The organism is Butyrivibrio fibrisolvens (assembly GCF_037113525.1).
Taxonomy (GTDB): domain Bacteria; phylum Bacillota; class Clostridia; order Lachnospirales; family Lachnospiraceae; genus Butyrivibrio; species Butyrivibrio fibrisolvens.
Map to the genome: position 1 here is coordinate 1 of NZ_CP146964.1, position 57,671 is coordinate 57,671.

Here is a 57,671-nt window from a genome sequence, read left to right on the forward strand (position 1 = left end):
ATGCCAAACAATATTGTTAAAAAAGGTGATAATTATAAGAAAAGTAATTTCCTTATAACTTCAAAATACAAATCTTCTATTCTTGAAAACAAAATCTTATCTATCGCTCTTGCTAATGCAGATGATATTCATGAAGAAAGTGAAGGACTGGTTTATGAAATCGCAGTTTCAGATCTTAAACGTAAGATGAATATCAGTAAGAGCTATGGTAGTTTCTACGATAAGCTTGATGATGCTGCCAAGTCTATGACAGGTCGTACGATTGGTACAAGTAATAAAAAGAATCGTACATTCGATTACATATCCGTTGTTACAAGAGCTACAAGTAAAGATGGAATATTCAGGATCATTTTTAATCCTGCTTTAAAAGAGAATATTATAGATATTAAAGACAAATTTACCGTACTTAAGCTTTCTACAATGTTATCTTTTAAGTCTTCCTACTCTCTCCGTTTATATGAACTTTTGAAAGACGAATTACAGGAGATAAAGTGGCAACAGGATCGTGAAGCCATTGCCGCTGGAAAAAAGAATACATACAGGCAGGAAAATCTTTTTAAGTATGAGACATCAATAGGTCTTGCTGAGTTAAAACTTGAAATGGGCGTTGTTAATGCAGAGCTTGATAAAGTTAAAAGAGTACTTCAGGGCAAGAATCCTGATTACGAGAAAGCTGTAGCAAGCTCCCCGGAACAGATTTTCAAATCCTGGAGCGATTTTAGAAGGCGTGTTTTAGAGAAGGCTACTGAAGAAATAAATGAAAAGACAGATCTTCATGTTGAATTTGAAGCTGATAAAGCTGGACGAGGTGGTAAAGTCGTAGGAGTTACTTTTATTATCACTGATTCTAAAAGTAACAAAAATTCACCTAAAGCTTCTACAGAAGTTTTAATGGACGATTTGGGTGATCTTGATATTGTAGAAATCGAAGATTTCGATATAGATGATCTTATCGATAAAGTTAGACTAATCATATCTGAAAATCTAAAAACAAAAGAGATTAAGTCTATTCTTCAGGCTGCTGATAATGATATATCAAAGATAAAAGACGCATATGAGCTTGCATGTAAACAATCCGAGATAGATAATCTTGTTGGCTGGATGATCGCCGCTATTAAAAACGGATATACTGCTACTAAGAAAAAGAAAGATTATTCGTATAGTGACTTTGATCAGAATACATATGACTATGAACTATTAGAAAATGAATTACGTGCGAATTAACGATAATATTAGTACATCAGAGCGCAGAATAACACCCCTTCTATTTTCACCACAGAGGCACGTTTCTTGTTATTTTGGATAAAAGTATCGAAAGAATACTAAAACGGATCCTGGAGGCATATAGAGTGGATATACAATATTAGCAATCCAAATGCTGAAAATAGCAAAACAACCTCATATACTAAAAATAAAAAAAGATCACTGAAAGTATTTTTCAGTGATCTTTTTCATAGCGTTCATAATAAAAGTGCATTACATTTTATTAAAAGAATATGTTTTCGCAACTTTGAATCAGAAATCCGCATTTACTGCGGATTTCGTAAGAAAGTGAATCGGTAGGTAAATAGGCTAGGCACCGAAGGTGTTCTCAATTGGCCTATTTAAATGACTTTTGGAACGAAGTGACAAAAAGTCATAATTTGCTAAAATAATCATTTTAATAATTTTAGTATTCTTGTTAGATGTTCTTTTAATGCAAGTCTTTCATTTTCATCTGTTATTTTAGAAATGTTTTTCTCAAATCTTGTAAATGAAGCTTCATACTTGTCGTAGTAAGATTTAACAATCTTATTCTTGGCTGGTCGAGAAGCTTTTGGCTCTTCGCTCTTGATCTCCTCTTCTACTATCTCGGGTTCAGATTCCTGATCTCCGAATAGATTTACGAATGCAATTTCTCCCAGAAGTTCATTACGCATAGCTTCAAGATTTTCATCTGTACTATCATTTTTGATATTCTTTATAAAATCAGTAAGCTCATTTCTTGAAAATTCTCTTCCGCTGTCAACAGCTTCTTTGATCATTGCTATTGTCTTATCCTGAATAGGAGCGGATAAAGTACTCATAGTAGAAGCAATTGAAAGAGGGATAATGCCTTCTGATTCTGCTTCAATAACTGCTCCGGTACAATCGTTTAATCTCATATATCGCTTAACAGTAGTAACAGATGTTCCAAATTCATTTGCGATTTCATTTAGAACATTACCTGTAAAACCTTCTTTTTTGAGTATACTTTTTAAAAGATTTATCTGTCTTGTGATATATATACTTTTTCCACTTGCAGCAGCATAGATACTTCCACGGGAATGAATATTAAAGGCAAGTAGAAGGCGTTGTCTGTCTGTTTCTTTTTCAGGATATGGACTTACTACACATGGAATGAGCTTATCATATCCGATCATTTTAAGAGCACGTACTCTTCTATGTCCGGAATAGATTTCATAAGTTCCGTCGCGCTTGTCCCATACATTTATTACACCACGGAATCCATCTTTTTTAATTCCACCTGCAAGGTTCTGGATTGATTCTTCATCTACACCACCGAACAGCTCTTCATTTTCTTTATTTTCAACCAGATTTTCAAGTGCAATATTCAGATTAGTGGTATCCATCTGTTGATACTTGGCTGCTATTACGTTGCTGTTAACATGCATTGATTGTCTTGGCATTAGTTCTCCTCTTTCTGTTCAATTCTGTATAAGATTTCTTTAGTTAACGCTACATAATTTTTTGCAATCTGACATCCTGGCTCATACCAGCAAAGTGGTATTCCATTATCGAGTGACCAGTTAGCCTGTGAAGCTTCTTTGGTATATGTATCGAAAAGATTACTTCCAAGAAGTCCTTCCAATTCAGCGGTGAGCTCTTTTGCATATGAATCATTACCATTAACTCTTACGCTGTAAAAACCAAGATGCTCCAGATGATTGTTAATACTCTTTCTTTCAGAGAAAAAAGTACTGAAAGAAGGTATTCCATCTTTACTGTTTGGATCTACATGAACAGGAGTAACAACATAGTCGCTTGATTCGAGTGACATCTGATTTAAAGGCCCTATAGATGAATCCATATCTATAAGAACGTAATCATAATCACCGACTTCTTCAAGAACTTTATTAAGAACTTCTTTACTGATAGATCCTGTACTGATTGTCTGCTCAACATTAGATAAAGTTGTTTCTGACATATCTTTATTTCTTGTACAGATGATATCTATATTGTGATATGAAGGCTCTTCGCCATATTTGGTTGGGAACATACATTGTTGAATGGCATCTTTAACTACAGCTTTTCTCATTCTTTGTGGTGCCAAGAAGCAGTCTTCTATAGTACTGATTCCATCTATCCAGGCATAACTGCCACCATTTTCGAGAGTTTTGTATGACATATATCTCATTGTGAGGTTAGCCTGTGGGTCAGTATCAATTACAAGTACTTTTGCGCCATAATTTTTAGCGAGAACCGCTGAAATATTGAACACGCTGGTAGTTCTGGTCGCCCCACCCTTGTTAGAATAAAAAGATATTGTTCTCATTTTCTTCTCCCATATTTTAGATTTGTACTTTCAAATTATAACATATAAAAAATAAGATGAAACAAAAATGTTTCAAAAACATGCATGATTTTTTAAAATGAAGGGCCACCGTGGCCCTTCATTTTAAAAAATCACTTTAATTCAAAAGAATAGTACCTATAAATAATATATTGGTGAAAAGAATGAAGCGATCAAATCCGTTTTTTAGGAATAAGGAGGGGCCACGGTGGACTATATTGTTAAAATAATAACAGGAAGGTTCACCGTGGCCCTTCACCCAAAAAATGATGAAAGGCAAAGCTAAGTGTGGTATCATGTTAACAAGTTCTATTTATTCCCAATCAGCAGAAAATCATATTTGTTTAGAGAGCAAGGTTACATAGAAATTATCTCATGAAACAAATGCACAAGGAGGGTGCTTTATGGCTTCATACACAGATAAGAGATATGGTCTTTTTGAAGATACTTCTTTTGACAATAATAAGAAAAGAAGAGAAAATCTTGTGACTAATAATTCAAAAAACGGAGAGTATGATAATAGTAATACTGCATTAAATGAAGGAAGTAATTCTGGCTTTAACGAGCCAGCAGCTGTCTATGAAGGCTCAATATATATTCCAACAAAAGTCACATATTCATTACCCAAAAAGAAGAGCGTAGATGTTATTAAAGATGAAGAAAAAGAACTGTATCTGAAAAGCGAAGAACAATTCGAACAGATATCAGAGAAATCATTCAAAGGACAGCTTGAAGCATATAGAAGAAACAATGCAGCAAGCGTATGGAAACTTCTATCAAGCGGAGAACTGGCGCCTTCAATGCAATCAAAAACAAAAGCCAAAGCTGACGTATCTGAAGAAGGATATTGGGGAGCAAAAAGCACTTCTGAAAGAATCTTTGACTTTGCCAAGACGATGTCAGAAGGCTCTGCAGACAGAATGAAAAAAATGAGAATCAGGATGGAACAGGCAGTTGACTCTGTAACAAGAGAATGGGGAAGCGAACTCCCAGGTCTGTGCCAGGAAACCATTCAAAATACAAGAAGACTATTTGCTGATTACCTGGCAAAAGAAGGAGAAATAATCAATTAGCTTTTATAGTCATAGTAAGTAAGAAGTAGATCAACTACATGATTGTAGCTAAGCTTTCCTTCTTTTACACCATTAACTTTAAGAGTGGTATCAACAAATGTATCTGCGGCTTTTTTGACTTTTTCAGTAGAAAAAAGTGCATGGGAGTTAACATATTCCCATGCTTCCTCGGTGAGAAACTCGTCATCATGCCATACCAGATCACTAACAGCCACGTGGGATTTATAGGTTTCTATATCGACAGATCTGTAAAAGGTGTTATTAACATAGTTAAGAACGCTAAGATATCCACTATACTGAAAAAATACATCATCTGACTTGATACAGGCAAAAAAGCCTATAAGATTTGCTTCGTCTTCATAAATATATCCACGCGTATGAGCAAGCTCATGACACATAGTAAATGGTTTACTTCCTATAGACATTAAACCATTGATGTTTGCTTCCATTGAAAAAGGAAAATAGTATCCCTGCATATATTGCTGACTCATAAGTACTGAACTGTCCAGAGTTTTAGGTATAACCTGGAATCCATTCATTCGGGAGAATGTGCCATCAAGATTTTGCATGGAGATTCTGGCCTGAGCTCCAATATCTTCGGTATATATAATATTTCCAAGTTCATCTCTCTCGAAGATCAGAGCATATTCATTAAGTTTATTGACAATATGGTCTCGAAGCAAAGTGAGTTCTTCAAGCGTGTAAGTATAATTGCATTCGAACTGTGTACAGTGATATAAAGAAAAACAGTTAAGATTCATTATCAGATAAATAAAAGAAAGTATCCATGTGAAAACATCAAAGTATCTTTTGATAAAGCCAGGTATAGTATACTTTTTTGATTTTTTCTTTTGAAATATAAAGATAATAAACGAAATCAGTAAATAAAACAAAGCTGCTATGAATAATGCAAGAAGAATAAGGCCTATAAATATCAGCTTTTCTCCAAAGGAAAAAGAGAAAAGGCTTGTGAAACGACCATAGGTGTTTATCCAAATAGGGAATATATTATTTGTATACCAATCTGAAAATGCAGTTGATAAAAGGCAGACAATTAAAAATAGTGTTGAAAAAGTAACGATGCCCAGCTTGATTTTTGTCGAAAGACATATTTTCTTTTTACCCACGATCATAACCTCCATTAACGAAAAAAGACTCTTGTGATCCGGCTCCGGAAAATTTTTTTGAAGCGGATACATATAACAAGAAACTATACATTTTTGAATCATAGATTCAAAAATGCAGCAATAGAGCCAAGTGAGTTCGACTTCGTCGAAGGCTCTATTGCCAACCGATTCATCGAATCACGAAACACGCAGTAAATGCGCGTTTCTGTAATTTACATTCAAGAAGTCATACTAATTATAGGCTTATATAGATTATTGTGGCAATATTTCTATTTTGCCGAAACGAGGGATATGTGCGATAATAATAACGTTGAATGTCATTTGAAAGGAGATTAAGACATGAATTACAAAGAAAAAAGCGCTGAATGGTTAGCGAAACTCCCCAAGGATGATCCTCTTTACATAGAACTTGATGAGATTGTTAAAAAGAGCGAGACGGATCCTAATGCTGAGGCAGATATAGAGGATCGCTTTTATAAAGAATTGTCATTTGGAACTGCAGGACTTCGTGGAAAAATTGGTGTAGGAACAAATAGAATGAATTTCTATACTGTTGGAAGAGCTACACAGGGTATTGCAGATTATATTAAGGGATTTGGACAGGATGCAATGGATAAGGGCGTTGTTATTGCACATGACCCTCGCCATTTTTCCAAGGAATTTTCAAAATATACAGCTTCAATACTTGCGGCCAATGGAATTAAGACATATGTATTTCCTGATCTTCGCCCAACTCCTGAGCTTGCATTTCTTGTAAGAAGACTTGGAACAATATCGGGAATCAATATCACTGCATCTCATAATCCAAGAGAATACAACGGATACAAAGCTTACTGGGATGATGGATGCCAGGTTGGTCAGGAAATTGCTGATGGAATGACTGAGTGCATTCTCAAGGTTGATTATTTTAATGGTGTAAAGAAAACAGATTTTGATGAGGCTGTAAAGAGTGGCCTTATCACTGTACTTGGACCTGAATATGACAGAGAATATCTGGACAAGATCGAGTCACTGTCAATACATGGCGGAGATGAGATAGATCTTTCTATACCACTTGTATATACTCCTCTTAACGGCGCTGGAAGCATTCCGTTTACCCAGATGCTTAAGGATAGAGGATTTACAAATTGGCATATTGTTGAAGAACAGAAAGATCCGGATCCTGATTTTACAACAGTTGGATATCCTAATCCAGAAGCACCGGCAGCATTTAAAATGTCTGAAGAGCTTGGTAAAAAAGTCGGAGCTGAGCTTCTTATGGCTACAGACCCTGATTCAGACAGATTTGCAATAGAAATACTCACAGATAGTGGCGAGTATGTTCCGCTTAACGGTAACCAGACAGGATATCTTCTTGTTAACTATATCCTTGAAGGACATAAGAGTGCTGGAACTCTTCCTGATAATGGCGCGATGGTTAAGTCAATCGTTACATCTACAATGACAACCAAAATGGCTGAATCTTATGGCGTAGAGATGTTTGAATCTCTTACAGGATTTAAGAATATATGCGGAAGAATTCCTTTCCTTGAAGAAAATAAGTTCCAGTATCTTTTTGGATATGAAGAATCTGTTGGTTATGCAGCTTGCATTGACATCAGAGATAAGGATGGAATTAGCGCAGGTATGCTTGTTGCTGAAGCTGCAGCATATTATAGAAAACAGGGCAAAACATTATGGCAGGTTCTTACACAGTTATACGAAAAGTATGGTTTCTATGATGAATATGAGCCTAACATGGTGCTTGAAGGAATTGAAGGTGCAGAGAGAATCGGACGCATGATGGATTACATCCGCAGCAATCCTCCAAAGGAAATAGCCGGAAGAGAAGTAGTTAATATCATAGATTACTTAAATGGATCCGAGGATATTGAACATCCTGAAAACAAGATTCCGGGAACAAATGCTTTAAGATACTTCCTTAAAGAAAATGATGAGAATCTCAAAGAATCAGATACCTGGTTTTCTATAAGACCGTCAGGAACAGAGCCTAAGATCAAGTTCTATTTCTACACTAAGCAGACAAGCAGAGAGAAAGCGCTTGAAGCTAATAAAGAGATAAGTAAAGCTGTAATGGATATTATCAATGCAGTTGAGTAAATGATTTTTTACAACTAAATAAAGATATTAGCAAATGTTATATGCTAACAGCTTAAAGCTCTTTGTGACTAAAAGTTGCAAAGAGCTTTTTTTCAATAGAAAATTCCTATTAGTACGAAACTCCTCTCCTTTTTGGTCTATAGGATCACAAGGAATATCCCCCGTGAAACATCACGCATCAGCATGCGATATGAAAAATAATTTACAATCCTGAATGAGTGCTATAATAATAGCATAGTACAAATGTAATGCCCTGTGTGATAGGGAATAAATTGATCAACATGTTCGAGGTGGGATTCCGTGAAACATAGAAAAAAGATCATTTCAAATAAATCCTTTGCCGCAATCTGGGATGCTGCGTCGAAAGCTGCATCTTACAGAGAATTATGTAATATGGCCTATGAAAGCAAGCATTTTAGCCCTGCATATATGGAAAAGAATAGCGATATTGGTTTGGAAGAATTATATATAGTTCTAGAAAACATTTATAAGGCTTACAATATGACCTTCGAAGAGATAATTACTAAAGCCGGTACAACCAATAGTAAACTCAGAGATTGTTTTTGTATTCCCGAGAAGTCTATAGAGGCATGGAAGAGCGGCAGAAATAAATGCCCTGATTATATAAGGCTTATGATTCTACGATACTATCACCTTATAAATCCTGGTAAATATATATACACAGAAGAGTATGATAACTTTTTAAATACTATTCCAAAAGTATATGAGGAATCAAACAAGAACAAGACAGACAATAAGGTAGCTAACAAGAAAACCGACAGAACAAATAAAAAAGCTAAAGACGAAGCAGATCAATATAATAGCGAAGATGATGATTTTAATGATCTTATAAATAGTCTCCCTTCATTAAGTCAGGGATTCGACACATATTATGAAAACGTGATTAAAAATAAAAAAAGCAGTATCGTAAACAAAACAGATTACTTAGATGATATTTTAAAGAATAGAAAAAAATAAAAAAGGAATAATAAAGCTCCATAAAGACATTAATGATAAATACCAAACGATATGACCTGAATTAAGCTGACACAACCCGCTCCAAGGCTTGCTTGGAGCCTGTTATCAGTTGAATGTGTTATTAAAAACGAGACTAAAATAGTCAATTTTAGCATCAAAAAACCGATTTAATACCGTATGGAATGAAAAAAAGCTTCAAAGCAAGTATATACGCCTGCTTCAATAATTTAGAAACAAAAGAATCATAATCTATTAAACATAAAAACTATTTTTACATATATATCTGAATTTTCAAAAGGTATATGCCGATATACAAAATGCACGTTGATTTATATTGTTTTATCGAACTGCGTTGAAAAACGGAGGTAGCAATGAACAAAGAATTATATGATGCGGTTTTTGGGTACGGCGATTCTAAGATTGATCCATTTGCAACTACAGAGGCTGACTTTGATGCTATAGTTAAGGATATGAGACTTGGCGGATATGAGATCACAGCATTAAATGTTGTTGAATTCATATTGCTGACTGAATGTGACGAGCTTAGCAATATAAAAGCTGCTATTATTGATGAAGCTAAGGATCTTCCAAACAGGGAAGATTATTGCAAGGAGAACTATGGGATTTCATTTAAGGAACTCTTTGCACTTGAGCCCAAGACGGATATTGAATGGGATATCAAGAGCGGCAGCGTGATCATATTCCTGTCAGGAGAAGCACAATTTAAAGAAGATGCATATATGAAGGTGTTCGGAAATGCATTGCAGGAGTTCTGCAAGAAAACCGGCTTTACTTATGTAAAACTGGGTGAGACAATGTAAAAGGAGCATAGAAATACATCCATGTATTTCTAAACATGCTCTTATTACATCCTGTAAAAGGAGCATAGAAATACATCTGAATATTTGGAGGGAAAAGGGTTATGGAGAATAATGCTGAGAGTACTTTGTCTGAAAAGGAATTGTTGTCTCAGATTCGTGATCTTCAGGAAAAAAAGCTAAAAGTTGAAAAACGCACATCAAAACTATTATTTGCACTTACACTTGTCATTCTTATTGCTGTAATTGTTATGGTGCCGGCAACGTTAATGCTTTTCAACAAAGTAACACAGACTGTCGATAAGGCAAATGGCGCAATCGATGATATTACAGCAACAGTTCAAAGAGCTGAGACTACGCTTGATGGAATTGACGAAATGACAGAAAGTGCAAGTCAGGCGGCCAGCAATATGAACCAGCTTGTTGAGGATAATTCAAAAACATTAAATGAATCAATCAAAGCTTTATCAGAAGTTGATTATGAAGGACTCAATGAAGCAATAAATGATCTTAAATCCACAGCCAGCTCTATGGCTGAAGTGATGAGTGTATTTGGCCACTGATCTTTTTGGGTATCATTACAATATAATAAAGACGTAGCTACAACCTGTCAGATTAACAGAATCTGGCAGGTTTTTCATTTATACAAAAGATAAACCTGCCCATTTTACAAAGCTTCACAAAGAAACACACGATATTTTGTAGAATCTGCAAGGAATTTTAGGTTTCATAATTATCGATTTATAGTATAATATTCTTATACTAAAAAAAGGGTGCTGGTGCAGTTTCAGTTTTGGGAGGTATACATTCTTGAACTATATTCTCACTAAGACCGCTTCTATTCTGGCTTTTTGAGCTTAGCAGTTCAGGAAATCTTACTTTTTTCGGGGATCTATTGTATTTTTTCCCAAGTCCAATCAGGATATTTGACAGCTGCAGCCAGGCAGGATGGAGGAAGAAATGGCAAACAGCAAAAAACGTAATGTTATTGTTGGTCAGTCAGGAGGACCTACCGCTGCAATAAATTCATCTCTTGCGGGTGTCTACAGGACGGCCAAAGACAGGGGCTACAACAAAGTCTATGGTATGCTTCATGGTGTACAGGGACTTCTTGAAGGCAGATACGTTGATCTGTCTGAGCACATTCAGTCAGGACTTGATGCGGAACTCTTAAAGAGAACACCTTCTGCATACCTCGGTTCCTGCAGATACAAACTCCCCGGAATTAATGAAAACAAAGAAGTATATGAAAAGATTTTTGATATCCTTGAAAAACTTGAGATCGACTGCTTCATATATATAGGCGGTAACGATTCAATGGATACTATCAAAAAGCTTTCTGACTATGCAATTGTATTTGGTTCTGACATTCGCTTCGTAGGATGTCCCAAGACAATTGATAACGATCTTGCTCTTACAGATCACACACCAGGATATGGTTCAGCTGCAAAGTATATCGGAACATCCGTTAAGGAGATCATCCGTGATGGATGGAGTCTTGAGACTGCACATGGTCAGGTTATGGTCGTAGAGATCATGGGCCGTAATGCGGGCTGGCTTACTGGTGCTGCTGCACTTTCTAAGAGTGAAGACTGCGATGGACCTGATGCTATCTATCTTCCTGAACTTCCATTTGATATTCAGGCATTTATTGATAAGTGTAAAGAGCTTCTTAAGAAAAAAGCTTCTGTTGTAGTTGCTGTTTCTGAAGGTATACATACTGCTGATGGCAAGTACATCTGTGAGATGGACAATGATCCGGATTATGTAGATGCATTTGGTCATAAGCAGCTTACAGGTACTGCAAGATATCTGTGCAGCGTTCTTGCAGCAGAGATTGGATGTAAGACACGTGCTATCGAACTTTCAACTCTTCAGCGTGCTGCAAGCCACTGTGCATCCAGAGTTGATATTCTAGAAGCATACGAAGTTGGCGGTGCTGCTATGAAAGCTGCTGACGAAGGCGATACCGGCAAGATGGTTGTCATCAAGAGACTTTCAGATGATCCTTATCAGGCTGGTACTGAAGTTAAGGATGTTCATAAGATCGCTAATGACGAAAGACTTGTACCACGTAACTGGATCACGAAGGACGGAACATATGTAACTAACGAGTTTATTACATATGTAAGACCTCTTATCCAGGGTGATGTTTCTCCTATCATGGTTGATGGTATTCCTCGTCATCTTTATAGAAAGGGATTCCAGGATCTGCTCTGATTTTCTCCAAGTATAGAACAATTCCGGTTAGCCCTGCAATTATTGCAGGGCTTTGAACCGGTTAATAAAGAGGGGGCTGCTTTTCAGGTTTTGCAAAATAGTCCTAGGAGTAAATTAGAAAATAATAATCCGCGGGGAGGTGAGGAGAAAAAAGGATATTCTGTTTTTGCCTGATCAACAGCAGAAATGGAGGAAACATGATAAGCTTTTTGCTATGTCTGGTTATTATGATCGCAGGATATTTTACTTACGGTAAGTTTGTTGATAATATCTTTGGCCCGGATGATCGTGAGACACCGGCGGTTGCGATCAACGACGGTGTTGACTACGTTGTAATGCCGCAGTGGAAGCTTTTCCTTGTTCAGCTTCTTAATATTGCCGGACTGGGACCTATCTTTGGCGCGTTACAGGGCGCATTGTGGGGACCGATTGTTTTTCTGTGGATAACCTTTGGTACAATCTTTGCCGGAGCAGTTCATGATTATTTCTCAGGAATGCTCTCAGAACGTAACAATGGTGATTCTATTGCCGAAGTAACCGGAACATATCTTGGACCGACAATGAAGACAATCTTGAGAGTATTCTCAGTAGTTCTTCTCGTAATGGTAGGAACAGTTTTTGCTGTTGGCCCTGCCGGACTGCTTGTAAAACTCCTTACAGAAAAAGGCGTAACAGGAGTATTTGCGCAGACAACAGTTTGGCTTGGAATAATTCTTGCATATTACTTTATCGCAACTTTTATTTCAATTGATAAAATCATAGGACGAATCTATCCTATATTCGGAATATGCCTTATCGCAATGGCGGTGGGTGTTATAGTTGGTATCCCTGTTCATGGATATCATATTCCGGAGATTTTCAGTAACTTCTCTAACATGCATCCATCAGCAACACCAGTATGGAGCTTTATGTTCATAACCGTTGCTTGCGGAGCTATTTCAGGCTTCCATTCAACACAGTCACCTCTTATGGCAAGATGTCTTAAGAGCGAGAGACAGGGACATTTCGTATTCTACGGTGCGATGGTTGCAGAAGGTTGTATCGCTTTAGTATGGGCAGCTGCAGGTTGTGCTGTTTATGAAGCAACAGGCGGTCTTTCAACAGGACTTGCAGAAATCCTTCAGGGCGGACAGTCAGTAGCTATCTATGATGTAAGTGTTAAGACAATGGGAAGCGTAGGTGTTATCCTTGCCATGATCGGCGTTGTTATCTGCCCTATCACATCAGGTGATACAGCATTCCGTTCAGCAAGATATGCACTTGCAGACTGGATGAACTTTGACCAGGGTTCTTTCAAGAACAGACTGGCACTTACAGTTCCTGTACTTGGCGTTGGAGCATTCCTTGGATTTGGTAATACACTCGGATTCCTTAGCTATCAGGTTATCTGGAGATATTTTAGCTGGACCAACCAGACTCTCGCTATGATAGTTCTTTGGTCAGCAGCTATGTATCTTGCTAAGGAGCACAAGAATTACTGGATCGCAGTAGCTCCTGCAACATTTATGAGCGCAGTATCAGCAACATATTTTGTAATGGCACCGGAGTGTCTTGGACTTATTCCGGCTCTAAAGAACAATACTTTAGTAGCTTATCCGGCAGGCATAATCATCGCTGTATTATTCCTTGGATTATTCCTTAATTCAGCGAAAAAAGTAACCGGAAACGGAAAAGGTCAGGGCCGTAAAACAGCTTAAATAAGCAAAAAAACATGAAGAATATTGGGCCGGTCTATAATAGGCCGGCCCAAACTTAAATGTGGGAGGGGCTAAAAGAGTATGGTGATATCATTTGCGTTAGAAAATAAATTTTCTATGGAAAAAGAGGTGCTTAGGGAGGATAAAAAAAACTGTAAGAAAATAGGTCCAGTAGGCCTGGGGAGTAAAGCTATTTATCTGAATAGCTTTTATATAGACAGAATGTGGTATCTGCCCTGGGAAGAGGTAGACAGGGTATATAAAAGAATCGCAATGAGTGCCGGAGGCTTCACGGGTAAAGGAGTATTTGGCGCAATGTCATACCTTGTGGTTCTGATGAAGAATGGAAAAGAAAAGCAGTGCCTTTTTAAACATGAGGAAGATGTTGATAAGGTTCTGGCTTATATCAAACAGGAGCATCCGCAGATTCCTGTATATAGCAAAAATGCAGAGAAGAAGCTTGAGGAAGCAAGAGCTTCTTTTGAAAAAAAATATGTCAAAAATCTTTCAGATGAAAGTAAAAGATCGATTAAAAAGCTTGAAAATGCAAAGCAGTATCTGGAAAAAAAGCCTGTGCTGACTCAGCACTTATCAAAAGCAGCCGGCAAGATGAGAGTCCAGCAGATGGTTCCGGAGTCTTCAAGAAGACTTGGAATAGGTATATTTATATTATCAGTATGTACAGTATTATCAGGAATACCATGTGTTATTAAAGGGACTCCTTACGGAATGTATATGCTATTGTTTGGATTTGCATTTTTCATATTTTCACTTACCGGTAATCTCGTACCAATAGGATCAAATGCTAAGAAAAAAATTGAAGAAGACTGGGAAGATTCAGTAATAGAAATTAGGGACTATATAGCTAAAAGTCCTGATTTTCCGCTTCCTGCCCGTTATGCTCATCCTGTAGTAATAGACAGAATGATAAGGATCATAAAAGAAGGCAAGGCAACTACTATCAATGAAGCATTAGAAGTTGAAAAGAAAGAACTTAAAGCGCTGAATTCAGATGTTAAGGTATCACAAGAGGAATATGATGAGGTTGTAGCAGTTAAACCTATGTTCCTTGTAAGTGAATATAAATAACTAGAGTTATAGTATAACCGTAGTAAAATTCTAATGTTATGGAGCTATAGGACATAATTTTGCTTTGTGTTAACTTGCGATATGGGGGATAAACGTGAATAACTGGCTTGTATTTTTGAAAGAAGAGGGGATTTCTTCTGACATAATAAAAGACGTTGAAGATTTTAATAAAGAACATGAAACACCACAAATATATACTTCCAGAATACCTGATCCAAAGTATTTATACTATGGAAAAGATATATGGGAAAAAGCTCTTTGCAGCATTCTTGCAGGTGAGAATATACTTCTTTCAGGTCCTAAAGCAACTGGAAAGAATGTACTTGCCCAAAATCTTGCAGCAGTGTTTGAAAGACCCGTGTGGGATGTCTCTTTTCATATAAATGTTGATGCATCCTGGCTTGTTGGAACAGATACATTTGATGGAGAGAAGGTTGTATTCAGACAGGGGCCTGTTCTTGAATGTGCTATAAATGGAGGATTTGGAGTACTTGATGAGATCAACATGGCAAGGAACGAAGCACTTGCAGTTCTTCATTCTGTTCTGGATTTCAGGCGTGTACTTGATGTGCCTGGATACGAGCGAACAAGCCTTAATGATGCTACTAGATTTATAGCAACAATGAACTATGGCTATGCAGGAACCAGAGACTTAAATGAAGCACTATGCTCGAGATTTGCAGTAATAGATATGCCGGTCATAAATGAGGAAGACTTAAAGCGTCTGATCATAAGAGAATATCCTGATATTAAAACAGATATCTGCGATCAATTTGTACGTCTTTATAAGGAGATTGAAAAGAAGGCAGAAAGTGCAGAAATAACAGAAAGAGCACTAGATATCAGAGGCCTTTTAGGTGCCATAGGACTTATGAAAAAAGGCATTAAGTCAGGGCCTGCCATAAGTATGTGTATCGTCAACAAGACCTTTGATTCATATGAAAGAAAGCTCGTTTCAGATGTTGTTGACGCCAGAATACCAGCAGATCTTGACAGAGAGGTTATTTTTGCATGATCAAAAAACAATACGAGGGCAATTCTAAAAGAGCTTTGAATATAGTATGGAATGCAGCTGGGCGGTACGATTTCGAACCGCCTTTTTTAGCCTTTTATTCAAATGGTAAACCTGATCATTATTTCAATATGATAATAGGTCTTACTATTAAGTGGTTTGAAAGTAGTAAAATAGAGGCTTTTTTTAATAACTACAGTTTTTTAAAAAGGGCGCCGGAACTTGATTCTTATATGTGGCTTGCAATTGAAAACTGCATATATGAAAAAGAAAAGAATGAAAGGCTAATACTTCCACGCCTGCGTCAGGACAGAGCAGAAGAGTTTTTTGAGACAGTTAGAAACTATTCCCGTCAGCAGATGGAAATGCAGAGTATTCCTGTCCTTAATCAGGAGGAAGCCAGATGGGCACATGTACTTGGAAAAAAGCCCACCCTTCTGACAGAAAAAGAAAAGAGGATTGCTAAAGCTTTATTGGTTTCAGGAGACCTTGATACTGACGGACTTATAAAAGAACTATCACATATACTAAAAGAATATTTTAATCTTGATATAGAAAAGCTACCAAAAGACAGAAGCAGAAATAAGAAATCATCATTTTATACTCTTTTATCTAAAGCATTGCAAAAAAAGAATAAGGAAACAGAAACCCTGTTTGTCAGAAATGGAACAGGAATCGGTAATAGAGAAGGTTCTGTTACGCTTGTTCATGAAGATCTTTTTATTAACAATACGGAATATACTAAAAATAGAAAATATATAGAAGACTCATTTGGAAAATGCATCTATTCAGATGAAGAAATGAAGGTTCTTGAAAAAGATGTATGTAATGAAAATGATGAAGGGTGCCATCTATGGATAACAGATGGTATGTCTGAAACTCTTGCAGATAAAGAAAAAACACTTATCACACAGTCAAGAAATTTCCAGGATCAGATCAGAAAAAACAGAGTTTATTATGAACAAAGAAGCATGCAGATAAGAGAAAGTATAAAAAATCTTTCTGCAGAGATCAGTACGATCGTCGAAACATACTCAAGAAGTCTTCCTCAGGAATGCAAAAGAGGAAAACTTGAAAGTAATAAAGCGTACAGGCTTCCTCTTTTAGGAGACACAAGAGTATTTCTAAATGAAGGAGATGAGAAGGATTATAAGATAACAGTAGATATATTATTGGACGCGTCCCAGTCGAGAATGAATTATCAGGAAAGCTTAGCTACTGAAGCTTATATTATTGCTGAGAGTTTTGAGAAGGCTCACATTCCTGTAAGTATCAGAGCCTTTAGATCGATATGCGGATACACAGTGATCGAAAATCTCAAACAAAGCAGTGATAGAAGATGTGACGGTGCGTTTAACTATGTTGCAGCAGGATGGAACAGAGACGGACTTTGCCTTAAAACGATAGACCATTTGTATCTGGATGAGAAGGATGATAGTGTTTTGAGATTCCTTTATGTATTAACAGATGCAAGTCCTAATGATTCTATGCCTTTAAAAAGCAGGAAGAATGGCCTCTTTGCAAAAGAGTATGAAGGAATAGCAGCTGTAGAAGATGCGAGAGAGGCTGTAAAAAAGTTAAGAAATCATGGAATAAGTATAGGCGCCGTATTCTTTGGAGCTTCTATGCATCTTGATAACGTCAGTGTCATTTATGGCGACGACTATGTAAGGATCCTTAAGATGAGGCAGCTTCCTGAAGCAGTGAGCAGCCTTTTTAGAAGAACGATACAGAAGAAATGTATCTGATAATTGAAATCCTCGTCGTATCGTTCTTTTTTATATGTATAAATCAGATAGACTGATAATAAAGTAAGTATTAAAACTGCTGATTGATTTCAGAGATCTTTGCACGGGCTTTGGTAGCGGCAGATTGCATGAGATCTTCATTAGACAAGACTTCAGCTTTGATTCCGTGCTGGCGGATAATATTGCAGGCAGTATCATAATAAGAAACAGGGACTTTAATGTAATAGATATCCCTGTCTATTCTTCCGTTAGGCCCCATATTACGAGGATCCAGATGCGAAGCGCCGACACCGGGGATGACTTCTTCCTGCTGGTAATGACCGGATGAGATTCCCTTAATGCCGCTTTCTTTAAGAAGGGATTTGATAGCTTTAAAGGTGTGTTTATCTTTTTTTCTATAGATTAGCTTCTTGTGTTCGAATAGTGTTTGAAATATGCCCATATAAGAATCCCCCTTTATTGTATATATTAATTATATGATCTGTATTTAAAGATTCAAGGAAATAGTGCTACGCTTTAACAATGTGATGCGATGAAAAAAATATGGACATGCATAGATAATGATGCTATATATATGTAAGGGTCATTGCTATAGATTCAGGCTATAGCGTGTTGAGATTTGGGGAACATATTTCATAAAAATGTTTGAGTAAACAATAAAAAATCAGAAAAGAGGATAGTGCAGTGAGAGCAGAAACTAAATGCATTCAGGCAGGTTATGAACCAAAGAATGGCGAATCTCGTCTGATGCCTATTGTACAGTCAACAACATTCAAATATGACACTAGTGAGGATATGGGTAAGCTTTTTGACCTTGAGGCAAGCGGATATTTCTATACAAGGCTTCAGAATCCCACTAATGATTACGTTGCAGCCAAGATCGCAGCATTAGAAGGCGGAACAGCAGCAATGCTTACATCATCAGGTCAGGCAGCAACATTTTTTGCAGTATTTAACCTTGCAGGACAGGGAGATCATGTAATAGCTTCTTCAACTATCTATGGCGGAAGCTTTAACCTGTTTAATGTTACAATGCGTAGAATGGGAATCGATTTTACTTTTGTTGATCCTGACTGCTCAGATGAAGAGCTTGAAAATGCATTTAAGCCTAATACAAAGGCAGTATTTGGTGAGACAATTGCCAACCCTGCCCTTAATGTGTTCGATATCGAGCGTTTTGCTAAAACAGCGCATGCACACGGCGTTCCGCTTATCATCGACAACACTTTTGCAACACCTATTAACTGTCGTCCTATCGAATGGGGAGCTGATATCGTAACTCATTCTACTACTAAATATATGGATGGTCATGATGCAACAGTAGGTGGCGCGATCGTAGATTCAGGTAAATTCGACTGGATGGCTCACGCAGATAAGTTCCCAGGTCTTTGCACTCCTGATGATTCTTATCACGGAATCACATATGCAGATAAGTTTGGAAAAGAAGGTGCATTCATAACAAAGTGTACAGCTCAGCTTATGAGAGACCTTGGATCCATCCCTTCTCCTATGAACTGCTATATGCTTAATCTTGGACTTGAATCTCTTGCAGTGCGTATGGAAAGACACGTAGCCAACGCTCAAAAGGTTGCAGAATTCCTTCAGGAAAGCGATAAGGTTGAATGGGTTAATTATCCGGGCCTTCCAGGCAATAAGTACTATGAAAGAGCTAAAAAATATATGCCAAACGGAACCTGCGGCGTAATATCCTTTGGGGTTAAGGGCGGCAGAAAATCAGCCGAAGAATTTATGAAGCATCTTAAAGTTGCAATGATCGCAACTCATGTTGCTGATGCTCATACATGTGTGCTTCATCCTGCATCATCAACACATCGTCAGATGACTGATGAAGAACTTCTTGCAGGCGGCGTAGCACCGGATCTTGTAAGACTTTCAGTTGGAATTGAAAACGTAAATGATATTATAGAGGATTTGGAACAGGCACTCGGAGCTATCTAAGCTCAAAGGAGGTTGCTGTGCAAATAATACCTAATATCAAGGAAAGCGATAATAGTTTTAAGAAGACAGCAATCTCTTTTGCACTTCTTGTTAAATGGATTATCCTTGGACTGGTCATAGGTATTATCGTCGGCATGATCGGAACCATGTTTTTCCACATGCTGGCATTTGCAAACTATTTTCGAAGTTCAAATTCATATGTGCTGCTATTTTTACCAATAGCAGGCGTTATTATTGTGTACCTGTATCATTCCTCTAAGGATTATCATGATACAGGTACTAATCTTATAATCAAAGCGATCACAGAAAACGAAAACATCCCCCTATTTAAAGCACCGCTGATAATAATATCTACTTTTCTTACGCATCTGTGCGGCGGATCTGCAGGAAGAGAAGGTGCAGCTCTGCAATTCGGCGGAAGCATTGGCTATAACATCGGGAAACTATTTAAGCTTGACGAAGACGACAGGAAGATCATGACCATGTCAGGCATGGCTGCAGCTTTCTCGTCTTTATTTGGAACGCCAATAGCTGCGGCTTTTTTCTCAATAGAATTGTCGAGTGTTGGAGCTATGCATTATGCAGCACTGGTGCCAGCCGTAACAGCAGCCCTTGTAGCAGAGTTCATAGCAAGGCACTTTGGAGTTAACTGGAAAGTATTTTTTGTAAAGATTGTTCCCAAAATGACTGCAGAACTTGCCCTAAAGAGCGTTGTTATTGCAATATTTGGGGCTTTCATTGGCATAATGTTCTGCCTGACGATAAGATATACCAGAAAAATACTTGATAAGATCTTTAAAAATCCATACATCAAGGTTGTGGGAGGCGGTCTGATAATCGTAGGATTATCATATGTATTTCGAAGTGGCTATTATAACGGAGTTGGAACAGAAGTAATAGAAATGGCCTTTAATGGTGAATCACCATATTGGGCCTTTATTATAAAGATGATATTTACGTCCATAACCCTGGGAGCCGGCTTTAAGGGAGGAGAAATAGTTCCAACCTTATACATAGGAGCAACTTTTGGAAGACTATGCGCTGTAATATTAGGATTTCCTGATCAGCTTGCGGCATCCCTGGGTATGATCGCAGTATTTTGTAGTGTAACTAACTGTCCGGTGACTTCTCTTTTTATAGCTATTAAACTCTTTGGATATGATGGAGCTTTTTATTACATACTGGTAGTTGCAATAAGTTATGCAATATCCGGTTATGACAGCCTATACGGAAGTCAGAGGATCAAATATTCTAAATTCAGATATAAATGACATCAAAGCATCTTTACGTATTTGTTGCCTTCAGCATAGAAGCCAACTTTGTTAAGGTATGCAAGGTGGTCTTTGGAAGGATCGATCATCTGGGCTTTATTTAATCCAAACTTTCTAAGGTGAGTAAAAACATATTTACCAACTGAACAATCTCTATATGCAGGAGTGGTATAGTCAAAATACAGATCAAAACAACTGTTATTTATTCTGCCTGCAGTGATTCCAACAGGAACGTCAGCATTGAATACTATAAAAGCAGTATCTTCGTCTGTAAGATCCTTATATCCAGGGAAGAAATGTTTGATATCATCAAGATACTTTGAAATCAGGTCGCCAAGGACAGCATCTGTTCCCGGAGCCTTAACAAGTCTGAACTCTACGCTGTTATTGCTAAGCTTACGCATATTGATCAGGTTTATGATGATAAGAGCAACATTCATGACAAGAGTAGGGTATGCTCCGATAGCAATAGAATAGATTACTGCAAGTACGCTACCTGCTGTATTGATGATCCTCAGCTTCATAACAGAAGTCATAAGCATTGAAATGACAACAAGTAAAGATCCTGCATAACCAATAATATCAAAGATAGTGATATTAAATTCCATTTGACACCTCCAGAGGCTTCTGGCATGATGGTGGGTAATATACCAGTCCTCTAATGTACTTTTACAATTGAAAAACCACCTGTGTTCCTGTAGAGTATTAGCGACCAAACCAAAACTCAAAGGAGTACCCACAGATGGTTTCTGCTAATACACTATGCAAAAAATTACTCAATGTCAAGCATGCTGTTGTAGAAGATGCATACTTTTATGATGACAATTATGGTGTAAACCACATACGCATACAGGTTCGTACTGATAAGTGGCATGAAGATTATTGTCCCTATTGCCATAAGAAATGTTCCCGTTATGATCAACATTCAAGTCAGCCCAGGACATGGCGTGGACTGGATTGGGGTGCCGTTCTTGTTGAAATTGAAGCAAGGACTCATCGTGTTGCCTGTCCTATACATGGGGTAGTAACAGCTTATACTCCATGGGCATATCCTGGTAGCGGTTTTACTCGTGACTTTGATTTAACAGTTGGCTGGCTAGCTGTTTACCTGCCACGAAGTGTTGTGTCTGAATATATGCGCGTCGACTGGGAAACTGTAGGCCGCTGTATAAACAGGACACTTAATGATATAGAGCCAGAGCGTTCAAAAAGGCTAAACAACCTTGTAAATATAGGTATTGATGAAACAAGTTATAAGAAAGGACACAAGTATATAACAGTCATCGTCAACCATGATACAAACACCGTAGTCTGGGCTGCTCAGGGGCACGGAAAGGGCGTGTTAACGCAGTTCTATAAACAGCTCACGCCAGAACAGCTCTCTTCTATAAAAATCGTAACCGGTGATGGTGCTAAATGGATCACCGAGTGTGTTAATGAGTTCACTCCCGACTGTGAGCGCTGCGTAGATCCATTCCATGTAGTCCAGTGGGCAATGGAGGCGCTCGATGAAGTAAGGCGTGATGTATGGCGTGAAGCATATGCTGAGTTCACGCAACTATCCAAGGAACATCCCAGAAAGAAAGGACGTCCGAAGGAAGATGATCCAACGTCTGCTATGCTAAATGCAGCCAGGGCCAAAGCAGATGCAATAAAGAATTCTACATATGCACTTGGCAAAGCTCCTGAACACCTTACCGAAAACCAACAGACAAGAATAACTATGATTGCAGAAAACAACAATCGTCTTTACAGAGCATATCGAATGAAGGAAATGCTTCGTCTCATCTTAAAATTAAAGGATGTCGATGAAGCAGATAAAGCATTAAATCGATGGCTCTGGTGGGCAAGCCATAGCAGGATTAAGGCTTTCAAGGAACTGTATCTTAAAATCAAGCGTCATCGTGAACACATTTTAAATGCAATTCGCTTCGGTATGAGCAATGCAAGAATCGAAGCAACAAACAATAAAATAAAACTGATTATTCGCAAGGCATATGGCTTCCGTAATATCCAAAATATGCTGGATATGGTTTATCTGGTATGCTCGGATTTGAGGATTCCACTTCCCAACCGAAAAGCGCGAAGTGCATAATCAGTATATTTACTGGGGTTATGTGGAGTTTTACCCACCATCACCCCTAAAGAGCCTAAAAAATACACTATTTCACCATTAAAAGACAGCCCATGTGCGATATTGTTCGCCTGGGCTGTCTTGCTATGTTATGAGCTGCATAAAGTGATTGACATACACTTTGTGCGAGCGCTCTTTCTCTTGTAAAAAAGACCAACAAGAGAAAATAACATTCATATTAAATTGTTGTATCCAGATTAGTTCCGGTAGATTCTTTTTCAGCAGAGCCATCTGGCTTATAAGTAGAAAGAACTGACTCTAAAACATTGGAAGAGCTCTTTTCATAAGAAGTCTTTGTGGATTCAGCATCCTTTTCAGTCTTATCAGTTTTGGAAGATGAAGAATCAGACTCAGTTTTCATCTTATTATAGTAAGCAGAAACGAGTTTGCCATAACTGCCGTTCTTTATCTGGCCATAATCAGACAAAGAGATGCTTGCAGCGATATTTTTATCATCTATATTGAGGGAGCCAAAAAGCGCATTAGCTGTAGCTGATTTTGAACTAAGTGCGGATTGCTGACGGTAATTCAGCATACTTGAATTTGCGATACTGCCGATATTTATATTACTCATAATGTGCCCTCCTTTGCAGGAAAAACTAAAGCAATCCTTGCTTTTTCCATATTTTCAATCATTTCATATGAGCTATTTATAAAGAGCTATACTTATCTTACTTATCTATCGGCCGATTATTATAATAACTTAACCCTTTTTTATAAAAAATATTATTTCTTATAATTATGTGATAGAATGTATGCGATTGGTTAAGGTACAATTGCAAATCAGAATTCATCTGTTTCAGAACACAACCACCATTAAATGCAAATATAGTATTGGAGAATAATATGAAGTCAGTATTAAGATATCTCAAGGATTACAAGAAAGAATCGATTCTTGCTCCTTTATTTAAGATGCTTGAAGCATCCTTTGAGCTTATAGTGCCTCTTGTTATGGCATCTATAATAGATGTTGGTATAAAAAATTCAGACCGTGTGCATATCGTGAAAATGAGTGCAGTGCTAGTGCTTCTTGGCGCGGTAGGATTATGTGCTGCCATAACTGCTCAGTATTTTGCAGCTAAAGCGGCAACTGGATTTTCTGCAAAGTTAAGACATGCATTGTTTGAGCACATACAGGATTTTTCTTTTTCCCAAATAGATCTGTTTGGGACAGATACTCTTATTAATAGAATGACAAGTGATATCAATGACGTGCAGGGCGGAGTTAATATGTTCCTGCGTCTTTTCATGAGATCACCCTTTGTTGTATTTGGCGCAATGATCATGGCTTTTACAGTTGATGTCAAGGCTGCTTTTATTTTCGTGGTTACGATCCCGCTTCTTTCCATCGTAGTTTTTTTCATATTATTATGGACAATTCCTCTATACAAAGATGTTCAGAACAAGCTCGACAAAGTCATGACAAGTACTAGAGAGAATCTTACAGGTGTACGTGTCATAAGAGCGTTTAACAGAGAGGAAAGTGAAAAGAACTTATTTAAAGATAGAAATCAGACTCTTGATCGTGCTCAGCAGTACGTTGGAGCTATTTCTGGTGTGATGAATCCTTTGACATATCTGATGATTAACGTAGCAACTGTTATCCTTATATACACAGGCGCTGTCCGCATTGATATTGGAATTCTTACACAGGGTCAGGTGATCGCACTTCTTAATTACATGTCACAGATCCTTATTGAACTTATAAAACTTGCAAATCTTATAATTCAGATTACTAAGGCCATAGCTTGTGGTAATCGTATAGCGACTGTATTAGAGACTAGAACTGATATGGTAGATGGAACACAAAAGATTAATGTAGAAAATTCAGAACTGGCCGTTGAATTCGATAATGTCTCACTATTATATGAAAAAGATGGTGAAGCAGTCCTTGAAAACATGAGCTTTTCTGTAAAGAAAGGCCAGACTGTCGGAATAATCGGTGGTACAGGTAGTGGTAAGACATCTCTTATAAGCCTGATACCCAGATTTTATGATGCTACTTCCGGACAGGTCAGACTGTTTGGACAAGATGTTAAGCAGTACAGTATCGAGGACCTGAGATCCCATATAGGTATAGTTCTTCAAAAAGCAGAACTTTTCAAGGGAACGATCGCAGATAACCTTAAGTGGGGCGATGAGAATGCCAGTATAGATGAAATAAATAAAGCCCTTGATATCTCACAGGCCAGAGAATTTGTTGAACAAAAAAATGGAAAAACAGATTTTATGATAGAGCAGAATGGACGAAACCTTTCCGGTGGTCAGAAACAAAGGCTTACTATTGCCAGAGCTCTTATGAAAAAACCAGATATCCTGATCCTTGATGATAGTGCTTCAGCTCTTGACTTTGCAACAGATGCAAAGCTTCGCATGGCGATAGCAGAAAATGCAGGAAATATGACAACCTTTATAGTATCTCAAAGGGCAGCTTCAGTTCAGAATGCGGATCTTATACTTGTTTTGGATGAAGGAAAGATTGCCGGAATGGGAACACACGATAAGCTCCTTGAAGATAATGAAGTATATCAGGAAATATACTATTCACAGTTCCCTAAAGAAGATGTTATGTGAAAATGTCGTACTGTATACCGATCAGACAGATAGCTTAGGTGAATGCGATAACAGTAACTATTTAAAAGAAGTGACAAAAAGTCATGAGGTTTAACATGAATAAAAGAAAAGAAAAAGCTAATCAGAAAGAGATTATAAAAAAGGTCTTTAAATATATTAAAAGATATAGGATATACTTGTATATTTCTTTGATACTTTCATTTGTAACAGTATTGCTAACTTTATATATTCCAAAGCTTACCGGACAGGCTGTGGATTACATGTTTGGCCCCTCCCAGGTTGATTTCAAGGGAGTGTTCAAAATAATAACAATCATTATTGTATCCACTGTGATCATCAGTATTGGTCAGTGGCTTATCAATCTTTGCAATAACAAGATGACCTATCACGTTGTTAGAGATATAAGAAATGATGCATTTACCAAGATACAGGAAATGCCACTTTCATATATAGATTCACATCCATATGGAGAAATTGAAAGTAAGATTATTAATGATGCAGCCCAGTTCGCTGACGGACTTCTTATGGGATTCACACAGTTTTTCTCAGGAATAGTTACTATTATCGGAACCCTTGTGTTCATGCTTACAGTTAATATAGGAATTACGGTTGTTGTAGTTGCTATAACACCTCTGTCATTCCTGGTTGCAGGTTTTATTTCAAAAAGAACCTTTCAGATGTTCAAAGAACAGTCTCAGATCCGTGGACAGCAGACCGGACTTATCAATGAGATGATCGAAGGACAGCGAGTTGTAAAAGCCTTCAACCAAAAAGACAATGTAATGGCCAGATTCGATGTTATAAATGATAAACTGAGGGATAAGTCTTTAAGAGCAACCTTCTTTTCATCTATAACAAATCCATCTACCAGGTTCATCAACAGCCTTGTATATACAGGTGTAGGAATATTTGGAGCATTATCAGTTGTATCAGGCAGAATGAGCGTAGGACAACTTACTGCTTTCCTGTCCTATTCAAATCAGTATACAAAACCCTTTAATGAAATATCAGGCGTTATCACTGAACTTCAGAATGCTATTGCATGTGCAGCCAGTATCTTTGCATTTATAGAAGAAAAGAGCGAGATTCCGGACAAGGAAGATGCTATTTCACCTGATCACTTTGAAGGAAATATCAAGATCGATAATATAAGCTTTTCGTATGTCGAAGGACAGAAGCTTATCGAGAATTTTGATCTTGATGTAGCTCCGGGACAAAACGTTGCTATCGTTGGTCCTACAGGATGTGGCAAGACCACTCTTATAAACCTTCTTATGAGATTTTATGATGTCAACAAAGGAGCAATACTTGTTGACGGAACAGATATAAAAGATATAACAAGAGGGTCACTTCGAAATGGCTATGGTATGGTCCTTCAGGAGACATGGCTTAAATCCGGGACAATAAGAGAAAATATCACCATGGGTAATCCTGATATATCAGAAGAGGATATGATAAAGATTGCCAAGATCTGCCATATAAACTCTTTTATTCAAAGGCTTCCTAAGAAGTACGATACAGTGATAACAGAAAACGGTGAAGAGTTCTCCCAGGGCCAGAGGCAGCTTATGTGTATTGCCAGAGTAATGATGAGTAAGCCTTCCATGATGATCCTTGATGAAGCAACTTCTTCCATCGATACCAGAACAGAAATGAAGATCCAGGATGCATTCAACGCAATGATGGAAGGAAGGACAAGCTTTGTAGTAGCCCACAGACTCAGTACTATCAGAAATGCTGACATAATCCTTGTTATGAACAGTGGAAATATTGTAGAAATGGGAAATCACAATGAACTTATGAAAAAGAAAGGCTTCTACTACGACCTTTACATGAGTCAATTTCTCGGAAAAGCTATTTAATACTATCTTTTTGGACTATTTTAATGCGGTAAAGTATTGAAAATAATTCGAAATATGAGATAATGGTAATTGTAATGCGAACTAGGAAATTCAGAATATCTACAACCAGTAAAAAAGGAGTTATGGGAAAATGACTTATGAAGAATTGGTAAAAGAGGTAAAGAAGAATTATGGTGCGCTAGATGCCAGTGGTATTAAAGAGCATGTAGCAGTTCAGTTCAATATCGAAGGCGAAGCTGAAGGAGCTTTCTATGTTGAGATATCTGACAGCAATGTTGATGTTGAACCATTTGAGTATTTTGACAGAGATGCAGTTGTAACAACAAGTGCTGACGTAGCTCTTAGCTTATCATCCAAGAAGCTTGCGCTTAAAGATGCATATAACGATGAAACTGCAAAAGTATGGGGAGATCTTGATAAGATCCTTTATGCATTTGAGCAGCTTTCAGTAAAAGCAGAGGAGCCTAAGAAGGCAGCTGCTCCTAAGAAAGCGGCAGCTAAAAAACCAGCTGCTAAGAAAACTACAGCAAAGAAGACTACTACAACTAAGAAGTCTACCAAGAAGACAACAGAGAAGAAAACTGTAGCAGCTGCAAAATAATAACTTGTGTTATTGTATAGATATTGTGTTCAAGCGGATGAAAGACCGGAATCGAATTTTTCGATTCCGGTCTTTTTTATGAATAAGTTTTAATTATGTTTTATATTGACTGAATCCATGTATCAAGATCTTTTTCTGAAATTGCCATTTTATTCAGATTTTCAGCATCAAATTGGATTGAATTTGGATTTAATATCTTTGTCGTCTTGCACTGTTTCTCAAGATCAGAAAGGGAATGACCTTCATATCCGCCATATGTAACAAACGGGATAACTGTCTTGCCTGAAAGATCATACTGATCAAGAAATGCTGAAACGGCGGGCGCTATAGTAAACCACCATGTTGGAGAACCAATAATGATTCTGTTATAACTCATAATATCGTGGACAAGAGGTTTAATCTTGGGTCTGTAACCACTTTCAACTTCCTCTTTGCCTTGAGCCATAATATCATCAAAGGAACCTGTATACTCATTGATTGTATCAATGGCTTCAATATCATAAGACTTTATATCGGCAATACGCTTGGCGATTTTCTTTGTATTCCCCATGCTCTGTGAATAATATAGTACAAGTGTTTTCGCTTTTCTATGAAAAAACATATCGAACCTTTCTGAAAAAAGTAGATCAGATTAAGTTTAATAAGGCTGTATATTAGAAAAAAACATAAATCCCTATACATTTTATAATAATATCTTTTAATTGCAAAGAGAAAAGGAAAAATGGCTAAATAAAGATGGAGCATTTTGTAAGAAGTTACAAAAATACACTTTAACTACATTTATATCTGTTAATATTGACCAATCTATGTTTATAATAATCTTACCTAATTCTATGTAAACGTTTACAATTCCAAAAATCAACTGAATAGGGGAGGGTATAATGAAAAAATCCACAAAAGGTAAGATTTTATCTGCTTTAATGGGCATTCCATTAGTGACCGTTATGGCTACATCTTCTTTATTACCGGGAACATCTTTTGTTTCTAATGCAGAAGAACCCGAGCAGACAGCAACTTCGCCTTCAGATCATGACACCGAAACAGGAAATGAAGATGATGCTGAAATTAAAAATGAAGGCATAGACAGTACAGAAGAAATAGTCGCTGATGAAACAACCACTGAAGAGGGTGCCTCTGAAGATGCAGTCACTGGAGAGACAACCTCTGAAGAAACGGCTTCTGAAGAAACAGAAGAAGTATCTTCTGAAGAAGTAGACGCTAAAGAAACAGAAGAAGCATCTTCTGATCAGGATACCGAATCAGATAAAGAAGAAAAAATAGAGGAGGATGATATACAGGTATATCTTGCAGAAGGAGCGCCTTCAAATGCCCAGGATGGATACGAGCATGAATATGAGGTCTGGGATTTTGCAGGTGATTATCTGGCTGATACCGATAATGTCTCATATAATAACAATTTATCTGTTGAAACTATCAACGGTTTATATGGAGAGTCTGTTACAGCAGGATCAACAGGCGTAACTCTTGGCAGCTTTGATACTGTAACAGGACTTTCTTTTTATAGTGCCAAGACCAATAACAGATTGAGATCAACTAATGAGAATATCTCCAGATATGATGATAAGAATAAGACAGATGCATCCGGAAACACTTATAGAGGATTTATATATTCAAACAGTGGAAGCACAAATACTACCGGTCTTAAGATTGAGAGCCTGGGCGCTGGTGATATCGTATATGTGATGGCAGGTTCTAATGGTAATGCAGCTACCTATGCATGGGGCAGGAATCTGGATGATGAGCCTATTCAGAGCGTAAAGTATAACAAAACAGCAGGAGTAGAGGAGCTTATCTTCTACGTGCCTGAAGGCGGTGATTATTACCTTTGGTGCCTGGATGAAAAGCTCGTTGTAGCCAGAGTATATATAGAAAGAGCAAATGAGGTAACAGTAACAGGTGATATCGATACGCCATCCGATTTTACAGCAGATGACGCTGAGCTTGTTTTCACACAGTTATCGCCGGATGGAAATAAGATCAGAACTGTTACAACAGAAGTTGAGGAAAATGCCGGTTCTTATTCATACAGCGTAGTGCTTGATAAAATGTATGACTATACAGTAGAACTGACAGGCGCCAACGGATTTGTTATAGACTCAACAAAGTTAACAGATGGTCTTATATCCATAGATAATATATCTGATAATAATCTTTCTGTAGATCTTACTGTATCAAAGGTTAATGTTGTTACAGTAAAAGGACAGTTCAAAAATTTGCCAGCAGATAAAGTAGACGCTCTTGAACTAACGATAACAAATCATGACGAAGACAGACCATACACACCTGTTCTTACAAAAACAAAAGATACAAATCTGTTTACACTTGAGCTGGAGAGCGGACAGCTTTATGATCTTGAGGCATCAGGTGTTGACGATTATGAACTTGAGACACAGACGATAACAGCAGATGAAGATGGAACTATGGATATAGTATTTAAAGCCAAAGATACACACATGGTAAATATTACTGTATCAGGCCCATCTGAAGCTGAGTTATCAGAACTTTCTCTTACATTAACTATTTTAAAGACTCCGATCACAGGTGAGCTTGACTCCTATAGTTATAGCTTTACAGGTCAGGATGTCATCGATGGAGCAATTGCACTTCGAGATGGTCAGTATCACGTAGAAGCAGCGCTTCCAGGATATGAGATGGCACTTACATCTGATATCAAAGTAAATGGAGAAGACACATCTAAAGAAATCGTAATGAAGAAAGCTTCTGAAGAGAGTAAAATAGCCTATTCAGAAATAATAACAGTTGGTACGGATAAGGATTATAAGACTATAAGTGATGCTATTGAAGCTATCCGTCATATGGAAAGAGATGATAGCCAGAGAGTAACTATCAAGATTGATCCAGGTAATTATCAGGAGATGCTTATAGTCGATGTGGATAACGTATCTTTGGTCAACGCAGCCGGAGATGACGCCAGCATAGAACTGGCAGATTCCGGCGTATCTGTTTCTGATAAAGCAGTAAGGATCACATCATATTATGGTCATGGATATACATACTATTCTATGGGAGAGGATTACAGATATGATGAAGAGGTACTGAAGGTTAATCAGGAAAATGGATATCCTTCAGTTACAAACCCGGGATCCGGAACAGCAACAATGTGGAATGCAACAGTATACGTTAATGCTGATGGATTCGAAGCAGAAGGGATCATATTTGAAAACTCTTTTAACCAGTATGTATCAGAACTTGCAGCAGAAGATACAATTGTGGCTATGGAAGGAGCTAAAGAAGGCTCTGATGGAACAAGAAATGACCTTGAAAAGGGAAGCACAGTTGTACAGCAGAAATCTTATGTAGAAAGAGCATCAGCTCTGGCTCTTGGCAATAATCTTTCAGATATTGTGTTTACTAATTGTAAAGTAGTAGGCCGTCAGGATACTTTATATGGCGGAAAAATGACTTATGCTGAGTTCAACAACTGCGAAATCTACGGTGCTGTAGACTACATATTTGGCGGAATGACAGCAATATTCTACCAGTGCGAACTTAAATTTAATACAACTGATAACAAGAACGATGTGGGATATATTACTGCCGCTCAGCAGTCATCAGGCCGTGGTTATCTGATGTATGAATGCCACATAACAAGTGTAGAAGCAGGAACAGATGTAGACAGCAAATATTATAGCTATACAACAAGTAAACCCGGTTATTTTGGAAGACCATGGCAGGCTAATACCAGTGAGGTAGTATTCTATAATACAACGATTGATGAATGTGACAGTACCCTTGCCTCCACATATGGAAGCAGCTCTCTTATCCAGCCTGCAGGATGGCTTAATTCTCTCGGCGGCGAGGCGCAGATGTACGAATACGGAACCACAGAGTCATCAGGAGTAGATAATTCATCTGCAAGAATTGCCTCGTGGACAACATGGACCACTTCTGACAGCGTACTCACAACCCCTTATTTGGCCGATGGTACAAAAATAACACTTGATGCGTTTAGAAAAAATAAATCGGGAGATACAGATCATGCATGGGATTTTTCAACTTATGGATCTTCAATTTCAACTGATTATAATACAGCAAGTGTTAGTGCAGATGGCACTATAACAGTTTCGTCTACTAATGGAAAAGGAAAGCTTGTTCCAGCTTCCACTGATGGCCTTGCTTTCTACTATGTAACAATTGATGCAGCAAACGAGAACTTTACACTGGAAGCCGACATTGCTGTTGACAGCTGGAAGTTATCCAATGGTCAGGAAGGCTTTGGAATCATGGCAGCTGATGCTGTTGGTATAAACGGTGATACATCTACATTCTGGAACAACTCATACATGCTATCTGCTACCAAGGTTTCATATACAGGTGATAACGGCAATACATATACCATGAAAATAGGTGTAGGAGCGCAGGAAAAGAAAGGTGTTACAGCTGATAATCTTGAAACCATAAAAGGCGGAGACATAAGTGATTTTTCAAGTACAATGTATACACTTGAAACCAGTGCAGCTGACGAAGGCCTTGAAGCAGGAACCTATAACATGTGTGGTAATTACACCAACACGTCAGGAATGACAGATGTTTCAACGCTTACAACAACCTTCCATATGTCTATAAGAAGAAATAACACAGGTTATGTATTAACATATTCAGATACTGAAGGCAATATAATAGGTTCTAAGCTTTTCTATCACCCGGATGAAGGCGATAATCTTACCATGATAGATAAGGATCACATCTATGTAGGATTCTTCGCTGCAAGAAATGCAACGATAAAAGTGACTAACACATCACTAACAACAATAAACCCATCTGATGATGATGCAAAAGAAGAACATCCTCTTACATATACCGATCTTGTTGCCGGATTTGAATCTGCAGATTTTGCAAATCAGCCTTCTTATGAACTTGTATATTATGGCAACGCAGACGGAATTCTTTCAATATCAGATGAAGAAGGAAATGTAGTACTTGAAGAAACAGCGGTAACTGCTAACAGCAAAACAAAAACAAATGTTACGTTAAAAGCCGGTACAAATACATATGTTGGAACCTTTACACCGGATCCTGAGTTCAGATTTGATACCTATGAAGTATTAACAACATATGATACCGTAACATTTACCATTACGGTCAATTATGAAAAGGGAGAAAGATACGTATACTATGTAAGTCCAGATGGATCAAAAGATGCTAAGGGAACCAAAGAAGATCCAATGGATATCTATACTGCTGTAAAAGTAGTTGAACCTGGAGATAAGATTCTTCTTGCAGGAGGAACCTATAATCTTACAAGCACAGTTGTAGTAGAAAGAGGAATTGATGGAACCAAAGATCAGCTTATCTATATGATAGCTGATCCGGAATCTAAAGAAAGACCTGTATTTGATTTTGGAGGAAACTGTGCAGGTATGATACTTGCAAGTGACTACTGGTACTTCCAGGGATTTGATGTAACTAATTCCCAGAATGCTCAAAAGGGTCTGCAGCTTTCAGGATCATACAATACACTTGATAGTATCCATGCTTACAGAAATGGAAATACAGGTATTCAGGTAAGCCGTTACAAATCAACAGATACCTTTGAAGACTGGCCTTCATACAACACAATTCTTAACTGCACATCTTTCCTTAATGCAGATGCAGGATATGAAGATGCAGACGGATTTGCAGCAAAGCTTACGGTTGGAGAAGGTAACGTGTTCGATGGATGTATAGCAGCTTATAATGCAGACGATGGCTGGGATCTATTTGCCAAGGTAGAAACAGGAGCTATAGGTGCAGTAACCATAAAGAACAGCGTTGCATTTATGAACGGTTATGTTCTTGATGAAGTAGGTAACCTTATAGATGCAGGAAATGGTAACGGATTTAAAATGGGCGGATCTTCTATCGCTGGAGGGCATATGCTTATAAATTCTGTAGCTTTCTGTAACAAAGCTAAGGGAATTGATTCAAATAGCTGCCCTGACATTCAGGTTACTAACAGCACATCTTATAACAATGGCTCATATAATGTAGCTTTCTATACCAATGATGCTTCAAATACTGCATTTCTTGCAAACGGTGTGATCTCATACAGAAATGATGGAGGCACAGACGATCAGATCAAGCTTAAAGGCTCACAGGATGAGGCAAACGTATATAACGAATCTAATTACTACATGATAAGCGGATCATCTACTAACACAGAATCTGTCACTGTTGATGATTCATGGTTCGTATCAGTAGATGCAGATGCTGCTATCGGTTCTTCAATGACATCGTCATCAAAAGACCTTATCTGCGGCATTACGCGTAATGAAGATGGAACCATAAATATGAATGGATTCCTTGTACTTGCAGAATCATCTGGCAAGAACGCAGGAGCTACAGTAGAAGGACAGAATTCTGAAAAGATTGAAGTACCAACTAGTGAAGCGAATATGTCAAAAGACACTTCAGAGGACCTTGATGGAAAATTTGTAAGAAAATGGTTCAATGTTTATTATCAGCTCTCTGACGGAACATACCTGACAGGACTTCATAAGATAGAAGGAAACCTTTATTTCTTCTATGAAAGTGGTGCAATGGCAAGAAACACATTCATAACTGTCTCTGAAAAGACCTATTATTTTGATGATATGGGCCAGGCAGTTAAGGGATTCCTAACATTATGGTTCTTCAATACATACTATTTTGGCGAAGACTTCGAACTTGAGAATTCAGGTTTCTTTACAGTAGGAGATTTTACCTACTATGCTCGTCAAGATGGAAGAATCGTAAATAATGATTTTGTAAATATAAGTCAGGATGATGGAACTGTTCTTACATACTTCTTTGATAGTAAAGGACATATGGCAACGGGATTTGTGACAAGATGGATATGGAATACATACTACTTCGATTCCAATGGAGTAATGGTTACGAATTCCTTTGTTTCAGCCGGAGATAGCACATATTACTTTGCTGCAGATGGTTTGATGGTTCGCTATTGGCAGACCATAGACGGAAAGCAGTACTATTTTGGAAGTGATGGGAAAATGGTTAAAGGTTGCATTGAAATGTGGTGGAACATCTATGTATTTGATGATAACGGAGTGCTTATTGAAAGCCACAGCATTTATGAAAGAGCATGCAACTGGGCCAATAAACGTTTTGGAATTACTATAAGGATCTGAATGAACCATGATCATCTTCGGTTTTCAAAAATTTAATTTTTGAAGAACAGAATTGATAAATAACAGAATAGTTAAAGCCGGTCATTTGAATCACAAACAAATGACCGGCTTTTAACATGCAAATAATAATAATTAAATGTTCTGATTCACCAAAAGATGCAGGAAACACGGCTTGTCAAATACAATCAACTGTTATCCTTCATAATCAGAAATATAGCCCTCTACAGTTTCAATAACATCTGCAACGAAATCAATGTCATCCACGACTGAATCAGTCAACTCGAGCGAATGATTTACATCAGGTATCTCTACCAGCTCAATGTGTTTTTCTAAAGACAATCTCTCAATGGTTTCATTATCAGCCCAGGGATCATTAGTTCCATGGAAAGCAATTCCATATCCGTCCTGAACATATTCATATGTTTCTGCAAGAGGAGTGTAGTAGATCTGCCCGGCAAGAATATTATTCTCAAGAGCATATCGCGCTGCCATAATAGTACCAATGCTTTTTGAAAAGAAGAATATGCAATCATCTTCTCCGGTGTATTTATCAAAATCCACCTTGGAAAGCTGATCACAAGTCTGTTTCCAGGCTATATCGAAACATTCCTTCATTTTCTCTTTGTCTCCCTTAGCATTAGAAGGAAAATCTGTGTAATCAAGAGCTACAACGTCAAAGCCATGAGTTTTAGCCAGCTTTTGACTGTAGTATAGTAATGGCTTTTGGTTTGTATAACCAATACCAGGGAAAATAACTGCAAGTTTCAAGACATTGCTCCTTTCAATATAAATATGCGTAATCTAATAATACAAAATAGCGTTTATATTACCATTCAGCCAATAAAACATGCATTTCGTCGGATGAATGACTAGACATTTAATTATGATGATATTATTACACTTGTCAAATCCAAGCGATTTTGGGAGGTCAAAAAATGAATCAGACAAGTGCTTATATTAAAGATGAATATTGGAATAAATTTTATTATCAAATTAGAGCTTTTGTAATAGGTATGGCAGTAGGAATGTTTTATTCTGTAGCTTACAGATGGGACATTTCAATATTACTTGCAAACATGGGATTTAGAAATAGTAATGGTTACCTGTTTACATCATTAGGATTTGGAATACTCTTTTTGATCATCTACACAGGCGCCGTATTTGTTCTTCCTTGGTTTAACCGCAGAACGGAGAATGTAAAAGTCCTCTTAGTAGTACTATTTCCCATTACACTTTCAGTATCCGGTCTTATCGGATTCGTGACATTTATACCTTACACACTGCATTGCCTTTACAGAGCCTATTTTTGATATAATACACACCACCCACCTCACAGCTTATATATGCTTGAACTAATACTTCAGGTATATATAAGCTATTTTTTTAGAGGCTTCTGGCATGATGGTGGGTAATATACCAGTCCTCTAATGTACTTTTACAATTGAAAAACCACCTGTGTTCCTGTAGAGTATTAGCGACCAAACCAAAACTCAAAGGAGTACCCACAGATGGTTTCTGCTAATACACTATGCAAAAAATTACTCAATGTCAAGCATGCTGTTGTAGAAGATGCATACTTTTATGATGACAATTATGGTGTAAACCACATACGCATACAGGTTCGTACTGATAAGTGGCATGAAGATTATTGTCCCTATTGCCATAAGAAATGTTCCCGTTATGATCAACATTCAAGTCAGCCCAGGACATGGCGTGGACTGGATTGGGGTGCCGTTCTTGTTGAAATTGAAGCAAGGACTCATCGTGTTGCCTGTCCTATACATGGGGTAGTAACAGCTTATACTCCATGGGCATATCCTGGTAGCGGTTTTACTCGTGACTTTGATTTAACAGTTGGCTGGCTAGCTGTTTACCTGCCACGAAGTGTTGTGTCTGAATATATGCGCGTCGACTGGGAAACTGTAGGCCGCTGTATAAACAGGACACTTAATGATATAGAGCCAGAGCGTTCAAAAAGGCTAAACAACCTTGTAAATATAGGTATTGATGAAACAAGTTATAAGAAAGGACACAAGTATATAACAGTCATCGTCAACCATGATACAAACACCGTAGTCTGGGCTGCTCAGGGGCACGGAAAGGGCGTGTTAACGCAGTTCTATAAACAGCTCACGCCAGAACAGCTCTCTTCTATAAAAATCGTAACCGGTGATGGTGCTAAATGGATCACCGAGTGTGTTAATGAGTTCACTCCCGACTGTGAGCGCTGCGTAGATCCATTCCATGTAGTCCAGTGGGCAATGGAGGCGCTCGATGAAGTAAGGCGTGATGTATGGCGTGAAGCATATGCTGAGTTCACGCAACTATCCAAGGAACATCCCAGAAAGAAAGGACGTCCGAAGGAAGATGATCCAACGTCTGCTATGCTAAATGCAGCCAGGGCCAAAGCAGATGCAATAAAGAATTCTACATATGCACTTGGCAAAGCTCCTGAACACCTTACCGAAAACCAACAGACAAGAATAACTATGATTGCAGAAAACAACAATCGTCTTTACAGAGCATATCGAATGAAGGAAATGCTTCGTCTCATCTTAAAATTAAAGGATGTCGATGAAGCAGATAAAGCATTAAATCGATGGCTCTGGTGGGCAAGCCATAGCAGGATTAAGGCTTTCAAGGAACTGTATCTTAAAATCAAGCGTCATCGTGAACACATTTTAAATGCAATTCGCTTCGGTATGAGCAATGCAAGAATCGAAGCAACAAACAATAAAATAAAACTGATTATTCGCAAGGCATATGGCTTCCGTAATATCCAAAATATGCTGGATATGGTTTATCTGGTATGCTCGGATTTGAGGATTCCACTTCCCAACCGAAAAGCGCGAAGTGCATAATCAGTATATTTACTGGGGTTATGTGGAGTTTTACCCACCATCACCCCTAAAGAGCCTTTTTTTATGGTGATTCTAAAATTATAAACTTGGTTAAAATAAAAACCTCATTAAAGAAAGAATTAATCCTGCCATAAAAAGGGCAGCTAAAATAATAAGAGCATAATACCATTTAATACGACCCATAAATTAAAAAGACTCCTTTATGTGATTTATGACTTCTTATGTCATGTTATCATATAAGAGGAGACTATTACTATGGATAACACGAGAAAAATAATATTTCATGTAGATGTAAACAGTGCTTTTCTTTCATGGAGCGCTGTAAAAATATTAAAAGATGACCCAAACGCTGTAGATCTTAGGACAATCCCTTCTGCGGTTGGCGGTGATGTCGAAAGTAGACATGGCATTATTACCGCCAAATCAATCCCTGCAAAAAAATATGGAGTTACAACAGGAGAACCTGTAGTTAAGGCGATGCAAAAATGCCCTAATCTTGTTATGGTGCATAGTGATTTCAAGACCTATAGGGAATACTCTGGTAAATTTATAGAGATCTTACGGACATATTCAAATATAATAGAGCAGGTCTCAATTGACGAAGCCTTTATCGATATGACAAAGCCGGTTACTGACATGTATAAGTTAGAAGGCAGCCATGATAGTGATAAAGAAGATGCTCGTAAGGAAATTGCTCTGATCCTTGCAGGTAAGATCAAGGATGAAATAAAAAATACCCTTGGATTTACAGTCAATGTCGGAGTTTCGTCCAATAAGCTTCTTGCAAAAATGGCTTCGGACTTTGAAAAGCCTGATAAGATACATACTCTTTTTCCAAATGAGATAAGAAAAAAGATGTGGCCTCTACCTATAGGAGAACTCTTTGGCTGCGGTAAACAGACATCAGCAAGGCTCTCTGAGCTTGGAATGCGAACGATAGGCGCGGTTGCTCAGACTGATCTTCGTATCCTTCAGGATATATTAGGCGTAAAACAGGGAAGCTACATATATCAAAGTTGTAACGGTATAGGAAGTAGCGATGTCAATCCCGCTGAAGAAGATGCAAAGAGCTATTCCAATGAGACAACGACAAGATCTGATATTACCTTTGATAATTATGAAAAAGAAATGCCACAGATAATTAAATGGCTTTCTGAATCAGTAGCAAAACGCCTTCAAAGAGACGGCATGTTTGCATCAACCGTATCCGTCAGCGTCAAAACAGATACATTCCAAAGACGTTCAAAGCAGATGGGTATTGGAGATTCAACCAATGACGAAGATGTATTATATGAAAAAGCTACAAAGCTAATGAGCGAACTGGCACTTGGAGAAAACGGTATACTGGCGCAAGGATATAGCATAAGACTTGTTGGAGTAGGTGCTGCAGATCTGGATAGAGGCGAATACAGACAGATGAGCCTCTTTGACATGAATGTACAAGGAAGCAGTTCCGGTACAAAAGGAACAAGAGATTCCCAAAGAGCTGAAAAACAGCGTAAACTTCGTGAAATGACCAAAACTATTGAAGCTAAATATGGTGAAGGGATAATTCATAAAGGAAGAGATCATTATAATCATAAGTAATTATAAAAAGATACAACTGTCGAATCTATATCCAGAAATTTCCGACAGTTGTATCTTCTTACTTATAAATATGAAGGGCCACGGTGGTCCATCTATTTTCCTTAATCTGACTTTCTTCTATTATATTCCCATTTAAAAACTGCAGCCAGAATGATCACCGCATATCCGATGAAGCTAAGAACGTCCGGAACCTCACTAAGGAATAAGAATCCAAGGATTGCTGCAAAGATAACCTGTGTATAATCAAAGACAGAAATTGATTTAGCAGGAGCAAGCTGATAGGCTGCTGTAATATTGAACTGACCAACCGCTGCAGATATACCAGCCATTATAAGGCATCCAAGCTGCCATGGGGCCATAGGTACCCATTGAACTATCATGAATGGAAGAGTAAGAAGGCAGGAAAAAAGCGAAAAGTAAAACACTATCGCAGGTCCCGGCTGTCCAAGCTTTCCCATCTTATGAACATATGCATAAGCTGTACCTGCACCGAATCCGCCATAAAGACCAACGAGAGCAGGAAACGAAGCGAATCCAAGCCCCGGCTTAATTATGAAAAGTGCCCCTGTAAATGCGAGTATTACACATAACCAGTCAACTTTATTAGGTATTTCTTTCATAATAAAATAGGACATAATGATCGCGAAAAATGGTGAAAGCTTGTTGAGCATGTTAGCATCTGCAATCCCAAGGTGATCGATAGCCCAGAAGTTTGCAATGAGCCCTGTTGTCCCGAAAAAGCATCTAAGGAACATTGAAAGCTTAGCGCTTTCTACGACTTTAAAAGACACCTTCTTTTTAAATAATGTATATATAGCTATAAAAAGAGCAACAAAGTTACGGAAAAAAGCTTTTTCCATAGTCGGAAGGTCACCTGATATCCTTATAAAAAAGGTCATAAAGGCAAAACCAAGCGCAGCTAAGAGAATATGTAAAATAGCTAATCTAAGCTCTTTTCTGGTAGGAGCTGAATTATTATGTGTGGACTGATCTGACATTTTATTTCCTCTGATAATTATGAATCACGAATAAATCTTAGAATAATCTGGAAACTATTACAAGAAACGAATTTAACAAAAAAGGGAGAACAACAGACCTTAAATCTGCTGTTCTCCCTATATTTTGATTGTAATGTAAAACTAAATCTTATTTGATTATTGTCTGATCGCCTCTTACAGCACCATACTTATCAGCTGTAACAGTTCCGCCAAGTACTTCTGAAACATAAGCCATAACAGCTTCGTCCATAACTATACCTGTATCGAACTGATCACTTGCAGATAAGAATCTGTAATATGTATCACCACCGGATGCGCAGAAGTTGTTAGTAACAACTGCATATGTATCAGTAAGTGAGAATGGCTGACCATTAATACTCTCAATAGTTACACGAGTGATGGCTGCCGGAGCATAGTATGTTGAATCCGGATAAGCTTCACCCTGCTGGAATTCTTTAGTTGTATCTATTGTGAACTTGATACCTGAAGTCTGAGGATAACCACCAATTGCTGTAGGAGTACAGAATGTTGATGCTTCAAGAACTTCCAGAAGCTCAGCACCTGTAATATATACTACTGCTACAGTGTTTCCAAATGGAAGAACTGTATTGATATCATTCTTTGTGATGCTTCCAGCCTCAATAGAAGCTCTGATACCACCACCGTTAGTGATAGCAACAACATGATCTTCAGGAACTGTGATAGATCCGCCTTCCTTAAGAACTGACCACTTAATAGCATCAGTTATAAGATCACCAAGGTTTGTCTCCTCAGTTCTGTTACCTGGATCACGCTCGCCGTTAAGATCGATAGCTGTATGACCAAGAACCTTGTCATATTCATTATTTACTCTCTGGAAAATAAGGTTTGCGTTAGCGGAAGTTGTAACTTCCTGAGCAAGATTCTGAAGAGTAATAAGGAAATGATCATCGATCTGCTTAGTTGCATTATCGATCTCGATAATACCGATATTATCAACCTTTGTACCGGTTGACTGAATAGGCTCACCAGCACTACCCTGAGTCATTACAGTGTGTGAATGACCGTCGATTATGAAATCAATACCGGTAGTATTAGCGTACATATCAATACTTCTGTTACCATCAAAAGCTGATTCTTCATCTACACCAAGGTGAGACAGACAGATAACAAGATCTACACCCTGGGCTTTAAGCTCATCAACCTGTCCCTGTGCGCATACATAATTTTCTTCCTTATTAAGGAAGTTAACGCCTTTGATCATAGAAGGATTAACTTTAGTCTTAGTCTCAGGAGTCTCCATTCCGAAGAAACCGATCTTAAGACCTGAAGCATTAGTATAGATTGCATTTGGAGTGAAAAGATTTTTTCCATCAGGATTTGTAATATTAGCACACAGAACTTTGAATTTAGCAAAGTTCAGATTTGATCTGAGCTGTTCATAGCCATAATCAAATTCATGATTGCCAAGAGTTACAAAGTCATAACCTGCAGCATTCATCATTGTGATCGCATCAAATCCCTTAGTAGTGCTTACATAAGGTGTGCCCTGACTAAAATCACCTGCATCAACAAGAATAACATCAGCACCACGTTTTTCGAAGTTATCGCGAACAGATGCTACATATGCATATCTACTGATAGCACCATGAACATCATTGGTGTGAATGATGATAGTCTTGCCGGATAAATCCATCGGTACATCAAGAATAGTTCTGATATCCGCTGAAAAATCCTCTGCATGTACCTGCACATGAGTGATTCCTGATGCAATGACAAGAATCAGTGCAAGCAGCATTGCAAATAACTGTTTCAAGAACTTCTTACTTTTCATGCCTACAGTACCCTCCTTACTGTAAATTGTAGATGGTTTAAAGCCTACAATATTAGTATAGATATAATGCCATATAACATCAATATATAATCGATATAGAATATTTGGGATTTATTTATATTCAATATACCGATTATGGATATGCTAAATAAGAATCTTTAATAGATTTTAATAATTGATCAGTGTTGAGAAAATGCATGAAAATATAGGCTTATAAATATACATTCAAAAATGGGTTTCCAGCAGTTGAAAATTACATAAAAAGATAGCAAGAAAACAAATAATATTAAAAGTAAAAATGTACAATAAAACAAAAATATATAGTAATAGTATATATGGAAAAACTATTGGAAATATTAATGAAACTGTATAACGCCAGTATATATGCGCAATAATGATTCTTTCTAACTTTTTTGATAGAATTAACAATTTTGATGAAAAAAAGAGTAAAATATGATAGATTAAATGATAGTTTATATTATATAATCATCAGCGGTATAAATCATACTAAGTTACACGAATGTATAAATAGTAATATGTAATTTGTAGGGCAATGAAAACGGGTAGGTTCATTGCGCGGGCTTAGTGCGGGCTTTTTGCACTGTCAGTTCATAGCCAATGAGGGGGCTGTGGATATGATGATTTATAAGTAAATAGGGATGGTGAGATATGAATAACACGGATTTTATTCAGCTTGAAGAAGATGATGAAATTGATTTCGCTGAGCTCTTCTTTGTCTTAAAGAAAAACATCATTGCAATCGCATTATGTGCGATCATCGGCGCTACGGCAGCATTTGCTTATACTATTAATTTTATGACGCCGATATATACATCATCTTCGATGATCTACATTTTCTCAAAAACAACAAGTATAACAACAGCGGCAGACCTTCAGCTTGGATCACAGCTTACAGTCGATTTTGAGATCCTTGGAACCAGTAGACCGGTTCTTGAGAAGGTAATCATGAACCTGGGCCTTGATACTACTTATGAAGATTTACTACATATAGTAGATATTGAGAATCCTAAGGATTCGCGTATCATCAAGATCACAGTTGAGAATCCTGATCCTGATCTTGCAGCAGACATAGCCAACGAGATCGCAGATGTACTTGCAGACAGAGTTGCACAGGTTATAGATACAGATAAACCTTCATCAGTAGAAGATGCTGTACCGGCTAAGCTTCCAAGTAAGCCTTCTACCAAGAAGAACACAGCGATGGGCTTCATGGCAGGTCTTCTCCTCGCAGCAGGCGTCGTACTTGTCAGATATTATTCTGATAATACTATCAAGGATGAAGATGACGTAAGGAAGTATTTAGGACTTGGAACATTTGCTTCCTTCCCACTTGAAGATTCAATTGCAAAGGATAAGGGAATTATTAATAAGAAGAGGAAGCATAAATCATGAGTAAGAAAAAACTCATAGCATGTATACTATTAATAATACTCCTTGGAATAATATCAGCAGCTTTAGGTTACAGGATATCGGATAAGATTCATAATGAGCAGCTCGTACAAGACGTTCAGGAATCAGCTCATATAGGCGATACAGCTTCTGATACAGACAATATTAAAGATAAGATAGCAGATACATCAAATGTATCGGTAACAGACGACACGACATCAGGTTCAGGCACTTCAGCATCGTTCAGTTCCCCAATAGATTTTGAAAGCCTTCAGGCTTCTAATGAAGACATATACGCATGGATATCAATACCGGATACCAAGGTTGACTATCCAATAGCTCAGCATCCAACAGATGATTCATATTATCTAAACCACGGAGCAGACGGAATTTACTCAGAATACGGATGCCCATATACAGAACTATGCGACAGCAGTAAGTTTATTGAGTTCAACACAGTTATATACGGTCACAATATGAATGACGGTTCTATGTTTGGAGTCCTTCATGACTATGAAGATGAAGATTTCTTCAATGATCACAGGACTATTTATATTTATACCAAGGACCATACATATGCTTATACAGTTTTTGCTGCGGTTATGTACAGTGATGCACATATACCCTATTACTATGATGATGATATAAGAGAGGATAGAGACCTCTTTCTGCAATCTCTTCAGAACGACATAGTGAAAGAGCGCAGTATATATGATAATGACATGGAAGTTACATCTGATAGCAAGATCATAACGCTGTCAACCTGTGACAGGAAGCTTAGAGATAACCGCTTTTTGGTAGTAGCGGTGATGACACAAGTAGATGGAAGAAATATAGATAGTAACTGATCTTATAAAGTGATGTAAAAAGCATTTTTTCAACTAATAAGCTTTTCTCGTAATAACAGGGACGATAATATACAACATGAGGTTGATATGAGTCATAAGCATAGACATAGAAAACATAAAAGATTTGGCCGCGAGGAACGTAAGACATTCTTAATACTGATGACAGCTGCAGTAGTAATAGTACTCGGAGCAGGCGCCTATGGATATAAAAGCGCGATACGTGCTGATGAAAAAACGGTACGTAGAAGCTCAGAAACGCATAGCACTATGGACGTATCTGCAAGCGGATCATCAATAAATGATTCGAATACTGTAGCATCATCAACAGCGACTACGGCCATAATCGATAACTTTGATGGAACCATAACTTATAACGGAGTGAAGTACAAACCAAATACATCGATAGAGACAGTTCTCTTCCTGGGTATAGATGATTCTGACCAGACCAGGCAGGGAGCCGGAATCGATGAGGGCGGACGTTCCGATACCATGATCCTGTTCATAATCGATAAGGACAAAGAGCTCATAACTCCCCTTGAGATCAACAGAGATACCATGGTAGGCGTTGATATATATAATAACGATGGAGAATTCCTCTACACAGGACAAGAGCAGATCACGATGCAGTATTCTTATGGACGCTCAGCCAGAGAAGCCTGCAACCTGACCAAGCAGAAAGTAGCCGACCTACTTATGAGAACCCGCATCAACAACGTGGTATCTCTCACAATGGATGGCATCGAGCCATCTGTTGATGCAATAGGCGGTGTGACATTAAAGCTTCAATCAGATGAGACTGATCTTGATCCCATGTATACCGAAGGTGCAGTTATTACTCTAAATGGTAAAGATGCTTTCGACTTCGTCCACACAAGAGATGTGGAGACAAGAGGCAGTAACATGGACCGAATGTCCAGACAGACCCAGTTCATGCTGGCGCTGTCCCAGACTGCAAGACAGAAAGGAACCGGTGTAATAAACGTTATGGAAGAAGCTGCAGGCGACTATCTCTATGAAGATATGAGCGCTGATATTGCAGACTGCTTCGCTAAGTATGCTGTAGCAGACACAGTCTACATGCTCCCCGGTGACAATGTCGAAGGAGTGCTTCATGATGAGTTCTATGTAGACAATGAAGAACTCACCAAATTGATAATACAACTCTTCTATGTAGAGAACTGACTCTTCATAGAATTAACAATATTTTAAGAAAAGATGAGGGATGAGTGATGAAAAAGAGGATTTTAACAACAGCAGCTATGGTATTAGCAACATTGACATTTGCACTTGGAACAACAAGCGCACTTGCAGCAAGTAGAACAGACACAGCAGAAGTTCTCGGTGCTACAAGATCAAGAGAAGACGCAGGTGAAGCTGCAGTACTCGGAGCTGATAGGAAGCAGAATTCTGTTGAAGTTGCAACTAAAGAAATTACAGATGCTAAGGTTCTTGCTGATATAGAAGATAAGACAATTCTTGCAGAAACTATAAATAAAGTAATAGAAGCTGCAAATAAGGCTAATAATACAAATAGTAATAACGAAGAAGTAAAAACAGTTACAGCTGCAGATCTTGAAGTTCTTGTATCTGTAGATGTTACAGTACCTGAAGGAACTGAGGTTAGTGCTGAGAACCCTGTATATATCACATTTACAGTTCCTGGAATCACAACTGAGACTAAGATTCATGTAATGCACTACAATACAGCAATCGGTGTATGGGAAGAAGTTGCTTCAGAAGTAGGTAACGGATATGTAGTAGGTGAATTTACAAGCCTTTCACCAGTAGCAATTGTAGCAGAGAAGACTTCTCTTAGCGCAGCTGCTAATACATCTAATAAAGGAACTGGAAGTAAGACATCACCAAGAACAGGTGATAATCAGATCCTGTTCGTAGTAATCTTCGCAGTGATCGCAGTAGCATGCGTATCTGGTACATTTATCTCCCTTAGAAAAGAGAAAAAGAAGTAATAACTGATCATTACCTAATTTTAGATGAGAGAGTCCTAAAGAATTATTACAGTTCGGGACTCGATCATCTAAAGAATGTATGCACTAGGCTTTTTTGATGAATAAATGGCTAGTGTTTAATTAAAGTCGGCCTAAAATAGGCAGAAAATCGGAGTCGCCATGATAGATATTGAATTAGAAACCAAGAACCTACCCTTTGGAATGACAGAAGAAGTTAAGAATCTTAGAACCAGTATAGCATTTGCAGGAGATGGCATTAAATCAGTTCTCTTCACAAGTACTATGACCAATGAAGGCAAGAGTACAATCACTATCGAAGCTGCAAAGTCATTTGCAGAGCTTGGTAAGAAAGTAGTGCTTGTAGATACAGACCTTCGTAAGTCAATCCTTAAGATGAAGCTCGTATCTGGCAAGATGAAATACGGTCTGACTCATTATCTGTCTGGACAGTGTGAAGTAGATGAAATCATCTACCATAATACTGCAGATGGCTTCGATAACATGTACATTGTACCTACAGGCCCTGCAACTAAGGCTCCTACAGAGCTTCTGTCAACAGATAAACTTGGTAAACTGCTAGATGATCTTAGAAAAGATTATGACATGGTCATAATTGATACTCCTCCAGTTGGAACAGTAATAGATGCAGCTATAATAGCACCACATACTGATGGCGCTGTATTTATTGTAGAAGCTGGTAAAGTTAACTTTAAAACTGTACAGAAAGCTATTGAGAAGTTTGAAGCATCAGGCTGTAAGGTACTTGGAGTTGCTCTTAATAAAGTTGATAAGAGTAAAAATAGTTACGGGTATTATAAGTACGGCAAAGAATATGGGTATGGGAATGATTAAGTAATATTAATAATGTATGTTACTAAATAATTCCAAGAAAATAAGGAGAATGTGATATGCAACATGTATATGTTATAGGAAGCAAAGGTTTACCGGGATCTTATGGCGGATATGAAACTTTTCTTGATAAATTAACAGAGTATCATCAGAATAACAGAAATATACAATATCATGTGGCATGTAAGGCTAATGGTGATGGTGTGTCACCAGAACTTGAGTCAATGCCAGCACGATTTAAGTATCATAATGCTGATTGCTTCAAAATACATGTTCCGGAAGTTGGAGCAGCGCAAGCAATTTATTATGATTGCATGGCATTGGAATATTGTGTAAAGCATATTAGAAAACATGAAATAAAAAATGCAATTGTATATGTTCTTGCTTGTCGAATTGGACCATTTTTTGCGCATTATGTTTCAGAGATTCATAAACTTGGAGGAAAAGTTTATGTCAATCCTGATGGTCATGAATGGATGAGAGCAAAGTGGAGTAAACCAGTTAGAGAATACTGGAAATTATCAGAAAAGCTGATGATAAAGCATGCAGATCTCGTTATTTGTGATTCAAAGAATATCGAATTATATATTCAGAATACTTATAAAAGGTATAATCCAAATACAACATATATTGCATATGGAGCAGAAACAAAAAAGAGTATCCTTTCTGATGAATCAATTGAACTTGTTAATTGGTATAACAAAAACAATATAAAGAAGAAAGAATACTACTTAGTTGTTGGTAGATTAGTACCTGAAAACAATTTTGAAACTATTATTCGTGAATTCATGAAGAGTGAAAGCAAAAAAGATCTCGTTATTATTTCAACGAAAAATGATTCGTTATTGAATGAATTGGACATTGCCCATGGTTTTAGAAAAGATTCTAGAATTAAATTCGTTGGAACTGTATATAATCAGGAACTTTTGAAGAAAATACGTGAGAATGCGTATGGATATGTACATGGTCATTCTGTTGGAGGAACTAATCCAAGTTTGTTAGAGGCATTAGGAGCTACTGAATTAAATCTATTATATGATGTTGGATTTAATAGAGAGTGTGCTGAAGATGGAGCTTTATATTGGACTAAAGAATTTGGCAATCTTTCTAATCTATTTAATAAAGCAGACGCACTTAGCCCAGAAAAAATTGCTTTATTGGGGAAAAAAGCTCAAAAAAGAATTTTGGATGCATACAGCTGGAAGTTCATTAGTGAAAGATATGAAGAAGTCTTTATTGACACTAGTAAAGTAGCTGAAAACCATGCAATTGCTGTTGGGGCAATTAAGAGTGCCTGATAACGGAATGAGGAAATATAATTGAAAATATTAGTTCTACATAACTTACATCGAAAAGGCTCATCAAGTGGAGATGATCAGGTTTTTAAAGATGAAACTAGATTATTGGAGGAACATGGGCATTCGGTTATACGGTATACGATTTCCAATGATAGTTTTGATAAAGCAGGTATAATCGGCAAAATCAAAGCGTGTCTAGGAATGATGTGGTCATTTAAAAGCTACAAAGAAATACAGGATATTATTCGTAGAGAAAAACCGGATATTGTTCATGCTCATACATTCTTTCCGTTGATGTCTCCGTCAGTGTTGTATGCTGCAAAGCGTAATGGATGCAAGGTTGTTGCAACACTTCACGATACTAGATTTATTTGTCCATGCTGTACATCTTTACGAGGCACAACAATTTGTAATGAATGTGGTGATGGGCATTATTTACGCATGTTTAAGTATGGATGTTTTAAAGGGTCTAGAATTCAGAGCTTAATAGTTGCATTCATTTTTAAATATCATAGAATAAGGCGCTCTTTTTATAATCAGATTGATAAGTATATTTGTCTTAATGATAATCAAATTAGATTACTTGAAGGAATTGGTTTTGATAAAAAGAAGATTGTAAAAAAATATAACTTTGTTTCTGATTCTTTACCTGAGATTAAGAATGAAAAAAATAATAACATTCCTGAACGCTATGTTGTTTTTTATGGTCGTATAGGTGAGGAAAAGGGAATTCGCATTCTTATGAAAGCCTGGGAAAACATGGATTTGCCACTAGTAGTTATGGGAAGTGGCCCGCTTGAAGAAGAGTTTAGGGCATGGGCTGATAAGAAGAGTAATGTTTATTTCTTAGGATATACGGCTCATCAAGAGTGCTTAAGAATAGTTAGAAATGCAGAATTTGTTGTCTTTCCTTCAATCTGGTATGAAGGTTGTTCCATGGTTCAAATAGAAACCATGTCTTTAGGAAAAGTTCTTGTTGCTACTAATCTAGGTTTCTCCGAAGAAGCAATTGAAGAAGGATATAACGGTACAAAATTTGAGCTTGGTGATGTTGAAGATTTTATTAGAAAGATTCAGCAATTATGGAAGATGCCTGAAAGACTGATCGAGATGGGACAAAATGCACGTAAGGATTTTGAAGAGAAGTATCTTCCAGAGGATAATTATAATCAGTTGATAGATATATATAAATCAGTGTTGAAAGAAGAGGCTTGAAAATGCATTCAAGTATTTTGTTTTTAGATAAATTAATTGTCTACAGACAAGCAGGCGTAAAAGTCTTAAGAGGCATGTGGTATAGACTCTTTATGAAAAAGACTAAAGGTCTATTCTTGGTTGGAAGTAATGTGAGAATTACACATTGTAATCATATAAGCTGTGGCAAAAATGTTAAATTTGAAGATTTTTCTGAAATACATGGACTTTGTTCGGAAGGTTTGGTATTTGGTGATAATGTAACTATAAGCCGTGGTGTTATGATTAGACCTTCCAGCTACTATGGAGGCGATCTTGGCGTAGGTCTTACTATGGGGAAGAATAGTTCTATTGGCCCATATGGTTATATTGGATGTTCCGGTAAAATAACTATTGGCTCAAATGTTATGTTTGGACCTAAGTGTAGTTTATTCGCAGAAAATCACATCTTTTCAGATACAGAAAAAACAATTAAAAGTCAAGGCGTTAATCAGAAGGGAATTACAATAGAGGACGACTGCTGGATAGGTAGTAATGTTGTAATTTTAGATGGTGTTACTGTGGGTAAAGGTTCTGTGATCGGAGCTGGGACATTAGTAACAAAAGATGTCCACCCAGGTACAGTATTGATTGATCGCAGAGAAAAAGTAGCTAAACACAGAGACTGAGGAATTATTTATGAAAAAAATATGCTTATATGAGCCATCAATTGCATCTAATAATCTTGGTGACGAAGTGATTGTGCAGGGTTGCAAGAATGCCTTACATAATTTCCTTGAGGATAATTATGTAATTGAGGTCTCAACTCATACTCCGCTGTCTAATAGATATACATTATTTTTAGGTGCTCCTGATATTAAGATTGTATGCGGAAGTAATATTTTAACGGGTGAGTTGAATCAGATTAGACATGTAAAGCAGTGGGCTATCAATTATGCGACTGCTTGGCAAATGACGAATGCGATTTTTATAGGTGTTGGAGCTCAAAAGTATCAACGCTGTAATATATATACACGAAATGCTTATCGCAAGATGTTTAATCCACAATATATTCATTCCGTTAGAGATGCCTATACAGAAGAATTTTTAAAGAAAATTGGAATAACTAATGTTGTTAATACTGGATGCCCGACAATGTGGGGGTTAACACCAGAACATTGTAAAAAGATTCCTCAAAAAAAGGCTGAGATTGCAGTTCTTACATTGACTGATTACTCCAAAAATATTCAAAGAGATGAGTTTTTAATTAGCACACTTAATGCGCATTACAAAGAAGTCTATTTCTGGGTTCAAGGCTTTAATGATTTATCATATTTTCAATCGCTTCATGGGATAGAAAAAATAGGAATTATTCCTCCAAATTTGAAAGGATATGACAGTTTCTTAGAATCGTGCGAGTGCGACTTTGTTGGAACAAGATTACATGGGGGAATGCGCGCACTTCAAAAGAAACGTAGAGCAATTATTATAGGGATTGATAATAGGGCAATTGAATTAAATAGGGATTTCAATATTCCTGTTTTGAATCAAGAAAAAATTGCTGGGTTACCGGAATTGATAGAGAGTGAATTTGAGACAAAAGTTCACTTAAATACGGAGAATATTAGAAAATTCCTTAGTCAGTTTGAAATATCATATCAGGGAGAATAGACATGAAAGGAAAAGTCCTATACATTAAAAATTCATCATCTAAGGTTAATCTTAATACGTACAATGTACAGGCAGTCGGACTTGGCCGAGCATTCTGCGAGTTAGGCTATGACTATGATTTTGTTTTCTTCTCTAACGAAGAGAAAGTTATACAAGAAACAGATATTGCTGGGTGTAAATTACGTATTATTACAAAAAAAGGAATCAGATTATTAAGGTCATATATATGTCCTTCAGTTTTAGATAAAGATTATCTTGAAGGATATGACTTAGTAATATCAACAGAATATGGACAGATAATGACTTACCTTCTTTCAAAAAAGGCATCGAATGTAGTTTTGTATTCAGGACCTTATTATAATCTGTTTAAGATACCATTTGTTTCTCCTTTCTATGACTTGTTGTTTACGAAATCAATAAATTCAAGATGCATAAGGAAATATGTTAAATCTGAACTTGCAAAAGAGTATTTGGAAAAAAAAGGCTATACAGAATTAAAAAAATTGGGAGTTGGGTTAGATATAACTCGTTTTGATACTCCGATTGAAATGCAACCATCTACAAAAGAATTGGTAGATGTTATGTCAAAAAGCAGATGCCTTTTGTATGTTGGATCCCTAAGTAAACGAAAGAACTTTCCATTTTTATTACAGGTTTATGAAAGAGTTGTAGAAAAAAATTCTGATGTAAAATTTGTAATTATAGGTAAAGGGGACGAGAAATATGTGCAAAGACATCTAAAAAAGGTTTCTAAGCAGGCGCAGTCTGGGATTATTAGAATGGAAAGTATTGATAATGTACAATTGCAATTTATTTATCCGTTGGCGAAAGCGTTTTTACTTCCTTCGAAGTTGGAAATATTCGGAATGGTCTTGCTTGAAGCTATGTATTTAGGTGCTCCAGTTATTACAAGTTGGAATGGAGGATCTTCAGTTTTAATTAACGAGAAAAATACCGGGAAGATTGTTAATAAATTCGATGTTGATCAATGGGCTATAACTGTTCAAAAGTACTTAGATGACGAAGGTTATGTTAAAGAAGTTACAGATAATGCTAGAACTTTAATTAAGAAAGAATATTTATGGAATGTTTTAGCAAAGAAAATATTAGCAGAGATGAATGACTAATATTGGGTCAAGATAGATGATGAGACATTTTGCATTCATTGTAAGGCAGTAATGTTTTGGAGTGTTGTTGGTTATGCTGAAAAATACTAATTCAAATAATGGTAGTATATTTTTTATAATTGGTTATAGTATATGGGTCATGGTGAATTCATTTCTTATAACTGTTGATGGCCTAAAAAATCTCTCATCATTACTTAAAATTGTTGCAATCTTATTTTGGGGCTTGGCTGTTCTATTTGAAAAATGGAAAAAACGAGAATTTTATAGGTTATTGATATTTCTCGCGCTTTGTTCGTTGATATCATATAAAACTCATGAAATTAATCCTATGGTCTTAGGAATTGCAATATTTTCTTCATATAAGACGAGCATATATAAAATAGCTATTTGTGATTTCTGTGTTAGGTTTGTTGGCGTTGTTTCAACTATTATTTCTTATCTTCTAGGATTTTCTTCTGGAAATGATTTTAGTAGTACATGGAATATTTTACCGATTAGATATTCGTTAGGCTATTACCATCCAAATAATTTATTTGCGCAGTTTTTTGCCTTATGTGTTGGCTTATTTGTTATTAAACGAGCACATTTAAATATTAAAACATACATATTTCTGTTGGTAATAGATGTAATTCTCGGTGTTTTAACGCAGTCTAGAACAGGAATGGTTATTTTAAGTTTAAATATTATTCTATTTGCTTTTATAAATAATAAACGCCTAAAGAGAAAAATTTTTGCTTTCATTTTTTCATATATTTATTTGATTTGTTTCTTTATAAGTGTGTTGGGTATAATTATGTTTTCTTTGTCTAATAATGCATTTGTTCAGCTTAATGTTTTGTTAAGCGGAAGGCTTGATTTCTCTAATAGGGTTTTTTCAACATATGGAGTAAAACTATTTGGACAAGTAATAGAATACTCAAGTACGCTTAATGCAAGACAAAATAATAGTTTGGCAGTAGTTGTTGATAACTGCTATATTTATTTTTTAGTTTCATATGGCTTGATTTTTACGATAGCTTTTTTGGTTTTGATTACATATGAAGAAAAAAGGCTTTTAAAACTAAGAAAAATGGAAATCATTATTCCTATGGTTGGATATGCACTTTATTCAATTACAGAAAAACCATTTGCATCTATTAATAATCATTTTCTAATCTTAATTTTAGCTGATGCAATAGTGTCGATACATATAAATAAATTTAAAAAATTGCATAAAAAAGTTGATAATAATTGAGGTCATTAATAAATGAGCAGTTTAAAGAAAAACTTAAGTTACAATATAATCTATCAAATATTTACAATTATGATGCCACTTATAACGGCGCCATATCTTTCTAGAATCATAGGTGTAAGTGGAATTGGAATGTATTCATATACGTTTACCGTTGCAGAATACTTTGTCTTTTTTGCATTACTTGGGGTTTCAAATTATGGAAATAGAACTATTGCAGGATGCATTAAGGATAATAGAAATAGAACTTTTATAAATATTTATGCTACTCAGTTATCTGTTTCACTCATTGTTATTCTTGCTTATATAATATACATTTTTTTTATTGTAAAAAATTATAAAGCATTAGCAGCTATTCAGTTACTATATGTTTTATCTGCAGGTGCTGATGTTACGTGGTATTTTTTTGGAACTGAAAAATTTAAACTGACAACTATAAGAACTGTAATAATCAAATTGATTAGTTTAATACTGATTTTTGCTTTTGTTAGAGATTATAATGACATTTGGAAATATACATTGATCATGGCTGGCGGTTATTTGGTTAGTCAATTAATTATGTGGCCTTATGTCATAGCCGAAATAAAATATCAAAAACCTGTGATTAGTGAGATGAAGATACATCTTAAAAATATGATTATCCTGTTTATTCCTGTGATTGCGATTACTGTTTACAAGATGATGGATAAAATCATGTTAGAAGCAATATGTGATGTGAATTCAGTAGGATTTTATGAAAGTGCAGAGAAAATAGTAAAGGTTCCAGCATATGCTATAGTAGCAATTGGAACAGCAATGTTGCCAAGGATGTCAAAGCTTGGCCATGAGAATAACAAAACAAAAATGTTAGAATATTTCGGATTATCTGTTGAATTATCTGGCTTTTTAATATTTGGAATGGCTTTTGGCTTGATGGCTATTGCAAAGTTTTTGGTTCCTATTTATTACGGGAAAGATTTTGAATATAGTATTATCTTGCTTGAAACATTATCATTTAGTTTGTTATTTACAACATGGGCAAGTGCTATAAGAACTCAGTATTTGATACCGTTGAAACATGATAAAGAATATATTGTTTCAGTTTGTAGTGGAGCAATTGTGAATTTGATACTTAATAGTGTACTAATACCTTTATATGGAGCTTATGGAGCTGTAATCGCTACGATTAGTGCAGAGGGTGCTGTTGCATTTATTCAAACTATTGCTGTACGAAATGAATTGCCTATTTTTAAACCTTTTGTAAAGTATATAAGATTTATTATTCCTGCATTTAGCATGTATCTAATAGTATGTTTTTGTAGACCATACCTAACAATGTCTATTTTTTCTATAATAATACTTGTATGTATAGGTGGTACAGTTTATTGTCTCTTTGCTGTGATGATGATGTATATATGCAATAGTGAATTGCTTTCTTCAGTATATAATCATCAAAAAAAACACTCTTTACTGTAGGCTGGATTAACATAATTTTTGATAGAGTATAATTAAGAAAAAGAATAGTCTCGGAAGGGAATTCGATTCCTAAATATTTGTCAGTATATATAATAATATCTGCTCTGTTGCGTCTAATAATGAACAGAGCCGGTTTATTATGAATAAATAGATAGTTTACAACGACTAATAGTCAACAGTTCTTGGAATTTACGAACTTGTTTATTGAATATGAGCGAAGAAGGGAACCTGTCTGAATCTCTCTGACAAGAATCAGAAGTGGCTTGGTCTTCAAGATACATTTAAATTCTGATAATAATCAGTTTCATAACTTACAACACGGTATAAAATTGCATGAACTATAACTTTTGGCAATCTATCATATATGACTTAGAAAATCACTTTGAAATAGGTATTTTCACAGGGGATACTTATATAATATTCAGTATATTTATCCTCCTTATGTTGCTGATGTTTGTTTTTATAAGATCAGACAATACCAAAGAACGAATATTGCAGGCTGCCTTGCAGGGATATATGTTCATAGTTTATTCTATGGCAGTTATCCTCCATTACAAAAGATTTGAGCGAAAGGTTAACTTTCAGCTGTTTATATCCTACAAAAGGGCAATTGAGTACGGAAACAAATACCTGTTTTATCTCGGCATAGAGAACGCGCTGGCATTTGTGCCGATCGGAATATTGATTCTAATACTTCTTAAGAGGGAAAAGAAATTTAGTTCGGTTTTACTGACCACGGTGCTTAGCGGTGCCTTTTCGCTTTTGATAGAAGTAGTTCAGTATATTTTTGTTGTAGGTGTCTTTGATGTTGATGACCTGTTCCATAATACTTTGGGTGGTTTTCTTGGAGCATTGCTTGCATTTGTGGTTTTCAGGATCAGAAACAAAACTAAAGCAGAATCATCGTAATTCTGCTTCAATGATATCAAAGGCGTTATTAGAGACTTTATAGGCGCTCATGGCAGTCTGCCTAAGAAGATGTTTGCATTACCCTGAATTTCCATAGGATTTCCGACTAAAAGGGATTCCGCCTCAAAAAAGGCACTTTGAAAATCGAAAAAACTCAGTAAAAATGCGCGTTTGAGCCTGACTTTTGTTGCCGAAAATAGCTTCCTGTGGTAGAATATATTTAGTAGGAATTCCGACTAAAACTACAGGAGGAAAACACATGTATCTGGATGCTTATGTGAAGGTGCCTGAGGTAAAGGGAAAGATAACTTTCAGGACGAAAGGCAACACAACATATGTCGAGTTTGAGTATGACAGAGTCTATAGCACTGAGAAGCAGTATACAGATGTAAAGCGAAAAACGATAGGAAAGCTTGCTGATGAAGATAAGCGTATAATGCAGCCAAATGAAAACTTCATCAAGTTTTTCCCTGACATTGAGCTCCCAGAAGAAAGGGACAGATCATCAAGGAGTTGTGGGCTACGGATCGGTACATGGGTTGTTATCAGGAAGATAGTTAATGAATATAAGCTCGCTGAGATCCTAGGGAGATATCTTCCGTGGAAGGATGTGGGGCTGTTTCTTGATCTTGTGGCATACTCAATTATTGAGGAAGATAACCGTGCCCAGCATTATCCTGCGTATGCCTATAGTCATCCTCTCTTTTCTGAAGGTATGAGGATATATAGTGATTCAAAAGTCAGCGAGTTCCTCAATACTATGGATGCAGATACCAGTGTCATGTTCCAGAACGACTGGAATGCGGAAAGGAATCACCGGGAGAGGATATATTTTTCATACGATTCAACATCTAAGATATGTGAAGCTGGAGACCTCAGGATAGTAGAAGTCGGTCATTCAAAGGAAAATGTAGAGACGGATATTTTTAACTACGCAATTGCCTATGATACAAAGAACCGGGAGCCACTTTTTTACGAAATATACCCCGGCAGTATCAATGATATGTCACAGTTCCAGTGCACTGTGGAAAAGGCTAAGGGCTATGGATATAAGAAGATAGGATTTGTTCTAGACAGAGGATATTTTAGTAAGGATAACATCTATCAGCTTGAAGATAGCGGATACAGTTTTGTCATGATGCTTAAAGGCAAGGCTGATCTTGTACAGAAATGGGTGCTAGAGAATAAGGGATCATTTGAAACGAGCAGATCGTGTAATATACCTGCTTATCAGGTCTATGGGAAGACCATTGAGAAGAAACTATTTGGGACAGATAAAAAGCCAAGATACATACATCTGTATCACAGTTCATCGTTGGAAGCAGATGAACGTACCGGCGTAGAGAAGAAGATAAATCAGCTTACGGCTTTTCTTAACAGTCATATAAATCAGTTCAGGGATTTTGGACCTGGAATGGAAACATACTTTGAACTGCACTATGACGAGAATGCAAAGAAGACTGGAAAGAAAGATAAGGACACAGCAGATAGTTCAGCAAGGAAG

The 57,671-nt window shown here is 37.1% G+C and carries 45 protein-coding genes (1 of these 45 running past the window's edge); 35 read left to right on the top strand and 10 right to left on the bottom strand.

The genetic code is table 11. The annotated features are described in order from the left end of the window. Positions 1–1,224, top strand: coding sequence for a replication initiation protein (locus WAA20_RS19880; RefSeq protein WP_073386816.1), 1,224 nt, complete (start codon positions 1–3; stop codon positions 1,222–1,224). Between the two features lie 431 nt (positions 1,225–1,655). Here WAA20_RS19880 and WAA20_RS19885 read toward each other — a convergent pair whose 3' ends face one another. Both WAA20_RS19885 and WAA20_RS19890 read right to left on the bottom strand, forming a co-directional pair. Then, a complete protein-coding gene (locus tag WAA20_RS19885) occupies positions 1,656–2,669 on the bottom strand; it encodes a ParB/RepB/Spo0J family partition protein (protein WP_073386814.1) in 1,014 nt (337 codons plus the stop codon). After that, entirely contained in the window at positions 2,669–3,535 is an 867-nt protein-coding gene (locus WAA20_RS19890) for a ParA family protein (protein ID WP_073386812.1), read from the bottom strand. The genes WAA20_RS19885 and WAA20_RS19890 overlap by 1 nt, the downstream gene beginning before the upstream one ends. A gap of 422 nt (positions 3,536–3,957) precedes the next feature. Between WAA20_RS19890 and WAA20_RS19895 the strand changes: the two genes are divergently transcribed. After that, positions 3,958–4,626 carry a hypothetical protein gene (locus WAA20_RS19895; protein ID WP_073386811.1) on the top strand — a complete coding sequence of 223 codons (669 nt, stop codon included), beginning with the start codon at positions 3,958–3,960 and terminating at the stop codon, positions 4,624–4,626. Here WAA20_RS19895 and WAA20_RS19900 read toward each other — a convergent pair. Then, on the bottom strand, positions 4,623–5,753 hold the full coding sequence (locus tag WAA20_RS19900; protein ID WP_167562692.1) for a DUF3810 domain-containing protein: 1,131 nt from the start codon (positions 5,751–5,753) through the stop codon (positions 4,623–4,625). The two genes, WAA20_RS19895 and WAA20_RS19900, sit on opposite strands and share 4 nt — an antisense overlap. Positions 5,754–6,092: 339 nt before the next feature. Here WAA20_RS19900 and WAA20_RS19905 point away from each other — a divergent pair, with 339 nt between their 5' ends. The 9 genes from WAA20_RS19905 to WAA20_RS19945 all read left to right on the top strand — a co-directional run bounded on the left by WAA20_RS19905 (position 6,093) and on the right by WAA20_RS19945 (position 17,415). After that, positions 6,093–7,853, top strand: a complete 1,761-nt coding sequence (locus WAA20_RS19905; RefSeq protein ID WP_073386809.1) for a phospho-sugar mutase — start codon at positions 6,093–6,095, stop codon at positions 7,851–7,853. Positions 7,854–8,153: 300 nt separating this feature from the next. Further along, on the top strand, positions 8,154–8,831 hold the full coding sequence (locus tag WAA20_RS19910) for a hypothetical protein (RefSeq protein WP_073386808.1): 678 nt from the start codon (positions 8,154–8,156) through the stop codon (positions 8,829–8,831). Between the two features lie 371 nt (positions 8,832–9,202). Then, positions 9,203–9,652: a hypothetical protein gene (locus WAA20_RS19915; protein ID WP_073386806.1), complete on the top strand. Its 450-nt coding sequence runs from the start codon at positions 9,203–9,205 to the stop codon at positions 9,650–9,652. A gap of 101 nt (positions 9,653–9,753) precedes the next feature. Next, positions 9,754–10,212, top strand: a complete 459-nt coding sequence (locus WAA20_RS19920; RefSeq protein ID WP_073386804.1) for a hypothetical protein — start codon at positions 9,754–9,756, stop codon at positions 10,210–10,212. Positions 10,213–10,609: 397 nt separating this feature from the next. Continuing rightward, a complete protein-coding gene (locus tag WAA20_RS19925) occupies positions 10,610–11,869 on the top strand; it encodes a 6-phosphofructokinase (RefSeq protein WP_073386803.1) in 1,260 nt (419 codons plus the stop codon). 197 nt (positions 11,870–12,066) lie between these two features. Next, positions 12,067–13,566 (top strand): carbon starvation CstA family protein, encoded by a 1,500-nt coding sequence (locus WAA20_RS19930; RefSeq protein ID WP_073386801.1) that lies wholly within the window; start codon positions 12,067–12,069, stop codon positions 13,564–13,566. An 81-nt stretch (positions 13,567–13,647) separates the two neighbouring features. Next, complete coding sequence (locus WAA20_RS19935) at positions 13,648–14,655, top strand: ATPase P (RefSeq protein WP_207649282.1); 1,008 nt, start codon at positions 13,648–13,650, stop codon at positions 14,653–14,655. 88 nt (positions 14,656–14,743) lie between these two features. Next, a complete protein-coding gene (locus tag WAA20_RS19940; protein WP_081373751.1) occupies positions 14,744–15,670 on the top strand; it encodes a MoxR family ATPase in 927 nt (308 codons plus the stop codon). Further along, the gene (locus tag WAA20_RS19945; protein ID WP_073386798.1) at positions 15,667–17,415 is read left to right on the top strand and encodes a hypothetical protein; all 1,749 of its coding nucleotides are present in this window, start codon (positions 15,667–15,669) and stop codon (positions 17,413–17,415) included. The genes WAA20_RS19940 and WAA20_RS19945 overlap by 4 nt, the downstream gene beginning before the upstream one ends. A 70-nt stretch (positions 17,416–17,485) precedes the next feature. Here WAA20_RS19945 and WAA20_RS19950 read toward each other — a convergent pair whose 3' ends face one another. Further along, positions 17,486–17,857, bottom strand: coding sequence for a hypothetical protein (locus WAA20_RS19950; RefSeq protein WP_073386797.1), 372 nt, complete (start codon positions 17,855–17,857; stop codon positions 17,486–17,488). 242 nt (positions 17,858–18,099) lie between these two features. Here WAA20_RS19950 and WAA20_RS19955 point away from each other — a divergent pair, with 242 nt between their 5' ends. Next, positions 18,100–19,374: an O-acetylhomoserine aminocarboxypropyltransferase/cysteine synthase family protein gene (locus tag WAA20_RS19955; RefSeq protein ID WP_073386795.1), complete on the top strand. Its 1,275-nt coding sequence runs from the start codon at positions 18,100–18,102 to the stop codon at positions 19,372–19,374. A 17-nt stretch (positions 19,375–19,391) separates the two neighbouring features. Next, on the top strand, positions 19,392–20,645 hold the full coding sequence (locus WAA20_RS19960; RefSeq protein ID WP_073386793.1) for a chloride channel protein: 1,254 nt from the start codon (positions 19,392–19,394) through the stop codon (positions 20,643–20,645). A gap of 2 nt (positions 20,646–20,647) precedes the next feature. Here WAA20_RS19960 and WAA20_RS19965 read toward each other — a convergent pair whose 3' ends face one another. Then, on the bottom strand, positions 20,648–21,253 hold the full coding sequence (locus WAA20_RS19965; RefSeq protein WP_073386792.1) for a YgjV family protein: 606 nt from the start codon (positions 21,251–21,253) through the stop codon (positions 20,648–20,650). Positions 21,254–21,387: 134 nt separating this feature from the next. Here WAA20_RS19965 and WAA20_RS19970 point away from each other — a divergent pair, with 134 nt between their 5' ends. Beyond that, positions 21,388–22,740, top strand: coding sequence for an ISL3 family transposase (locus WAA20_RS19970; protein WP_073390590.1), 1,353 nt, complete (start codon positions 21,388–21,390; stop codon positions 22,738–22,740). A gap of 217 nt (positions 22,741–22,957) precedes the next feature. Here WAA20_RS19970 and WAA20_RS19975 read toward each other — a convergent pair whose 3' ends face one another. Continuing rightward, entirely contained in the window at positions 22,958–23,353 is a 396-nt protein-coding gene (locus WAA20_RS19975; RefSeq protein ID WP_073390454.1) for a hypothetical protein, read from the bottom strand. A gap of 272 nt (positions 23,354–23,625) precedes the next feature. On the opposite strand from WAA20_RS19975, the gene WAA20_RS19980 reads away from it, so the two are divergent. The 3 genes from WAA20_RS19980 to WAA20_RS19990 all read left to right on the top strand — a co-directional run bounded on the left by WAA20_RS19980 (position 23,626) and on the right by WAA20_RS19990 (position 27,816). Beyond that, the gene (locus tag WAA20_RS19980; RefSeq protein ID WP_073390453.1) at positions 23,626–25,353 is read left to right on the top strand and encodes an ABC transporter ATP-binding protein; all 1,728 of its coding nucleotides are present in this window, start codon (positions 23,626–23,628) and stop codon (positions 25,351–25,353) included. A gap of 95 nt (positions 25,354–25,448) precedes the next feature. Continuing rightward, positions 25,449–27,215: an ABC transporter ATP-binding protein gene (locus tag WAA20_RS19985; protein WP_073390451.1), complete on the top strand. Its 1,767-nt coding sequence runs from the start codon at positions 25,449–25,451 to the stop codon at positions 27,213–27,215. Positions 27,216–27,345: 130 nt separating this feature from the next. Next, positions 27,346–27,816: an SCP2 sterol-binding domain-containing protein gene (locus WAA20_RS19990; RefSeq protein ID WP_073390450.1), complete on the top strand. Its 471-nt coding sequence runs from the start codon at positions 27,346–27,348 to the stop codon at positions 27,814–27,816. Between the two features lie 100 nt (positions 27,817–27,916). Here WAA20_RS19990 and WAA20_RS19995 read toward each other — a convergent pair whose 3' ends face one another. Beyond that, entirely contained in the window at positions 27,917–28,417 is a 501-nt protein-coding gene (locus WAA20_RS19995) for a flavodoxin (protein ID WP_073390448.1), read from the bottom strand. A 280-nt stretch (positions 28,418–28,697) separates the two neighbouring features. Here WAA20_RS19995 and WAA20_RS20000 point away from each other — a divergent pair, with 280 nt between their 5' ends. Next, positions 28,698–34,967 (top strand): pectinesterase family protein, encoded by a 6,270-nt coding sequence (locus WAA20_RS20000; protein WP_073390447.1) that lies wholly within the window; start codon positions 28,698–28,700, stop codon positions 34,965–34,967. 192 nt (positions 34,968–35,159) lie between these two features. On the opposite strand, the gene WAA20_RS20005 is transcribed toward WAA20_RS20000, so the two are convergent. Continuing rightward, on the bottom strand, positions 35,160–35,735 hold the full coding sequence (locus tag WAA20_RS20005) for a hypothetical protein (protein WP_073390445.1): 576 nt from the start codon (positions 35,733–35,735) through the stop codon (positions 35,160–35,162). Positions 35,736–35,902: 167 nt separating this feature from the next. Between WAA20_RS20005 and WAA20_RS20010 the strand changes: the two genes are divergently transcribed. From WAA20_RS20010 to WAA20_RS20020, 3 genes are all read left to right on the top strand, one after another. Next, complete coding sequence (locus WAA20_RS20010) at positions 35,903–36,277, top strand: hypothetical protein (RefSeq protein WP_073390444.1); 375 nt, start codon at positions 35,903–35,905, stop codon at positions 36,275–36,277. A 198-nt stretch (positions 36,278–36,475) separates the two neighbouring features. Beyond that, a complete protein-coding gene (locus WAA20_RS20015; protein ID WP_073390590.1) occupies positions 36,476–37,828 on the top strand; it encodes an ISL3 family transposase in 1,353 nt (450 codons plus the stop codon). A 255-nt stretch (positions 37,829–38,083) separates the two neighbouring features. Further along, positions 38,084–39,415 carry a DNA polymerase IV gene (locus WAA20_RS20020; protein ID WP_073390320.1) on the top strand — a complete coding sequence of 444 codons (1,332 nt, stop codon included), beginning with the start codon at positions 38,084–38,086 and terminating at the stop codon, positions 39,413–39,415. Positions 39,416–39,516: 101 nt separating this feature from the next. Here WAA20_RS20020 and WAA20_RS20025 read toward each other — a convergent pair whose 3' ends face one another. Both WAA20_RS20025 and WAA20_RS20030 read right to left on the bottom strand, forming a co-directional pair. Beyond that, entirely contained in the window at positions 39,517–40,413 is an 897-nt protein-coding gene (locus WAA20_RS20025) for a DMT family transporter (RefSeq protein ID WP_073390318.1), read from the bottom strand. A 148-nt stretch (positions 40,414–40,561) separates the two neighbouring features. After that, a complete protein-coding gene (locus WAA20_RS20030) occupies positions 40,562–42,226 on the bottom strand; it encodes a bifunctional UDP-sugar hydrolase/5'-nucleotidase (protein WP_073390317.1) in 1,665 nt (554 codons plus the stop codon). Positions 42,227–42,895: 669 nt separating this feature from the next. Here WAA20_RS20030 and WAA20_RS20035 point away from each other — a divergent pair. The 14 genes from WAA20_RS20035 to WAA20_RS20100 all read left to right on the top strand — a co-directional run. Continuing rightward, positions 42,896–43,639, top strand: coding sequence for a Wzz/FepE/Etk N-terminal domain-containing protein (locus tag WAA20_RS20035; protein WP_073390315.1), 744 nt, complete (start codon positions 42,896–42,898; stop codon positions 43,637–43,639). Further along, positions 43,636–44,484 carry a class B sortase gene (locus WAA20_RS20040; protein ID WP_073390314.1) on the top strand — a complete coding sequence of 283 codons (849 nt, stop codon included), beginning with the start codon at positions 43,636–43,638 and terminating at the stop codon, positions 44,482–44,484. Before WAA20_RS20035 ends, WAA20_RS20040 begins: the two co-directional genes overlap by 4 nt. A gap of 87 nt (positions 44,485–44,571) precedes the next feature. Then, a complete protein-coding gene (locus WAA20_RS20045; protein WP_073390312.1) occupies positions 44,572–45,666 on the top strand; it encodes an LCP family protein in 1,095 nt (364 codons plus the stop codon). Between the two features lie 47 nt (positions 45,667–45,713). Then, a complete protein-coding gene (locus tag WAA20_RS20050; protein ID WP_073390311.1) occupies positions 45,714–46,454 on the top strand; it encodes a hypothetical protein in 741 nt (246 codons plus the stop codon). Between the two features lie 159 nt (positions 46,455–46,613). Further along, entirely contained in the window at positions 46,614–47,306 is a 693-nt protein-coding gene (locus WAA20_RS20055) for a CpsD/CapB family tyrosine-protein kinase (protein ID WP_073390309.1), read from the top strand. A 56-nt stretch (positions 47,307–47,362) separates the two neighbouring features. Then, positions 47,363–48,601 (top strand): beta 1-4 rhamnosyltransferase Cps2T, encoded by a 1,239-nt coding sequence (cps2T, locus tag WAA20_RS20060; RefSeq protein WP_073390307.1) that lies wholly within the window; start codon positions 47,363–47,365, stop codon positions 48,599–48,601. 21 nt (positions 48,602–48,622) lie between these two features. Beyond that, positions 48,623–49,816: a glycosyltransferase family 4 protein gene (locus WAA20_RS20065; protein WP_073390306.1), complete on the top strand. Its 1,194-nt coding sequence runs from the start codon at positions 48,623–48,625 to the stop codon at positions 49,814–49,816. Between the two features lie 2 nt (positions 49,817–49,818). Next, the gene (locus WAA20_RS20070; protein WP_073390304.1) at positions 49,819–50,463 is read left to right on the top strand and encodes an acyltransferase; all 645 of its coding nucleotides are present in this window, start codon (positions 49,819–49,821) and stop codon (positions 50,461–50,463) included. A 10-nt stretch (positions 50,464–50,473) separates the two neighbouring features. Beyond that, entirely contained in the window at positions 50,474–51,445 is a 972-nt protein-coding gene (locus WAA20_RS20075) for a polysaccharide pyruvyl transferase family protein (RefSeq protein WP_073390302.1), read from the top strand. A gap of 2 nt (positions 51,446–51,447) precedes the next feature. After that, the gene (locus tag WAA20_RS20080; protein WP_073390301.1) at positions 51,448–52,572 is read left to right on the top strand and encodes a glycosyltransferase family 4 protein; all 1,125 of its coding nucleotides are present in this window, start codon (positions 51,448–51,450) and stop codon (positions 52,570–52,572) included. A 73-nt stretch (positions 52,573–52,645) separates the two neighbouring features. Next, the gene (locus tag WAA20_RS20085; RefSeq protein WP_073390299.1) at positions 52,646–53,806 is read left to right on the top strand and encodes a hypothetical protein; all 1,161 of its coding nucleotides are present in this window, start codon (positions 52,646–52,648) and stop codon (positions 53,804–53,806) included. 12 nt (positions 53,807–53,818) lie between these two features. Then, positions 53,819–55,258, top strand: a complete 1,440-nt coding sequence (locus WAA20_RS20090) for an oligosaccharide flippase family protein (RefSeq protein ID WP_073390298.1) — start codon at positions 53,819–53,821, stop codon at positions 55,256–55,258. Positions 55,259–55,591: 333 nt separating this feature from the next. Beyond that, on the top strand, positions 55,592–56,167 hold the full coding sequence (locus WAA20_RS20095) for a VanZ family protein (RefSeq protein WP_073390296.1): 576 nt from the start codon (positions 55,592–55,594) through the stop codon (positions 56,165–56,167). A 259-nt stretch (positions 56,168–56,426) separates the two neighbouring features. Beyond that, on the top strand, positions 56,427–57,671 hold the 5' portion of the coding sequence (locus tag WAA20_RS20100) for a transposase (protein WP_073390584.1). It continues 495 nt past the right edge of the window; only the first 1,245 of its 1,740 coding nucleotides appear in the window; it begins with the start codon at positions 56,427–56,429; the stop codon falls past the right edge of the window.

Coding starts and splice junctions, on each gene's coding strand:
- WAA20_RS19880 (WP_073386816.1), top strand. CDS start 1: ATGCCAAACAATATTGTTAAAAAAGGTGATAATTATAAGAAAAGTAAT.
- WAA20_RS19885 (WP_073386814.1), bottom strand. CDS start 2,669: ATGCCAAGACAATCAATGCATGTTAACAGCAACGTAATAGCAGCCAAG.
- WAA20_RS19890 (WP_073386812.1), bottom strand. CDS start 3,535: ATGAGAACAATATCTTTTTATTCTAACAAGGGTGGGGCGACCAGAACT.
- WAA20_RS19895 (WP_073386811.1), top strand. CDS start 3,958: ATGGCTTCATACACAGATAAGAGATATGGTCTTTTTGAAGATACTTCT.
- WAA20_RS19905 (WP_073386809.1), top strand. CDS start 6,093: ATGAATTACAAAGAAAAAAGCGCTGAATGGTTAGCGAAACTCCCCAAG.
- WAA20_RS19915 (WP_073386806.1), top strand. CDS start 9,203: ATGAACAAAGAATTATATGATGCGGTTTTTGGGTACGGCGATTCTAAG.
- WAA20_RS19920 (WP_073386804.1), top strand. CDS start 9,754: ATGGAGAATAATGCTGAGAGTACTTTGTCTGAAAAGGAATTGTTGTCT.
- WAA20_RS19925 (WP_073386803.1), top strand. CDS start 10,610: ATGGCAAACAGCAAAAAACGTAATGTTATTGTTGGTCAGTCAGGAGGA.
- WAA20_RS19930 (WP_073386801.1), top strand. CDS start 12,067: ATGATAAGCTTTTTGCTATGTCTGGTTATTATGATCGCAGGATATTTT.
- WAA20_RS19935 (WP_207649282.1), top strand. CDS start 13,648: ATGGTGATATCATTTGCGTTAGAAAATAAATTTTCTATGGAAAAAGAG.
- WAA20_RS19945 (WP_073386798.1), top strand. CDS start 15,667: ATGATCAAAAAACAATACGAGGGCAATTCTAAAAGAGCTTTGAATATA.
- WAA20_RS19950 (WP_073386797.1), bottom strand. CDS start 17,857: ATGGGCATATTTCAAACACTATTCGAACACAAGAAGCTAATCTATAGA.
- WAA20_RS19965 (WP_073386792.1), bottom strand. CDS start 21,253: ATGGAATTTAATATCACTATCTTTGATATTATTGGTTATGCAGGATCT.
- WAA20_RS19970 (WP_073390590.1), top strand. CDS start 21,388: ATGGTTTCTGCTAATACACTATGCAAAAAATTACTCAATGTCAAGCAT.
- WAA20_RS19975 (WP_073390454.1), bottom strand. CDS start 23,353: ATGAGTAATATAAATATCGGCAGTATCGCAAATTCAAGTATGCTGAAT.
- WAA20_RS19980 (WP_073390453.1), top strand. CDS start 23,626: ATGAAGTCAGTATTAAGATATCTCAAGGATTACAAGAAAGAATCGATT.
- WAA20_RS19985 (WP_073390451.1), top strand. CDS start 25,449: ATGAATAAAAGAAAAGAAAAAGCTAATCAGAAAGAGATTATAAAAAAG.
- WAA20_RS19990 (WP_073390450.1), top strand. CDS start 27,346: ATGACTTATGAAGAATTGGTAAAAGAGGTAAAGAAGAATTATGGTGCG.
- WAA20_RS19995 (WP_073390448.1), bottom strand. CDS start 28,417: ATGTTTTTTCATAGAAAAGCGAAAACACTTGTACTATATTATTCACAG.
- WAA20_RS20000 (WP_073390447.1), top strand. CDS start 28,698: ATGAAAAAATCCACAAAAGGTAAGATTTTATCTGCTTTAATGGGCATT.
- WAA20_RS20010 (WP_073390444.1), top strand. CDS start 35,903: ATGAATCAGACAAGTGCTTATATTAAAGATGAATATTGGAATAAATTT.
- WAA20_RS20015 (WP_073390590.1), top strand. CDS start 36,476: ATGGTTTCTGCTAATACACTATGCAAAAAATTACTCAATGTCAAGCAT.
- WAA20_RS20020 (WP_073390320.1), top strand. CDS start 38,084: ATGGATAACACGAGAAAAATAATATTTCATGTAGATGTAAACAGTGCT.
- WAA20_RS20025 (WP_073390318.1), bottom strand. CDS start 40,413: ATGTCAGATCAGTCCACACATAATAATTCAGCTCCTACCAGAAAAGAG.
- WAA20_RS20030 (WP_073390317.1), bottom strand. CDS start 42,226: ATGAAAAGTAAGAAGTTCTTGAAACAGTTATTTGCAATGCTGCTTGCA.
- WAA20_RS20035 (WP_073390315.1), top strand. CDS start 42,896: ATGAATAACACGGATTTTATTCAGCTTGAAGAAGATGATGAAATTGAT.
- WAA20_RS20040 (WP_073390314.1), top strand. CDS start 43,636: ATGAGTAAGAAAAAACTCATAGCATGTATACTATTAATAATACTCCTT.
- WAA20_RS20045 (WP_073390312.1), top strand. CDS start 44,572: ATGAGTCATAAGCATAGACATAGAAAACATAAAAGATTTGGCCGCGAG.
- WAA20_RS20050 (WP_073390311.1), top strand. CDS start 45,714: ATGAAAAAGAGGATTTTAACAACAGCAGCTATGGTATTAGCAACATTG.
- WAA20_RS20055 (WP_073390309.1), top strand. CDS start 46,614: ATGATAGATATTGAATTAGAAACCAAGAACCTACCCTTTGGAATGACA.
- cps2T (WP_073390307.1), top strand. CDS start 47,363: ATGCAACATGTATATGTTATAGGAAGCAAAGGTTTACCGGGATCTTAT.
- WAA20_RS20070 (WP_073390304.1), top strand. CDS start 49,819: ATGCATTCAAGTATTTTGTTTTTAGATAAATTAATTGTCTACAGACAA.
- WAA20_RS20075 (WP_073390302.1), top strand. CDS start 50,474: ATGAAAAAAATATGCTTATATGAGCCATCAATTGCATCTAATAATCTT.
- WAA20_RS20080 (WP_073390301.1), top strand. CDS start 51,448: ATGAAAGGAAAAGTCCTATACATTAAAAATTCATCATCTAAGGTTAAT.
- WAA20_RS20085 (WP_073390299.1), top strand. CDS start 52,646: ATGCTGAAAAATACTAATTCAAATAATGGTAGTATATTTTTTATAATT.
- WAA20_RS20090 (WP_073390298.1), top strand. CDS start 53,819: ATGAGCAGTTTAAAGAAAAACTTAAGTTACAATATAATCTATCAAATA.
- WAA20_RS20095 (WP_073390296.1), top strand. CDS start 55,592: ATGAACTATAACTTTTGGCAATCTATCATATATGACTTAGAAAATCAC.